This is a genomic window from Pseudomonas sp. EU05-FHT14B02 (assembly GCF_058791055.1).
In genome coordinates this window covers 1-55,402 of the sequence record NZ_JBYTDD010000004.1, presented here as the reverse complement: position 1 = coordinate 55,402, position 55,402 = coordinate 1, and the positions used below count along the sequence as shown (strand labels likewise).

Annotated in this window: 52 protein-coding genes and 3 tRNA genes (1 of these 55 cut by a window edge); 35 read left to right on the top strand and 20 right to left on the bottom strand. The window is 58.9% G+C overall.

Going from position 1 to position 55,402, the window contains the following annotated elements; all coding sequences use genetic code 11:
• On the top strand, window positions 1-1,027 hold the 3' portion of the coding sequence (radA, locus tag AC3WTM_RS05615; RefSeq protein ID WP_102672606.1) for a DNA repair protein RadA. It extends 341 nt beyond the left edge of the window; the window shows 1,027 of its 1,368 coding nt (coding positions 342-1,368); its start codon lies off the left edge, out of view; it ends in the stop codon at window positions 1,025-1,027.
• Between the two features lie 39 nt (window positions 1,028-1,066).
• Here radA and AC3WTM_RS05610 read toward each other — a convergent pair whose 3' ends face one another.
• Complete coding sequence (locus tag AC3WTM_RS05610; RefSeq protein WP_102672607.1) at window positions 1,067-1,435, bottom strand: PilZ domain-containing protein; 369 nt, start codon at window positions 1,433-1,435, stop codon at window positions 1,067-1,069.
• A 160-nt stretch (window positions 1,436-1,595) separates the two neighbouring features.
• On the opposite strand from AC3WTM_RS05610, the gene AC3WTM_RS05605 reads away from it, so the two are divergent.
• The 3 genes from AC3WTM_RS05605 (at window position 1,596) to yjiA (ending at window position 5,009) form a co-directional block, all read left to right on the top strand.
• Window positions 1,596-3,662 (top strand): carbon starvation CstA family protein, encoded by a 2,067-nt coding sequence (locus AC3WTM_RS05605; RefSeq protein ID WP_492574106.1) that lies wholly within the window; start codon window positions 1,596-1,598, stop codon window positions 3,660-3,662.
• A gap of 15 nt (window positions 3,663-3,677) precedes the next feature.
• Complete coding sequence (locus AC3WTM_RS05600; RefSeq protein ID WP_008371622.1) at window positions 3,678-3,875, top strand: YbdD/YjiX family protein; 198 nt, start codon at window positions 3,678-3,680, stop codon at window positions 3,873-3,875.
• Between the two features lie 162 nt (window positions 3,876-4,037).
• On the top strand, window positions 4,038-5,009 hold the full coding sequence (yjiA, locus tag AC3WTM_RS05595; protein WP_102672642.1) for a GTPase: 972 nt from the start codon (window positions 4,038-4,040) through the stop codon (window positions 5,007-5,009).
• Between the two features lie 122 nt (window positions 5,010-5,131).
• On the opposite strand, the gene AC3WTM_RS05590 is transcribed toward yjiA, so the two are convergent.
• The 6 genes from AC3WTM_RS05590 to AC3WTM_RS05565 all read right to left on the bottom strand — a co-directional run bounded on the left by AC3WTM_RS05590 (window position 5,132) and on the right by AC3WTM_RS05565 (window position 14,261).
• Window positions 5,132-5,812 (bottom strand): GntR family transcriptional regulator, encoded by a 681-nt coding sequence (locus AC3WTM_RS05590; protein ID WP_102672641.1) that lies wholly within the window; start codon window positions 5,810-5,812, stop codon window positions 5,132-5,134.
• A gap of 25 nt (window positions 5,813-5,837) precedes the next feature.
• Window positions 5,838-6,542 (bottom strand): FadR/GntR family transcriptional regulator, encoded by a 705-nt coding sequence (locus tag AC3WTM_RS05585; protein ID WP_102672640.1) that lies wholly within the window; start codon window positions 6,540-6,542, stop codon window positions 5,838-5,840.
• A gap of 57 nt (window positions 6,543-6,599) precedes the next feature.
• Complete coding sequence (locus AC3WTM_RS05580) at window positions 6,600-7,913, bottom strand: C4-dicarboxylate transporter DctA (protein WP_102672639.1); 1,314 nt, start codon at window positions 7,911-7,913, stop codon at window positions 6,600-6,602.
• Between the two features lie 289 nt (window positions 7,914-8,202).
• A complete protein-coding gene (locus AC3WTM_RS05575) occupies window positions 8,203-8,766 on the bottom strand; it encodes a hypothetical protein (protein ID WP_256586130.1) in 564 nt (187 codons plus the stop codon).
• A 246-nt stretch (window positions 8,767-9,012) separates the two neighbouring features.
• Entirely contained in the window at window positions 9,013-10,266 is a 1,254-nt protein-coding gene (glyA, locus tag AC3WTM_RS05570; RefSeq protein ID WP_057713225.1) for a serine hydroxymethyltransferase, read from the bottom strand.
• Window positions 10,267-10,412: 146 nt separating this feature from the next.
• Window positions 10,413-14,261: a bifunctional diguanylate cyclase/phosphodiesterase gene (locus AC3WTM_RS05565; RefSeq protein ID WP_102672637.1), complete on the bottom strand. Its 3,849-nt coding sequence runs from the start codon at window positions 14,259-14,261 to the stop codon at window positions 10,413-10,415.
• 289 nt (window positions 14,262-14,550) lie between these two features.
• On the opposite strand from AC3WTM_RS05565, the gene ettA reads away from it, so the two are divergent.
• Window positions 14,551-16,215, top strand: a complete 1,665-nt coding sequence (ettA, locus tag AC3WTM_RS05560) for an energy-dependent translational throttle protein EttA (RefSeq protein ID WP_090451500.1) — start codon at window positions 14,551-14,553, stop codon at window positions 16,213-16,215.
• A gap of 372 nt (window positions 16,216-16,587) precedes the next feature.
• Window positions 16,588-17,925: an NADP-specific glutamate dehydrogenase gene (gene gdhA / locus AC3WTM_RS05555; protein WP_102672636.1), complete on the top strand. Its 1,338-nt coding sequence runs from the start codon at window positions 16,588-16,590 to the stop codon at window positions 17,923-17,925.
• Here gdhA and AC3WTM_RS05550 read toward each other — a convergent pair.
• The 3 genes from AC3WTM_RS05550 to AC3WTM_RS05540 form a co-directional block, all read right to left on the bottom strand.
• A complete protein-coding gene (locus AC3WTM_RS05550; protein ID WP_057713229.1) occupies window positions 17,922-18,416 on the bottom strand; it encodes a GreA/GreB family elongation factor in 495 nt (164 codons plus the stop codon). The two genes, gdhA and AC3WTM_RS05550, sit on opposite strands and share 4 nt — an antisense overlap.
• Before the next feature lie 218 nt (window positions 18,417-18,634).
• The gene (locus AC3WTM_RS05545; RefSeq protein ID WP_102672635.1) at window positions 18,635-20,488 is read right to left on the bottom strand and encodes an Lnb N-terminal periplasmic domain-containing protein; all 1,854 of its coding nucleotides are present in this window, start codon (window positions 20,486-20,488) and stop codon (window positions 18,635-18,637) included.
• Between the two features lie 159 nt (window positions 20,489-20,647).
• Entirely contained in the window at window positions 20,648-21,136 is a 489-nt protein-coding gene (locus AC3WTM_RS05540) for a DUF3015 domain-containing protein (RefSeq protein ID WP_102672634.1), read from the bottom strand.
• Window positions 21,137-21,556: 420 nt separating this feature from the next.
• On the opposite strand from AC3WTM_RS05540, the gene AC3WTM_RS05535 reads away from it, so the two are divergent.
• Window positions 21,557-23,995 carry a Lon protease family protein gene (locus AC3WTM_RS05535; RefSeq protein WP_102672633.1) on the top strand — a complete coding sequence of 813 codons (2,439 nt, stop codon included), beginning with the start codon at window positions 21,557-21,559 and terminating at the stop codon, window positions 23,993-23,995.
• A 259-nt stretch (window positions 23,996-24,254) separates the two neighbouring features.
• Window positions 24,255-24,596, top strand: coding sequence for a PA4575 family protein (locus AC3WTM_RS05530; RefSeq protein ID WP_008052055.1), 342 nt, complete (start codon window positions 24,255-24,257; stop codon window positions 24,594-24,596).
• Between the two features lie 6 nt (window positions 24,597-24,602).
• Here AC3WTM_RS05530 and AC3WTM_RS05525 read toward each other — a convergent pair whose 3' ends face one another.
• The gene (locus tag AC3WTM_RS05525) at window positions 24,603-26,432 is read right to left on the bottom strand and encodes a hypothetical protein (RefSeq protein ID WP_102672632.1); all 1,830 of its coding nucleotides are present in this window, start codon (window positions 26,430-26,432) and stop codon (window positions 24,603-24,605) included.
• Between the two features lie 171 nt (window positions 26,433-26,603).
• Here AC3WTM_RS05525 and AC3WTM_RS05520 point away from each other — a divergent pair, with 171 nt between their 5' ends.
• From AC3WTM_RS05520 to bamJ, 3 genes are all read left to right on the top strand, one after another.
• A complete protein-coding gene (locus AC3WTM_RS05520; RefSeq protein WP_007970904.1) occupies window positions 26,604-27,092 on the top strand; it encodes a TIGR00645 family protein in 489 nt (162 codons plus the stop codon).
• Between the two features lie 135 nt (window positions 27,093-27,227).
• Window positions 27,228-27,518 carry a DUF6482 family protein gene (locus AC3WTM_RS05515; protein WP_102672631.1) on the top strand — a complete coding sequence of 97 codons (291 nt, stop codon included), beginning with the start codon at window positions 27,228-27,230 and terminating at the stop codon, window positions 27,516-27,518.
• Between the two features lie 121 nt (window positions 27,519-27,639).
• Window positions 27,640-28,257 (top strand): BamJ family beta-barrel-assembly machinery protein, encoded by a 618-nt coding sequence (bamJ, locus tag AC3WTM_RS05510; RefSeq protein WP_008022510.1) that lies wholly within the window; start codon window positions 27,640-27,642, stop codon window positions 28,255-28,257.
• 138 nt (window positions 28,258-28,395) lie between these two features.
• Here the strand turns inward: bamJ and AC3WTM_RS05505 are convergent, their stop codons facing one another.
• From AC3WTM_RS05505 to AC3WTM_RS05495, 3 genes are all read right to left on the bottom strand, one after another.
• Window positions 28,396-28,653, bottom strand: coding sequence for a PA4570 family protein (locus tag AC3WTM_RS05505; RefSeq protein ID WP_008052059.1), 258 nt, complete (start codon window positions 28,651-28,653; stop codon window positions 28,396-28,398).
• 203 nt (window positions 28,654-28,856) lie between these two features.
• Window positions 28,857-29,198, bottom strand: a complete 342-nt coding sequence (locus AC3WTM_RS05500; RefSeq protein ID WP_008154270.1) for a zinc ribbon domain-containing protein YjdM — start codon at window positions 29,196-29,198, stop codon at window positions 28,857-28,859.
• 203 nt (window positions 29,199-29,401) lie between these two features.
• A complete protein-coding gene (locus AC3WTM_RS05495; RefSeq protein ID WP_102672630.1) occupies window positions 29,402-30,370 on the bottom strand; it encodes a polyprenyl synthetase family protein in 969 nt (322 codons plus the stop codon).
• Window positions 30,371-30,609: 239 nt separating this feature from the next.
• On the opposite strand from AC3WTM_RS05495, the gene rplU reads away from it, so the two are divergent.
• The 5 genes from rplU to AC3WTM_RS05470 all read left to right on the top strand — a co-directional run bounded on the left by rplU (window position 30,610) and on the right by AC3WTM_RS05470 (window position 34,369).
• On the top strand, window positions 30,610-30,924 hold the full coding sequence (rplU, locus tag AC3WTM_RS05490; protein ID WP_003176051.1) for a 50S ribosomal protein L21: 315 nt from the start codon (window positions 30,610-30,612) through the stop codon (window positions 30,922-30,924).
• A 35-nt stretch (window positions 30,925-30,959) separates the two neighbouring features.
• Window positions 30,960-31,217 (top strand): 50S ribosomal protein L27, encoded by a 258-nt coding sequence (gene rpmA, locus AC3WTM_RS05485; protein ID WP_003281574.1) that lies wholly within the window; start codon window positions 30,960-30,962, stop codon window positions 31,215-31,217.
• Between the two features lie 195 nt (window positions 31,218-31,412).
• Window positions 31,413-32,636 carry an Obg family GTPase CgtA gene (gene cgtA / locus AC3WTM_RS05480; RefSeq protein ID WP_008052064.1) on the top strand — a complete coding sequence of 408 codons (1,224 nt, stop codon included), beginning with the start codon at window positions 31,413-31,415 and terminating at the stop codon, window positions 32,634-32,636.
• Window positions 32,637-32,773: 137 nt separating this feature from the next.
• On the top strand, window positions 32,774-33,892 hold the full coding sequence (proB, locus tag AC3WTM_RS05475; RefSeq protein WP_102672629.1) for a glutamate 5-kinase: 1,119 nt from the start codon (window positions 32,774-32,776) through the stop codon (window positions 33,890-33,892).
• A 12-nt stretch (window positions 33,893-33,904) separates the two neighbouring features.
• A complete protein-coding gene (locus AC3WTM_RS05470; RefSeq protein ID WP_085718443.1) occupies window positions 33,905-34,369 on the top strand; it encodes a CreA family protein in 465 nt (154 codons plus the stop codon).
• Window positions 34,370-34,550: 181 nt separating this feature from the next.
• Here AC3WTM_RS05470 and rpsT read toward each other — a convergent pair whose 3' ends face one another.
• Window positions 34,551-34,829, bottom strand: coding sequence for a 30S ribosomal protein S20 (gene rpsT, locus AC3WTM_RS05465; protein WP_007970922.1), 279 nt, complete (start codon window positions 34,827-34,829; stop codon window positions 34,551-34,553).
• 252 nt (window positions 34,830-35,081) lie between these two features.
• On the opposite strand from rpsT, the gene murJ reads away from it, so the two are divergent.
• The 6 genes from murJ to ispH all read left to right on the top strand — a co-directional run bounded on the left by murJ (window position 35,082) and on the right by ispH (window position 42,533).
• Window positions 35,082-36,620 (top strand): murein biosynthesis integral membrane protein MurJ, encoded by a 1,539-nt coding sequence (murJ, locus tag AC3WTM_RS05460; protein ID WP_102672628.1) that lies wholly within the window; start codon window positions 35,082-35,084, stop codon window positions 36,618-36,620.
• A 129-nt stretch (window positions 36,621-36,749) separates the two neighbouring features.
• Window positions 36,750-37,688 (top strand): bifunctional riboflavin kinase/FAD synthetase, encoded by a 939-nt coding sequence (gene ribF / locus AC3WTM_RS05455; RefSeq protein WP_173677972.1) that lies wholly within the window; start codon window positions 36,750-36,752, stop codon window positions 37,686-37,688.
• Between the two features lie 13 nt (window positions 37,689-37,701).
• Complete coding sequence (gene ileS, locus AC3WTM_RS05450) at window positions 37,702-40,533, top strand: isoleucine--tRNA ligase (RefSeq protein WP_102672626.1); 2,832 nt, start codon at window positions 37,702-37,704, stop codon at window positions 40,531-40,533.
• Complete coding sequence (lspA, locus tag AC3WTM_RS05445; RefSeq protein ID WP_102672625.1) at window positions 40,526-41,038, top strand: signal peptidase II; 513 nt, start codon at window positions 40,526-40,528, stop codon at window positions 41,036-41,038. Before ileS ends, lspA begins: the two co-directional genes overlap by 8 nt.
• Window positions 41,039-41,045: 7 nt before the next feature.
• Window positions 41,046-41,483, top strand: coding sequence for an FKBP-type peptidyl-prolyl cis-trans isomerase (gene fkpB, locus AC3WTM_RS05440; RefSeq protein ID WP_172435403.1), 438 nt, complete (start codon window positions 41,046-41,048; stop codon window positions 41,481-41,483).
• A 102-nt stretch (window positions 41,484-41,585) separates the two neighbouring features.
• Complete coding sequence (gene ispH / locus AC3WTM_RS05435) at window positions 41,586-42,533, top strand: 4-hydroxy-3-methylbut-2-enyl diphosphate reductase (RefSeq protein ID WP_102672624.1); 948 nt, start codon at window positions 41,586-41,588, stop codon at window positions 42,531-42,533.
• Here ispH and AC3WTM_RS05430 read toward each other — a convergent pair.
• Window positions 42,502-43,041 carry a GspH/FimT family pseudopilin gene (locus AC3WTM_RS05430; protein WP_102672623.1) on the bottom strand — a complete coding sequence of 180 codons (540 nt, stop codon included), beginning with the start codon at window positions 43,039-43,041 and terminating at the stop codon, window positions 42,502-42,504. The two genes, ispH and AC3WTM_RS05430, sit on opposite strands and share 32 nt — an antisense overlap.
• Window positions 43,042-43,171: 130 nt before the next feature.
• Between AC3WTM_RS05430 and AC3WTM_RS05425 the strand changes: the two genes are divergently transcribed.
• From AC3WTM_RS05425 to thiO, 7 genes are read left to right on the top strand one after another with little or no spacing between them, the layout of a single operon-like run.
• On the top strand, window positions 43,172-43,645 hold the full coding sequence (locus AC3WTM_RS05425) for a GspH/FimT family protein (RefSeq protein ID WP_102672622.1): 474 nt from the start codon (window positions 43,172-43,174) through the stop codon (window positions 43,643-43,645).
• Complete coding sequence (gene pilV, locus AC3WTM_RS05420; protein ID WP_102672621.1) at window positions 43,642-44,091, top strand: type IV pilus modification protein PilV; 450 nt, start codon at window positions 43,642-43,644, stop codon at window positions 44,089-44,091. The genes AC3WTM_RS05425 and pilV overlap by 4 nt, the downstream gene beginning before the upstream one ends.
• Window positions 44,088-44,795, top strand: a complete 708-nt coding sequence (locus AC3WTM_RS05415) for a PilW family protein (RefSeq protein WP_102672620.1) — start codon at window positions 44,088-44,090, stop codon at window positions 44,793-44,795. The genes pilV and AC3WTM_RS05415 overlap by 4 nt, the downstream gene beginning before the upstream one ends.
• A 10-nt stretch (window positions 44,796-44,805) precedes the next feature.
• Window positions 44,806-45,285: a pilus assembly PilX family protein gene (locus AC3WTM_RS05410; protein ID WP_102672619.1), complete on the top strand. Its 480-nt coding sequence runs from the start codon at window positions 44,806-44,808 to the stop codon at window positions 45,283-45,285.
• On the top strand, window positions 45,272-45,685 hold the full coding sequence (locus AC3WTM_RS05405) for a hypothetical protein (protein ID WP_102672618.1): 414 nt from the start codon (window positions 45,272-45,274) through the stop codon (window positions 45,683-45,685). Before AC3WTM_RS05410 ends, AC3WTM_RS05405 begins: the two co-directional genes overlap by 14 nt.
• A 14-nt stretch (window positions 45,686-45,699) precedes the next feature.
• A complete protein-coding gene (locus tag AC3WTM_RS05400; protein ID WP_102672617.1) occupies window positions 45,700-46,101 on the top strand; it encodes a type IV pilin protein in 402 nt (133 codons plus the stop codon).
• A gap of 56 nt (window positions 46,102-46,157) precedes the next feature.
• Window positions 46,158-47,258 carry a glycine oxidase ThiO gene (gene thiO / locus AC3WTM_RS05395; RefSeq protein WP_102672616.1) on the top strand — a complete coding sequence of 367 codons (1,101 nt, stop codon included), beginning with the start codon at window positions 46,158-46,160 and terminating at the stop codon, window positions 47,256-47,258.
• A 4-nt stretch (window positions 47,259-47,262) separates the two neighbouring features.
• On the opposite strand, the gene AC3WTM_RS05390 is transcribed toward thiO, so the two are convergent.
• The 4 genes from AC3WTM_RS05390 to AC3WTM_RS05375 form a co-directional block, all read right to left on the bottom strand.
• A complete protein-coding gene (locus AC3WTM_RS05390) occupies window positions 47,263-48,600 on the bottom strand; it encodes a sigma-54-dependent transcriptional regulator (RefSeq protein ID WP_102672615.1) in 1,338 nt (445 codons plus the stop codon).
• Window positions 48,597-48,911, bottom strand: coding sequence for a hypothetical protein (locus AC3WTM_RS05385; RefSeq protein WP_256586129.1), 315 nt, complete (start codon window positions 48,909-48,911; stop codon window positions 48,597-48,599). The genes AC3WTM_RS05390 and AC3WTM_RS05385 overlap by 4 nt, the downstream gene beginning before the upstream one ends.
• Before the next feature lie 34 nt (window positions 48,912-48,945).
• Window positions 48,946-49,179: a PP0621 family protein gene (locus AC3WTM_RS05380; RefSeq protein WP_102672613.1), complete on the bottom strand. Its 234-nt coding sequence runs from the start codon at window positions 49,177-49,179 to the stop codon at window positions 48,946-48,948.
• Window positions 49,180-49,304: 125 nt separating this feature from the next.
• Complete coding sequence (locus AC3WTM_RS05375; RefSeq protein WP_057713251.1) at window positions 49,305-50,327, bottom strand: outer membrane protein assembly factor BamD; 1,023 nt, start codon at window positions 50,325-50,327, stop codon at window positions 49,305-49,307.
• 151 nt (window positions 50,328-50,478) lie between these two features.
• On the opposite strand from AC3WTM_RS05375, the gene rluD reads away from it, so the two are divergent.
• From rluD to AC3WTM_RS05345, 6 genes are all read left to right on the top strand, one after another.
• Window positions 50,479-51,441, top strand: coding sequence for a 23S rRNA pseudouridine(1911/1915/1917) synthase RluD (gene rluD / locus AC3WTM_RS05370; RefSeq protein WP_008052092.1), 963 nt, complete (start codon window positions 50,479-50,481; stop codon window positions 51,439-51,441).
• A complete protein-coding gene (gene pgeF, locus AC3WTM_RS05365; protein WP_102672612.1) occupies window positions 51,438-52,163 on the top strand; it encodes a peptidoglycan editing factor PgeF in 726 nt (241 codons plus the stop codon). The genes rluD and pgeF overlap by 4 nt, the downstream gene beginning before the upstream one ends.
• A 130-nt stretch (window positions 52,164-52,293) precedes the next feature.
• Window positions 52,294-54,858 (top strand): ATP-dependent chaperone ClpB, encoded by a 2,565-nt coding sequence (clpB, locus tag AC3WTM_RS05360; protein WP_102672611.1) that lies wholly within the window; start codon window positions 52,294-52,296, stop codon window positions 54,856-54,858.
• Between the two features lie 300 nt (window positions 54,859-55,158).
• Window positions 55,159-55,234 (top strand) — tRNA-Asn (locus AC3WTM_RS05355).
• A gap of 9 nt (window positions 55,235-55,243) precedes the next feature.
• Window positions 55,244-55,320 (top strand) — tRNA-Pro (locus AC3WTM_RS05350).
• Between the two features lie 5 nt (window positions 55,321-55,325).
• Window positions 55,326-55,401 (top strand) — tRNA-Lys (locus tag AC3WTM_RS05345).
• Window position 55,402: the final 1 nt, after the last annotated feature.

Here is a 55,402-nt window from a genome sequence, read left to right as displayed (position 1 = left end):
CCTCGCCAAGAGCGTGCCGGCGCTGTACGTCACCGGTGAAGAATCCCAGCAGCAAGTGGCCATGCGTGCGCGGCGCCTGGGGTTGCCTCAGGATCAACTGCGGGTCATGACCGAAACCTGCATCGAAGCCATCATTGCCACGGCCCGTCAGGAAAAGCCCAAGGTGATGGTGATCGACTCGATCCAGACGATCTTTACCGAGCAACTGCAATCGGCACCGGGCGGTGTGTCCCAGGTGCGTGAGAGCGCAGCCTTGCTGGTGCGTTATGCCAAACAGAGTGGTACGGCGATTTTCCTGGTGGGCCACGTCACCAAGGAAGGCGCGCTGGCTGGCCCTCGGGTGCTGGAACACATGGTCGACACCGTGCTGTATTTCGAAGGCGAGTCCGACGGGCGCCTGCGTCTGCTGCGGGCGGTGAAGAACCGTTTCGGTGCAGTCAATGAGCTGGGTGTGTTCGGCATGACCGACAAGGGCCTGAAGGAAGTCTCCAACCCCTCGGCGATTTTTCTGACCCGCGCCCAGGAAGAAGTACCAGGCAGCGTGGTGATGGCAACGTGGGAAGGTACGCGTCCGATGCTGGTGGAGGTCCAGGCGCTGGTGGACGACAGTCACCTGGCCAACCCGCGTCGGGTCACGCTGGGGCTGGATCAGAACCGGCTGGCGATGTTGCTGGCGGTGCTGCACCGTCACGGTGGTATTCCGACCCACGATCAGGATGTGTTTCTCAACGTGGTCGGCGGGGTCAAGGTACTGGAAACGGCGTCCGACCTGGCGTTGATGGCGGCGGTGATGTCCAGTTTGCGAAACCGACCGTTGCCCCACGATCTGTTGGTGTTCGGTGAGGTCGGGCTTTCCGGTGAGGTGCGTCCGGTGCCGAGCGGTCAGGAGCGATTGAAGGAAGCTGCCAAACACGGTTTCAAGCGGGCTATTGTGCCCAAGGGCAATGCGCCGAAAGAGGCGCCGGCCGGGTTGCAGATCATTGCCGTCACGCGTTTGGAACAGGCGTTGGATGCGTTGTTCGAATAACTCCAGGTGAATACACAACCCTGTGGGAGCCGGTGGCGGTTAGATCTCGGTCAGCGCACCCAATTCGCGCTCCAGCTCCTGCGGATCAGCGAGGTTGAGCTCGATCAATCGCCGCAGGCACTCGATGGACTCCAGACTGATGTGCAGGCAGACAAAGCCGAGTTGGCCATGGTCGTCGTGGGTCAGTTGCACATCCATGGTGATGTCGGTCTCTTCGCTCAGATGAATGTTGACCAGAAAATCCTGCTGCGGATTGCCCTGCCAATGTTCGGGTCGTTCAATCAGCAAGCCCTTGAGCGACAGGTCAATCAACTTCACCGGCCAGGTGGACTCCCCCTGACTCAGCGCGGTTCGGGCATCGAACGCAATACGTTTGAAGCGGCGACGTTCGGCAGGGTGCTCGCTCATGGCGCGATCCTCGGAAATGTACGCTGACTATAGACCCGCATGATCAAAGGCTGCCAGCGCGTGCAGGTGTCCAGACCAATGTCGGGCTATGGTCATTGCCGTCAGGAGAGCTAAACTCGGGATTGCTGTCTTTCTTGTCCACTCTGGCTGGAATAATAAAATGAAAAATAATAATAGCCCGCTACGCCATTTGCCTTGGCTGGCGCTGGCAATCGTAGGTGCGTGTGCGCTGGGTGTCGTGGCATTACGCCGAGGTGAGGCAATCAACGCCTTGTGGATTGTGGTCGCTGCCGTGGCCATCTATCTGGTCGCCTACCGCTACTACAGTCTGTTCATCGCTAACAATGTCATGCAACTCGATGCGCGACGGGCTACTCCCGCTGTGCTCAACAATGACGGTCTGGACTACGTTCCGACCAACAAGCACATTCTTTTTGGTCACCACTTCGCGGCCATTGCCGGCGCGGGGCCTTTGGTCGGTCCGGTGTTGGCGGCGCAGATGGGCTACCTGCCCGGCACGCTGTGGCTGATCGCCGGCGTAGTGCTGGCCGGTGCCGTGCAGGACTTCATGGTCCTGTTCATGTCCACCCGCCGCAACGGTCGTTCCCTGGGCGACATGGTCCGTGAAGAAATGGGCCGTATCCCCGGCACCATCGCGCTGTTCGGCTGCTTCCTGATCATGATCATCATCCTCGCGGTGCTGGCGCTGATCGTGGTGAAGGCCCTGGCCGAAAGCCCTTGGGGCATTTTCACGGTGATGGCGACTATTCCGATCGCGATGTTCATGGGCATCTACATGCGCTACATCCGCCCGGGCCGCATTGGTGAAATCTCGGTGATCGGCGTGCTGTTGCTGCTGGGCTCGATCTGGCTCGGCGGGCAGATCGCCGCGGATCCGGTGTGGGCCAAGGCCTTCAGCTTTACCGGTATCCAGATCACCTGGATGCTGATCGGTTACGGTTTTGTCGCGGCGGTATTGCCGGTGTGGCTGATCCTGGCGCCCCGTGACTATCTGTCCACCTTCCTGAAAATCGGCACCATCGTTGCCCTGGCCATCGGCATCCTGGTGACCATGCCCGAGCTGAAAATGCCGGCCCTGACCCAGTTCGTTGATGGCACCGGCCCGGTATGGAAGGGTGGTCTGTTCCCGTTCCTGTTTATCACTATCGCCTGTGGCGCGGTGTCGGGTTTCCACGCGCTGATTTCCTCCGGCACCACGCCGAAGCTGCTGGATAACGAAACCAACGCTCGCTACATCGGTTACGGCGGCATGCTGATGGAATCGTTCGTAGCGATCATGGCCATGGTTGCCGCTTCCGTGATCGAGCCTGGCGTGTACTTCGCCATGAACAGCCCGGCGGCCGTAGTCGGCGGTGATGTGGTGGCCGTTGCGACAGCCGTCAGCAACTGGGGCTTCGCGATTACCCCGGAAGCCCTGCAAGCGGTGGCGCACGACATTGGTGAAACCACTATCCTGGCCCGTGCCGGTGGTGCGCCGACCCTGGCGGTGGGGATCGCGCAGATCCTGCACAGTGTTCTGCCGGGCGAGAACACCATGGCGTTCTGGTACCACTTCGCGATCCTGTTCGAAGCGCTGTTCATCCTCACCGCAGTCGACGCAGGCACCCGTGCCGGGCGCTTCATGCTCCAGGACTTGCTCGGCTCCTTCGTCCCTGCGCTCAAACGCACCGAATCCTGGACCGCCAACCTGATCGCCACTGCCGGCTGCGTGGCGATGTGGGGCTGGTTGCTGTACCAGGGGGTGATCGATCCGTTGGGTGGCATCAATACCCTGTGGCCACTGTTCGGTATCTCCAACCAGATGCTGGCCGGTATCGCGCTGATGCTCGGCACCGTGGTACTGATCAAAATGAAACGCCAGCGTTATGTCTGGGTCACCATGTTGCCAGCGGTATGGCTGTTGATCTGCACCACGACAGCGGGCTTCATCAAGCTGTTCGACGCTAACCCGGCGATCGGCTTCCTGGCCCTGGCCAAGAAATACAGCGATGCCTTGGCCAACGGCCAGATCCTCGCCCCGGCCAAGGACATCACCCAGATGCAGCACGTGATCTTCAACGCCTACACCAACGCAACGCTGACTGCGCTGTTCCTGTTCGTGGTATTCAGCATCCTGTTCTATGCACTCAAGGTCGGCATTGCCGCCTGGGGTAAAAAGGAACGTACGGACAAAGAATCGCCATTCCAGGCGCTGCCGGATGCGTAACCAGAGGATTGCAGTATGTTCAATGACCTGAGTCGCCTCGGTAAATACCTCGGTCAGGCCGCGCGCCTGATGGTCGGCATGCCCGACTACGACAACTACGTCGAACACATGCAGACCAAGCACCCGGACAAACCGGTGATGGACTACGAGGCGTTCTTCCGTGAGCGCCAGGAGGCCCGTTACGGTGGCAAGGGTGGGCCGAAATGCTGTTGATCCGGTTGTCGAATTAACAGCCATACCTGTGGGAGCGAGCTTGCTCGCGATGGCGGACTGTCAATCAACAGTGATGTTGAATGTTAAGCCTCTATCGCGAGTAAGCTCGCTCCCACATTTGTTTTGTGTTGTTTTTTCACTGTGTGAAAAAGGAGATCCAGTTTGTCCTCTCCCATCCCGGTCACGATCCTCAGCGGCTTCCTCGGCGCCGGCAAGACCACTTTGTTGCGTCACCTGCTCAAGGCCGAGCACGGCCTGAAAATCGCCGTGATCGAGAATGAATTCAGCGATGCCGGTATCGATACCCAGTTGTTGGGCGATGAGCCGGTACAAGTGATGACACTGTCCAACGGCTGCGTTTGCTGCACCATCCACACGGACCTGACCAAAGCGCTTTATCTGTTGCTCGAGCGTCTGGACCAGGGCGACATCGCCTTCGACCGCCTGGTGATCGAATGCACCGGCCTGGCCGACCCGGCGCCCGTGGCACAAACCTTTTTCATCGACGAAGAATTGCGCGAGCGTTACATCCTCGACGGCATCATCACCCTGGTCGACGCGGCACATGCCGACTTGCACCTGACCCAGACCATCGCCCAGGCGCAGATCGGTTTCGCCGACCGCTTGCTGGTGAGCAAGCGTGACCTGGTGGACGAAGCGACCTTCACCGCGTTGAGCGAGCGCCTGACCCGTATCAACCGACGCGCCCCGATTCGCGTGGTAGACCACGGAAAGATCGACCTGGCCGAATTGCTCGACGTGCGCGGCTTCAACCTCAACGCCGACCTCGGTGGCGGCGTGAGTTTGCGCCCGGTCAGCCAGGCCCCGTCCATCGACCGCATTTCCAGCCTGGTGCTGCGCACTGAAAAAGCGCTGGATATCGACAAGCTCAGCGAGTTCATGAACGAGTTGCTGGAGGAACATGGCAAGCAGTTGCTGCGCTACAAAGGCGTGTTGAACATCCTCGGCGAATCGCGTCGCATGGTGTTTCAGGGGGTGCTGAAACTTTATGGTTTCGACTGGGATACCGAGTGGGCTGAAGACGAAGTGCGCGAGAGCGTGATCGTATTCATTGCCGATGACTTGCCGGAGGAAAAGATTCGCGAGGGATTTGCGCGGGTGGCGGCGGTCTGAAGTTTTATGGCGTCTGTGAGGACGCCATCGCGGGCAAGCCCGGCTCCCACAGGTTTCTGGTTGAACACAAAGTCTGTGCTTGACTTCGAACACTGTGGGAGCGGGCTTGCCCGCGATGCGATCTAGCCGGCAACACAATGTTCACGGGGTGTGTTGAGCAGTGTCTGCTCCAGATGATCCAGATGCCGGTTTATCAGCATGGCCGCTGTCGCAGCATTTCCACGTTCAACAGCATCAACAATCGCCAAATGCTCCTGCCACGCGCAAAAACTGTGCGTCTGCTCCTCACACTGCGCAATCGCCAATGAAGTCAGTGGCACCAGACTGCCAAGAAAATGCGCCAGCGGTGCATTTCCAGCCATTTGTGCCAACTGCAAATGAAACTCTCCCGACAAACGAATCGCCTGGCCACGCTCGGCGCATTGACGCTCGTTATCGACTAGCGCCCGCAGTTGCTTCAGGTCTTGTGCGTCGGGTCGCTGACATGCCAGCCGCACCAGCATGATCTCGGCCAAACGCCGGGCATGCAGTGTCTGCCGGGTCTGCTCGAGATCAAGCTCGGCGACGCGGGGGCGGTGGTTGGCTCGAAGGATGATGATTTGCTGGTGGGACAGTCGCGTCAGCACATCACGCATGTCGCTGCGCCTTGCACCGAACATCTGCGCCAGGCTTTCTTCGGTAAAGCGACTGGCTGAATGGATGCGCTGCTCGAAAATGGCATCGAGGACCCGCGAATACAGATCATCCACCGAAGGGCGGACGGGCAGGGTAGCGAGCGTTTGTGACGAAGCGAAGCTGTTCATGGCCAATCTCCAGATCGAAGAGGTTTCAACTGCCGAGGTTGTCTTCCGGGATGTTCAGTTCGATGCCCATGCGCTGGCCTTCGCGCAATATGTGCCGACGCATCTCGGCGCTGGCCTGGGCGCTGTTCTTGCTGCGGATCGCCCGCACCACGGCTTCGTTTTCTTCAAGGCGTTCAGCCAGATGCTCCGGGGAGTTGCGCAACACTTCGGCGCTTTGCTTGAGGGCATTGCTGGTTTGCTGGACCACGCTCTGGAAGATCGGGTTTGATGTCAGCGTGAACAGTTCTTCGTGGAACGCGATGTAGGCGCTTACGCCGGCTTCACTGTCATTGGCTTCCAGGGCTTCACGCATGTCCATCAGGGTCAGGCGCAGTTGCCCGACTTCCTTGCTGCTGATCGACTGCGCCACGAGGCCGACGATGAATGGCTCCAGGGTGTAGCGCAGTTGCAGCACGTCCTCCAGGCTCGCGGCGGCCACCGCGCGGTCGTAGGGCTGGTCATCGCTGAGACTGGCCTCGAGTACGACGACGCCTTTGCCCGGCATCGAACGCACCAGACCAAGGGTTTCCAGGACGATGACCGCTTCACGCAGGCTTGGGCGGCTGATACCCAGTTGTTCGGCCAGTTCGCGTTGCCCCGGCAGCATTTCGCCGGAGCGCCACTGACCACGGGCCAGTGCGGCCCGAAGTTTTTCTACGACTGAATTGACGACCGTTGAGGTGGTAATCACTGTGTGCTCCATGGATAAAGGCAGGGGAGCCCGCCATCTGGAAGGCTCCCACGTGATTCAAAACTCCTGCTGATGCGCCGGCGCGACCGGTTTTTTCGGCTGGAAGGTATAACCCATCTGGCCGGAAAGCACCTTGTTCGCACGCTGGATATCGATGTCCTTCTCCCAGCGGGCGATGGCCACAGTGGCTACACAATTGCCGATCAGGTTGGTCAGCGCGCGGCCGATGCCCATGAACCAGTCCACAGCGAGCACCAACACCAGGCCAACCACCGGAATCGCCGGGATCGCCGTCAAGGTTGCCGCCAGAATCACCAGTGCCGAGCCGGGAATCCCGTGGGCACCTTTGGAGGTGATCAGCGACACCAGTAAAATGGTCAGCAGGTCAGTCATGGCCAACGGCGTGCCGGTGGCGTTGGCGATGAACACGATGGCCAGGGTCAGGTAGATCGAGAAACCGTCGAGGTTGAACGAGTAACCCGTTGGAATCACCAGCCCCACCGTCGAACTGCCGATGCCCAGATGTTCAAGCTTGCGCATGATTTGTGGCAGCACGGCGTCGGACGAAGCGGTGCCCATGACGATCAGCAACTCTTCGCGCAGGTACTTGAGCAATGGCCACATCTTCAAGCCGGAGAGGCGCATCACCATGCCGAGAATCAGGGCCACGAAGGCCACACAGGTCAGGTAGAAGAGGCCGACCAGGTTGCCCAGGTGTTGCAGCGAGTCCAGGCCATATTTACTGGTGGTGAAGGCGATCGCGCCGAATACACCGATCGGTGCCAGTCGCACGATCATGCCCATGATGCGGAAAATCACGTGGCTGAGTTCATTGATCAGCCGCGAAATACCCGATGCCGCCTCGCCCACCAGATTCAGTGCACTGCCGAACAGCACGGAGAACAGCAGGACCTGCAGGATGTTGTTATCGGCAAAGGCACCGATCACCGACGTCGGAATCAGGTCCATCAGGAACTGTGTGGTGGTGTGCATGTGCTGGCCGCGCTGGGCAATGTCGCCCATGTCGGCTGCGGAAAGCTGCTCCAGGTGAATGTTCGCACCGCTGCCGATGCCGGTGCTGAAGGCGAACACCAGACCGATCACCAGGGCGATGGTGGTCAGCACTTCAAAGTAGATCACCGATTTGAGGCCGATACGGCCGACCTTCTTCAGGTCGCCGGCACCGCTGATGCCGCTGACCACTACGCAAAACACAATCAAGCCAATGAGCATTTTGATCAGCTTGATAAAACCGTCACCGAGCGGTTTGAGCTGAGCGGAGTATTCGGGAAGGGTCAGCCCACAGACGATGCCGAGCACCAGTCCGAGAACCACTTGGAGGAAGATTGAACGCGAGCACCATCTGAGCATGGGAGGAATCCTGGTCGGCGTCCTGGCTGCCGTGTGCGGAGCACATCAGATTCAGGACTTAATTATTGTGGTCTTACCGGTATGTCCAGTGCAGGCTCAGTCTATGGTGTGTTTTTGGATATCCGCAAGCAAAAAATCGAAAATTGGCATGACCGGTCTGACCAGTTGTTCGCCGGGCCCCGATCTTGAGCGGTTGTGCGAACAAAAAAAATCGGCAATGGATGCCGATTTTTTTGTCCGGGGTGCTCCACCTGATGTCAGCCTCATGGGTTTACTTTCAAGGTGTTTTTCAGGACTTTGTATGAGGTACTTTTCTTTCAAGAATGCTCAAAATGAAAGTTATTTTTGAGCGTTCCTCCGTGCGGGCAAGGTAAACATAAGGCGAGCCTCTAAAAGTTTGACCACCCACATATTTATTATCTTCAGTTACAAGCGAAACAGGTATGTGAGTGGGAGTAATATTATCCAGGGTTATCGGTCTGTTTTTGTGGTCAATAAGGGTGAAGGTTGTCGGATCGTCATCGTCTGAATCTACCGCGCCCAAAACATTAAGCCAACTTTCGCTTATAAGCTTGTTGTAATACTCTCCCGAGTTTTTTATGGACAGTACATAGCCATTGGCCGTGTACCGAAAATGCAGCTTCAGTGGGTGGACCGAACCGCCTTGCTCGTTGGGGCGGATGCCGAGCAGGTGAGAGTGATCAAGGGTTTGCGGTTTGCCGGTAAAGAATCCTCCGCTGAACATATGTACAGTGGCTAGTGCCGGTTTTTCATAAAGAAGTTCAAGAAAGTTAAGTTTGTGATCGAACATTCTAAGCGTGGCGGTAAAGGACTTTTCAATAGAGTTGCTCATTATGAAGCCTGCTATTTGAGTGTGAAGGGTTGTGCTTTGATGCAGGGTTCAGATTAAGCATTTTTGATAGTGTTTTGGTGTTGTGTGTGTTGCAGGAAGTTGGAAGGGGAAGTGTCTGGTGATGAACTTTGATCGCTGGTAACAACGGTTGTCGATTTGTTGGTTCGCACTGTTTGTGAATGTCGCAAGCAAAAAAAACCGGCCATCTCTGGCCGGTTTCTTATGACTGCGGTTTAGCGGGGCTGATTAAGCACCGTATACCGGCAGCTTCTTGCAGATAGCCTTGACCTTCTCACGAACGGCATCGATCACCGCTTCGTTGTTCAGGTCAGCCAGGATGTCGCAGATCCAGCCGGCCAGTTCCTTGCACTCAGCTTCCTTGAAGCCACGAGTGGTCACAGCCGGGGTGCCGAAGCGCAGGCCGGAGGTGACGAACGGGGAGCGTGGGTCGTTTGGCACGGAGTTCTTGTTCACGGTGATGAACGCTTTGCCCAGAGCGGCATCGGCGTCTTTACCGGAGATTTCCTGCTTGATCAGCGACAGCAGGAACAGGTGGTTCTGAGTACCGCCCGACACTACGTCGAAGCCGCGCTCGATGAACACGCCGGCCATGGCCTGGGCGTTTTTCACCACTTGTTGCTGGTAAGCCTTGAACTCAGGCTGCAGTGCTTCCTTGAAGCAGATCGCCTTGGCCGCGATCACGTGCTCCAGTGGGCCGCCCTGGGCGCCCGGGAATACCGCGGAGTTCAGCTTCTTCTCGATGTCGGCGTTGGCGCGAGCCAGGATCAGGCCGCCACGTGGACCGCGCAGGGTCTTGTGGGTGGTGGTGGTCACCACGTCAGCGAATGGAACCGGGTTCGGGTAGACGCCAGCGGCAACCAGGCCGGCCACGTGGGCCATGTCGACGAACAGGTAGGCACCTACCTTGTCGGCGATTGCACGGAAGCGCGGGAAGTCGAGGATCTGCGAGTAGGCAGAGAAACCGGCCACGATCATTTTTGGCTTGTGCTCAACGGCCAGGCGTTCGACTTCGTCGTAGTCGATCAGACCGTTGGCGTCGATGCCGTACTGGATGGCGTTGTACAGCTTGCCGGAGGACGAAACGCTGGCACCGTGAGTCAGGTGACCACCGTGGGCCAGGCTCATGCCCAGGATGGTGTCGCCGGCCGACAGCAGGGCCAGGTAAACGGCGCTGTTGGCTTGCGAGCCTGCGTGCGGCTGAACGTTGGCGTAGTCGGCGCCGAACAGCTCTTTGGCGCGGTCGATAGCCAGCTGCTCGACGATGTCTACGTACTCGCAACCACCGTAGTAGCGCTTGCCCGGGTAACCTTCGGCGTACTTGTTGGTCAGTACCGAGCCTTGAGCTTCCATCACCGCAGGGCTGGTGTAGTTTTCCGAAGCGATCAGCTCAATGTGCTCTTCCTGGCGCTGAGCTTCTTGCTCCATGGCGGCAAAGAGATCGGCGTCGTACTTGGCAATAGTCAAATCACGGCTGAACATGGCGGTCCTCAAGGATCGGGGGCGGAAAAGGGGGGCATTCTAACCTAATGGGTTTTAGATGGCATATGAAACGGCATCATGTCGCAGACAAGCGGGCTTCATGACGGCGTCAGCGGTGATCGTGCCGGTCTCATCGCGCCGCAATCTCAATCGAACATGAACAGGGCATCATTGCTGAACTGCCCTTCGAACCGGCCCGCCGGCATCGGCCGACCGAACAGATAACCCTGTACCTCGTCGCAACCGTGCTCCCTCAGGAAATCCAGTTGCTCGTGGGTTTCCACACCTTCGGCGATCACCGCCAGGTTGAGGCTGTGGGCCATGGCAATGATTGCCCGGGCAATTTGTGCATCCTGCTCGCCGCTGGGCAGGCCATCGACAAAGGTGCGGTCGATCTTCAGAACGTCGATCGGGAACTGCTTGAGGTAGTTGAGCGATGAGTAACCGGTACCGAAATCGTCGACCGCAATGCTCAGGCCGAGGTTTTTCAGGCCGTCGAGGATCTGCATCGCCTCGCTGACTTCGCGCATCAGGATACTTTCGGTCAGTTCCAGTTCCAGGCACGCCGGCGGCAGGCCGGTTTCCCTGAGGATGGTGGCGATACGCGTACCGAGCTGGCCGTCGGAGAACTGTCGCGCCGAGATGTTCACCGACACCTTCGGCACCCGTAGCCTGGCCTGATGCCAGGCCTTGAGTTGACGGCAAGCTTCGCTGATCACCCAGTCGCCGACATCCACCACCAGCCCGAGCTCTTCGAGCACCGGAATGAAATCCCCTGGCGGTACCAGCCCGCGGCGTGGATGGCGCCAGCGCAACAGTGCCTCGGCACCGGTCAGGCGCTTGCCGTCACCGCTGAACTGCGGCTGGTAATACAGCACGAATTCGTTCTGTTCCAGGGCATGGCGCAAGTCGCTTTCCAGCTCCAGACGTTCCAGCGCACTGGCGTTCATGTCCGCCTGATAGAACTGGAAGTTGTTCTTGCCACGCTCCTTGGCGTGGTACATCGCAGTGTCGGCATTCTTCATCAACTGGCTGAGTTCGTTGCCGTCCTGCGGGCTCAGGGCGATGCCGATACTGGCCGTGACGAAGAACTCGCGGCCTTCGAGCACGAATGGTTTCACCAGGCTGGCGAGAATCTGTTCGGCCACATGGATGGCCCGGTTCAAGGCGATTTCACGGTTGGCTCGCGGTTGCAGGAGCAAGGTGAATTCGTCACCGCCCATGCGCGCCACGGTGTCGTCATCGGCGACGCAACCGAGCAGACGCGTGCCCATTTCCTTGAGCATGCGGTCGCCGGCGGCGTGGCCCAGGGAGTCGTTGATCGGTTTGAAACGGTCAAGGTCGAGGAACATCAGCACCACCCACGACTTCTGCCGTTCGGCCGATTGCAATGCCGTGTGCAGGCGATCCTGGAACAGTGAACGGTTGGGCAGGTGGGTCAGGGCGTCGTAGTAGGCGAGGCGGTGAATCCGTTGCTCGCTGGCCTTGCGCTCGCTGATGTCGCTGAAGAAACACACATAACTGGCCAGGTCGCCTTCGTCGTCGAGTACGGCGGTGATCCCGACCCAGGCCGGGTAGTGCTCGCCGTTGCGACGCTTGAGCCAGACCTCGCCTTCCCAGGTGCTGTGCTGGCCCAATTGCTTGAGCACGTAACGCAGATGGGCTTCTTGCTGGTCGTCGACGGTCAGCATGTTCGGCAGTTGGTCGAGGACCTGCTCCACGGCGTAACCGCTGACACGGCTGAAGGCTTCGTTGGCCTGGACGATGTAGCCGGCCGGGTCGGTGATCAGGATCGCCGAGGTCGAGTGTTCGAATACCGTGGCGGCCATGCGCAGGTCTTTTTCGGCCCGGCGTTGCTGGCTGATGTCGCGGCCGACGCCGAGTACACCTTCGAACGTACCGTGTTCGTCCCAGACCAATACCAGGCGCAGTTCGATCGGGATCTTGCGCCCGTCGGCCCGCAGGCAATCGAACAGGAACAGTTGGGTTTGCACCTGGCTGCGTAACAGCGCCAGTTGGTCCGGATGATCCAGCGCTTTGCTGACCCGGTCCATCAGGTGGTAGATGCCGGTCAGCTGTTGCGGGTTGGCGATGGTCGATTGCCAGCCGTTCTGGAAAATCCACTCGGCGTCGTAGCCCAGCACTGCTAGCACCGAAGGGCTGACGTAATTGAGGTTAAGGCGGCTGTCGGTGGAGAAGATCACGTCGCTGATGCTTTCGGCAAGCATGCGGTAGCGCTGCTCGCTGTCGCGCAGCGATTCGCTGGCTTCGATCTGGTCGGTGATGTCCTTGGCCACGCCGATGATCCGCGTGACCTGGTCGTCCATGTCCCGCGCCAGTGCCTGCTCGCGAATCTCGAAGCGTCGCCACTGGCTGTCCCGATGGCGGAAGCGCAACTGGCATTGCATCAACTGGCGATAACCGGCCTGGCGCTGGATCTGGCGAGAGCGGTGGTAATAGTCGGCGTCTTCGGGATGCAGGAGGATTTCCCAGAAGTATTCGCCCATCTGGTGCAGTTCAGTGCGGTTGTAACCCAGGGTCTGGCCTAGATGGTGGTTGCTGTAGATCATGCGCTGGCTGATCACATCCTGCACATACAGATGATCCGGCACGGTGCGCACCACGTCTGACCAGAATCCTTCGCGCTCCTGTAGCGACAGCTCGATGAGCTTGCGACTGGTGATGTCAGTGATACTCAGGATCACCGCATTGTAGTCTTCCGGGGTTTGCGGCAGGCACAGCACCAGCCACAGGTGCTGGACGCGACCGCTGGCGTCCTGCAGCTTGATTTCCAATTCAAGCTGTTGCTGCTGGTTGAGCATCGCGTCGAGCACCTGGTTGCCGATGGCGGTGCCGTCCTGCGGATTACCGTCGATCAGCAATTTCCAGGCTTTGTCGGCGCTATCGACATTAAGCAGTTGCAATGCTACCTGGTTGACCTCGGTGATCCGCAGTTCCTTGAGCAATGGCCGGCGTTGTTCCGGGATCGCCAGCCACGCTTGCAGTTGCTCGCTGTCCTGCAGTTGTGCTTTGTCGAAAAAGACCTTGAGTCCGGACATATCGAGGACACACAAGGCTACACCGGTGCCTTCGAAAATGTCCTGGTAACGCCGGCGGCCTTCATTCAACTGGCGCTGGCGCCGGCGCGTGTTCAGCAAGGCGAGGAACGGCAGCATGGAAAACGCCAGGCCCAGCAGACATTTGCCGATGAACGCCGGCAGCAGCTCTTCCAGCACGCGCTGACGGTCGAACAGGCCGCGCAATTGCCAATCGCTGCTGCTCAGCGGAACCGTCAGCACGCTGTTGGCGACATCGTCGTCGGTCAGCGTGCCCGGGTTGACCGAGGGCAGCGCTTCGTCGCGACTGATGATCTGATGATTGATGCGGTTCTCCACCAGCCACAACGGGCGGCCACCGGCCTCGCGTTGCTTGGTCAGGGACGAAAAGAAGGTGGGCGTCAGGCGCAGGACCCAATAGCCTCGGGAACTGCCGCTGGCCTGATGCAACAGTAAATGCACCACGGAACCGTCGGTGGCGTTGCTGAAGTAGTGCGCCTGGGCGTGGCTGCGGCGTACCAGTTCACCCAGGTAGTTGTTGTCATCGCTGTCGGGAGCGCTGTCACTGATGACTCTTCCCGAGGGGCTGAGCAACGCCAGGCTGCGCAGATCAGGCAGTGACTGTTGCAGCTTGCGCAACAGGGCCTGCAGTTCATCGGCGCCTTGAGGTTGCTCGACAATCGGCAACAGATTAAGGGCGATCTGCGCGTTGAGCGTCATGTTAAGGCTGACCTGCGCGGCCAGATCGGCGGCGTAGTCGATGGTGTACTGACGCTGATTCTTCTGGGTTTCGCGCAACTGGTCGAGCAATTGCCAGAACAGCAGGGCCAGCAGCAATAATACGAGTGTCGCCAAGGTGCCCTTCAAAGTTCCGCGCAGGGGGGAGCCGGGCGCTGTGGCCGGCGCGCTGGAAGTCAGAGGCGGAGGGACAATGGACAAGCTGTAATCCTGCGGTTTGGCTGGACTGGCGCGACGTGCACTATAAGCCGGACGCCCGAAGGGCGGCTAGCATGCCTTGAGTTGTGGCTAAGTGCCAGCCCCTGTCCGTCGGCTGGACTGCCACCGGTCATTAAGGTAGCTTTGCGGGTTACGCGGGAGCGTTCCAGCTCCTAGACTCAGACTTTTTTCAGCGCGCACGTCTTGATCTCCTCAAGCGGGCGACGCGCACAGTCTGGCCGGGCATTGCCTGCGCTCCAATCATTCATCAGTCACTGACCCTAGGTTCTCCATGGCTCAATACGTATTCACCATGCATCGGCTGGGCAAAGTTGTTCCGCCGAAGCGGGAAATCCTGAAAAACATTTCTCTGTCGTTCTTCCCCGGCGCCAAGATCGGCGTGCTCGGCCTCAACGGTTCGGGTAAATCCACGCTGCTGAAAATCATGGCTGGCGTCGACACCGAGTTCGAGGGCGAAGCCCGTCCGATGCCGGAGCTGAACATCGGCTACCTGCCCCAGGAACCACAACTGGATCCGACCAAGACCGTGCGTGAAGTGGTCGAGGAAGCGGTCAGCGTGATCAAGGACGCCCAGGCTCGCCTGGACGAGGTCTACGCCGCCTACGCCGATCCGGATGCCGACTTCGACAAGCTGGCTGCCGAACAGGCCAAGCTCGAAGCGATCCTGCAGGCCAGCGACGGCCATAACCTGGAGCGTCAGCTGGAAGTCGCCGCCGATGCGCTGCGTCTGCCGGCGTGGGATGCCAAGGTTGAAGTCCTCTCCGGTGGTGAAAAACGCCGTGTGGCCCTGTGCCGTCTGCTGCTGTCCGCACCGGACATGCTGCTGCTCGACGAACCGACCAACCACCTGGACGCCGATTCCGTTGCGTGGCTGGAGCACTTCCTGCACGACTTCCCGGGCACCGTGGTCGCGATCACGCACGACCGTTACTTCCTGGACAACGTTGCCGGCTGGATTCTGGAACTCGACCGCGGCGCGGGCATTCCGTACGAAGGCAACTATTCGGGTTGGCTGGAAGCCAAGTCCGATCGTCTGGCTGCCGAATCCAAGCAGCAGTCGGCCCACGAAAAAGCCATGAAGGAAGAACTGGAGTGGGTGCGCAAAGGCGCCAAGGCCCGCCAGTCGAAATCCAAGGCTCGTTTGCAACGCTTCGAAGAAATGCAGTCGCAGGAATTCCAGAAGCGCAGCGAAACCAACGAGATCTACATCCCGGCCGGTCCACGCCTGGGCGACAAGGTTATCGAGTTCAAGAACGTCACCAAGGGCTATGGCGACCGCGTGCTGATCGACAACCTGTCGTTCTCCATGCCTAAAGGTGCCATCGTCGGCGTTATCGGCGGTAACGGTGCCGGTAAGTCGACCCTGTTCCGCATGCTGATGGGCAAGGAAACGCCGGATTCGGGCAGCATCGAAGTCGGTGAAACCGTGCAGCTGGCTTGTGTGGATCAGAGCCGTGAGGACCTGGACGGCAGCAAGACCGTGTTCCAGCAGATCTCCGACGGTTCCGACCAGATCCGCATCGGCAACTACGAAATCCCGTCGCGTACTTATGTCGGTCGCTTCAACTTCAAGGGCGGCGATCAGCAGAAGTTCGTCAAGGACCTGTCCGGTGGTGAGCGCGGTCGCTTGCACCTGGCCCTGACCCTGAAAGAGGGCGGCAACGTCCTGCTGCTCGACGAACCGTCCAACGACCTCGACGTCGAAACCCTGCGTTCCCTGGAAGAAGCCTTGCTGGACTTCCCGGGCGCCGCCATTGTGATCTCCCACGACCGGTGGTTCCTTGACCGCGTCGCGACGCACATCCTGGCGTACGAAGACGACTCGCAAGCGGTGTTCTTCGAAGGTAACTACAGCGAATACGAAGCTGATCGCAAAAAGCGTCTTGGCGAAGCAGCTGCCCAGCCGCATCGTGTACGTCACAAAAAACTGGCCTGATTTCGGGTTGGTTGCATAAAGAGCGGAGCCTTCGGGCTCCGTTTTTTTTGCGCGTTTTTTCAGTGATACCGCGGCGCATTCATCGCGAGCAAGCTCGCTCCCACAGGGTTTTGTGAAGGGCCAAATCTCAATTCAGCAGAAGATCCCCTGTGGGAGCGGGCTTGCTCGCGAAGGCGGTGTTACTGATGGTGCATTGCTCGAATGGTGAATCCCTATTCAGGTGCAGAATGAGTCAAAAAATCGGACTTATTTATATCCTGTGCACCATTTAATTTCATGAATGCGACATTCTGCTCTGTTCCTGTGCGTGAATCGTTTGTTACAGTCCGGCTCAATCTCCTCCAACGACAATAAATTTGCCGAGACTTTTCCATGATCGAATCCGTCGAATCCTTCCTTGCGCGCCTGAAAAAACGCGACCCGGACCAACCCGAATTTCACCAGGCTGTCGAAGAAGTCCTGCGTACCCTATGGCCGTTTCTTGAAGCCAATCCGCATTACCTGACGTCCGGCATCCTGGAACGCATCTGCGAGCCGGAGCGGGCGGTGGTGTTTCGCGTGTCGTGGGTCGACGATCAGGGCAAGGTCCAGGTCAATCGTGGTTTCCGCATCCAGATGAACAGCGCGATCGGCCCGTACAAGGGTGGCCTGCGTTTCCACCCGTCGGTGAACATGGGCGTCCTGAAATTCCTTGCGTTCGAGCAAACCTTCAAAAACTCCCTGACCTCGCTGCCCATGGGCGGCGGCAAGGGCGGGTCGGACTTTGATCCGAAAGGTAAAAGTGATGCGGAAGTCATGCGCTTCTGCCAGGCCTTCATGAGCGAGCTGTACCGCCACATCGGCGCCGACGTTGACGTACCGGCCGGTGATATCGGTGTCGGCGCGCGGGAAATCGGTTTCCTGTTCGGCCAGTACAAGCGCCTGAGCAACCAGTTCACCAGCGTGCTGACCGGCAAAGGCCCAAGTTACGGCGGCAGCCTGATTCGCCCGGAAGCCACCGGTTTCGGTTGCGTGTACTTCGCCGAAGAAATGCTCAAGCGTCGCGGCCTGGCTGTGGAAGGTAAGCGCGTAGCGATCTCCGGCTCCGGCAACGTCGCGCAATACGCGGCGCGCAAGGTCATGGACCTGGGCGGCAAAGTGATTTCGCTGTCCGACTCCGAAGGCACGCTGTATTGCGAAAGCGGTTTGACCGAGGAGCAATGGCTGGCGGTGCTGGAACTGAAGAACGTACAGCGCGGGCGTATCCGTGAACTGGCCGGCCGTTTTGGTCTGGAGTTCCGCGCAGGTGAGCTTCCGTGGAGCCTGAGCTGCGACATCGCGCTGCCGTGCGCGACGCAAAACGAACTGGATGCCGAAGCCGCTCGCACCTTGCTGCGCAACGGCTGCATCTGCGTGGCCGAAGGCGCGAACATGCCGACCACCCTTGAGGCGGTGGACCTGTTCATCGAGGCGAACATTCTGTTTGCGCCGGGCAAGGCATCCAACGCCGGCGGCGTGGCGGTAAGCGGGCTGGAAATGTCACAGAACGCCATGCGCCTGGCGTGGACCGGTGGCGAGGTGGACAGCAAACTGCACGCGATCATGCAGTCGATTCACCACGCTTGCGTGCATTACGGCGAGGAGAATGGCCGGGTCAACTACGTCAAGGGCGCGAACATCGCCGGCTTCGTCAAAGTCGCCGATGCCATGCTGGCCCAAGGTGTTGTTTAAGTCGGTTCGATACGGATCACTTCTATCAGTTGATCCCCGGCGGGGCGCTGCCACAGCACTTCGTCGTTGAGTCGTGCGCCGAGCAGCGCCCGACCCAACGGTGAGCTCCAATTGATCAGGCCGTGGGCGGCATCGGCCTGATCTTCGCCCACCAGTTGTACCCGGCGTTCGGTGGCGTGTTCATCGGCGTAGGTCACCCAACTGCCGATCTGCACTTTCTCGGTCGAAGTCGCGGCGGGTACCACCTGAGCGCTGCCCAGGCGCTGCTTGAAGTAACGCAAATCACGTTCGAGATCCGCCAGGCGCTGCTTGTCGGCCTGTTCGCCTTTTGCCGATTGTTCGGCGTGCAGGGATTGCAGTTCGGCGACTTTTCCCTGCAACAGGTTCAGGCCTTGCGGCGTGACGTAATTGGTCTGCGCGCTGACCTGCCGTTCGACTGGCTGATCGGCTTGCGCGGCGGCGCTATCTTCATTGACGAAGGCACGGCTCATGGAATTCTCCCGGTATAGGATTTAGGGCATGATCGCAGGCATTTGGTTTCACTGGATGTCTGAAAGCGACTTACGGCGAGTGATAGTCTGTCTGCAACCGACGATTCTCAGTGGGAGCGAGCTTGCTCGCGATGAGGGACTGACATTCAACAAGTGTGCTGGCTGAAAGGCCGCCATCGCGAGCAAGCCCGCTCCCACAGGGTAAGTGGTGTGTCAGGTCAGTAGTGATACCACTTCAGCTCAAGCATCACTTCGTTCTCGGCGGTCGCCAAATGGCTGAACTCGCGCCGGGCACTCAAGCGCAGTCCGAGATTGCGGGATATTTCCCATTGCTGATTCAGGCTCAGGCTACGGCGCACCTCGCCATTGGTGAAGAAATCCCCCTTGGCTTCCAGGCTCAAATTGCCCAGCGGGTTTTTCCACAGCACACCACTGTTGAACCCGGCGGCCGGGGCAATGAAAGCGGCGAAATCGTTGTTGTGCTCGATGCGCACAGTGCCCAGGGCAAATCCGAGCAGGTCATCGCCCAGTTGCCAGGTGCCACCGCCACCGCCGTTGACGTGGCTGACCAGGGTTTGGTCATCGTGCTTGCCCGGCACTCGCTCAAGACCACCGGTGACTTGCCATGACAGCGGTTGCAGCAGCTCGTTACGCGGGGTCAGGGAGCGAATCGTTGCCAGGTCCAGTTGTTGCACTTGCCATTCATTGCTTTCGTACTGGCGCAGTTTCAATTGCAGGATTTCGATCTGCGCGCCAAGGGGAAAGCTTTCGTTGTTGTCGTTGAGGTCGTGATAAGCCATGCGCAAGCCGTACTCGCCAAAGGCTTTATCTCCACGGCTGCCGAGGCCGAGCTGCCAGGTGCGGGACTCGTGACCGTCTTCAGGCAGGCCCGGTTGCGGGATATCCAGCTCCGGCGCCGGGTTCTGGTTGATGGCCCGCAGCAGTTCGAAGCTGCGCTGAGCGCGTACCGGGTCGCGTTCCTGGCCATTGGCGCGGTAACGCTCCAGACGATAGGCCGCATCGATGATCAGCGCCTGACGGTCGCGGGCTTGCGCCTTGAACGCCGGGTCCTGCAATTGTTTCTGATCGGTGCTGACTTTCAGCACCCACTGTTGCTCTTCAGGGTTCAACGGCTCGGCGCGGCTGAGCAACTCGCGTTCCCGGGACGGACGATACAGGATCGATTCCACCAATCCGGCATTTTTCACGGCTTTGACGGTGTCGGTCGGGATGGCGGTGAGCGGGAATTGCTCGGTCAGCCGCAGGCTCGGTCGGGCCACTTGCAGCAGTTCCAGCAAGCGGTATGAGCAGTTTTCGTCGAAGAAAAAATAGTCGAACTTGATCTGCTTCAGCTCCCAGACGTGCTCGACCATGCGCGCGGTTTCCTGTTGCGTCAGGTTCAGGCGGTACTCCCACAGGTCGCGGTTTTCCAGGCTGCGGTATTCCGAGAGCTTTTCCTGATAGGGCACCATCGCGAACAGGCCGGGATAGCCGCCCATCAGGCCTTTCCAGGCATAGATGATGCTGTTGTCCGAGCCCTCGATGTAGGCGCCGAAGTTGATCGCGTAACTGAGCAGCGAAGTCTTGTCACTCTTCACCTCGGCCTGGTCGATGCGCAACAGGGTATGGCCGAACATCGAGGACGGGCTGTTCAGGTAAGCCGCCGGGAAGATCATCACCGCGCTGTCGGGCGAGACATCCTTGAACCATTGCTTGAACCCGGCGCAGTCCGGCGTCGGCAGTCCGGCCAGGCCGAGTTGCTCTTTCAGCCAGCGGGTGCGGGCCGGGTAGACGCATTGAGCGTGTGTTTCACCGGCACTGGCCGGGGCGTACAAGGCTTGTACAGTCGCCGCCAGTTCATGGTCCGGATGTTCATTGCCGTCAGCGGCGAGGAAGAACTTGCGGTCACTGACATAGCTGCGCCAGCCGCCAAGCTTGGCGGTTTCGTAATGGCCCAGGGAAATCCAGAAAGGGTCGTTGGCCAGTTGCTGCAAACGTTGTGGGTCGATGTGAGACGCGGCGGATAGCGGGGCGCAGACACACAGCGCCAGCCAGGCAAGGCGGTTGAGCATAGAAGGCAACTTAAACAGGAAAAAATAAAGACCCAACGAGGTGGATGTCGCTGCCTGTAGGAGCTGGCAAGTCAGCTCCTACAGGCAGCGACATTACCCAAAGAGGGGCAGGTCCAAAAAACAAAACCCGCTTCCCGAAAGAAGCGGGGCGGGTCGAGCTTAAGCCTGAGTCGCGTACTTGGCCAGACGAGGGTCGGCTTTGAGCACGGCCAGGGTATTGGTATGCACGTCTTCTGCGGTCACGTCAGCCTTGCTGAAGATCTGCTGGAAGTGCTCGTGAGTGACGGCGGCGAAGTGCGCACGGTCTTCCGGCGCCACGCCTAGTACCACGGCATAGGTGGTCAGCGCTTCGCCCTGACCCTTGGCCATGTCTTCGGACAGCTCGTTCATCATGCCATTCATGGCAAACCAGGATTTGCCGCCATAGGTCAGCGCCGCATTGGTTGCGCAACCGTTGGTGCCGGAGGTCATGCCGAAGGTTGCGTTGCCGGAGGTGCCGTTGGTGGTAGATGCCAGGAAGTGAGCTGGAGTACCACGCTGACCTTCGAACAGCATGTTGCCCCAACCGCAATCCGGACCGCCAGGCGCTTGCGCCATGGCATTGATGGATACAGCGGTGAAGAGAGTACCAAGAAGAATCCGTTTCATAGCTTTGTTCTCTTTGTGTGCGTACCAATAGACAAGGGAGTCTGGCCCCGGCTCTGCATGCAAACTGCCTGCGCGACGATCATGCTGCGTTGAAAGCAGGTTCGGAATGCTCATGTAGGCCCCTACACTCCGCTCCCTCGCCTGCCTTCGCCTTGCCTGATCGCCGCTCGGCGAGTATTCCTGCAGACCCTTCCGGTGCCAGTGGGCCGGTCATTAGTCCAGCCGCGCAGTTTGGAGTTTAGGCACGATCACAGGGTTGCGTGATTTTTTGCAAAACATTCATGGAAAACGGCGGCGCAAGCCCGGCCCGCCTGGGGTTGGCCGATTGACGGTGCTCAGGCCTGCGGCGCTCCTTGCCAGTCGGGTATGGGCGGCGCCAGAATGCTGTCATCTGCCCCGCCTGATTGTTAAGGAAGCCCGATGCCTGATCCTGTTGCTGCCAGCTTGCGTCTAGCGCCCGAAGCGCTGACCCGTCCGTTTTCCGCTGAACAGTTCAGCTTCTCTACCACCAATGATCTGGAGCCCTTTCGCGGTGTGCTTGGCCAGGAACGTGCGGTCGAAGCCTTGCAGTTCGGTGTGGCCATGCCACGCCCTGGTTACAACGTATTCGTCATGGGCGAGCCTGGTACTGGCCGGTTCTCGTTCGTCAAACGCTACCTCAAGGCCGAAGGCAAGCGCCTGCAGACCCCGGCGGACTGGGTCTACGTCAACAACTTCGATGAACCGCGCGAACCACGTGCCCTGGAGTTGCCGTCGGGCACTGCCGGTAACTTCATTGGTGATATCAATGGTTTGATCGACAACCTGCTGGCGACATTTCCGGCAGTATTCGAGCATCCGTCCTACCAGCAGAAGAAAAGCAGTATCGACCGCGCCTTCAACCAGCGCTACGACAAGGCCCTGGACGTCATCGAGCGTCTGGCGCTGGAAAAGGAAGTTGCGCTGTACCGCGACGCCAGCAACATCGCTTTCACCCCGATGAGCGACGGCAAGGCGTTGGACGAAGCTGAGTTCGCCCAGTTGCCGGAAGCCGAGCGCGAGCGCTTTCACGAGGATATTTCGGCACTGGAGGAGCGCCTGAACGAAGAGCTCGCCAGCCTGCCGCAGTGGAAGCGCGAGTCGAGCAACCAGTTGCGTCATCTGAACGAAGAAACCATCACCCTGGCTTTGCAGCCATTGTTGTCGCCATTGTCGGAGAAGTATGCCGAGAACGCGGCGGTATGTGGTTATCTTCAGGCGATGCAGGTTTACTTGCTCAAGTCCGTGGTCGAGCAGTTGGTAGACGATAGCAAGACCGACGCTGTCGCCCGCAAGTTGCTGGAAGAACAATACGCGCCGAGCCTGGTGGTTGGTCACTCGGCAAGCGGCGGTGCGCCGGTGGTGTTCGAGCCGCACCCGACCTACGAAAACCTTTTTGGCCGGATCGAATACAGCACCGATCAGGGTGCGCTTTACACCACCTACCGCCAACTGCGTCCGGGTGCCCTGCACCGGGCCAATGGCGGTTTCCTGATCCTTGAAGCGGACAAAATGCTCAGCGAGCCGTTTGTGTGGGATGCACTGAAACGCGCCCTGCAATCACGCAAACTGAAAATGGAATCACCGCTGGGTGAACTGGGCCGCCTGGCCACCGTGACCCTGACTCCGCAACACATTCCGTTGCAGGTCAAAGTCGTCATCATCGGTGCCCGTCAGCTGTATTACACGCTGCAAGACCTCGATCCGGACTTCCAGGAGATGTTCCGCGTCCTGGTGGATTTCGACGAAGACATCCCGATGGTCGACGAGAGCCTGGAGCAGTTCGCCCAGTTGCTCAAAACCCGTACTTCCGAAGAAGGCATGGCGCCGCTGACCGCCGATGCAGTGGCACGCCTGGCGACTTACAGCGCACGTCTGGCCGAGCACCAGGGGCGTTTGTCGGCGCGCATTGGCGATCTGTTCCAACTGGTCAGCGAGGCGGATTTCATTCGCCACCTGGCGTCCGACGAAATGACCGACTCCGGGCACATCGAACGCGCGCTCAAGGCCAAGGCTACCCGCACCGGTCGTGTGTCAGCGCGGATTCTTGATGACATGCTGGCCGGGATCATCCTGATCGACACCGCGGGCGCGGCGGTCGGCAAGTGCAATGGCTTGACGGTGCTGGAAGTCGGCGACTCGGCTTTTGGTATACCGGCGCGGATTTCCGCCACGGTGTACCCGGGCGGCAGCGGTATCGTCGATATCGAGCGCGAGGTGAATCTCGGTCAGCCAATCCACTCCAAAGGCGTGATGATCCTTACCGGTTATCTGGGCAGCCGTTACGCCCAGGAGTTCCCGCTGGCGATTTCCGCGAGCATCGCCCTGGAGCAATCCTACGGTTATGTCGATGGCGACAGCGCTTCTTTGGGCGAGGCTTGCACCCTGATCTCGGCCTTGTCGAAAACCCCGCTCAAGCAGTGCTTTGCCATCACTGGTTCGATCAACCAGTTCGGCGAGGTGCAGGCGGTCGGCGGAGTCAACGAGAAGATCGAGGGCTTCTTCCGTTTGTGCGAAGCCCGCGGGTTGACCGGCGAGCAGGGGGCAATCATTCCTCACGCCAACGTCGCCACCCTGATGCTCGATGAGAAGGTGCTGGCGGCGGTGCGTGCGGGTCAGTTCCATGTCTACGCGGTCCGTCAGGCCGACGAAGCCTTGAGTCTGCTGGTCGGCGAGCCGGCCGGCGAACCGGACGAGAATGGCGAGTTCCCTGAAGGCAGCGTGAACGCGCGGGTCGTGGAGCGCCTGCGGGTTATCGCGGAAATGATCAGCGAAGATGATCTCAAGGAAGCCGAGAAGGAGTTGGCGCAAGAGGCTTTGGCGGAAACCAAGCCGGCCTGATGCATCGTTGATTTGAAACTGTGCAATCCCCTGTGGGAGCGAGCAAGCCCGCTCCCACATTTGTTTGTGTAAACACTGGAAAAGCGTCGTCGAACTGACGTCAATATTCACACTATGACCATTCGGCGCCTTTCGGTCTTGCCTCGGCCTGCAAGCCAGACTTTTCTTCTATTCTCTGCTCAAGGATATCGACGTAATCACAGGATCGAGACAGCCTTCCCATGGGGGCTGAACACCGGATCTACCGAGGGTCGCCGCCATGTCGCGCAACCTCTGCCTCACCCGTCAATGCCTGGGCCTTGTGACCCGTATCGAATGTGCCATCCGCCCATTGGCGGGAGATACGGGCATGTGGACTCTGCTGTTCGCCGCCGGAATGGCCGGTGAACAACCTTCGGCCATCAAGGCCCAAGGCCCGTTCCACGGTCCGTTCGTCGCTGAATCAATCCTCGACACCATCGTTGAAAGCCTGACCCTGCACGGCTACGAGTTGGCCGACGATCCGCAAATCTGGTGCCTGCACCTGCAAGCCCAACTGCGGGAAATCAACGGTGGTCGCTGCCGAAATATGGGCGGCTTCGAGTTTCACCCCGAGCACTGAGTGGCACTATTGATCAAGGCGCGTCATGTCGGCCTTGTCGAGTTTGACTTCGAAACCATATTGCACGGTGGTGAGATCAGTGCGCTGATAGGTTTCCAGGCGCGTAGGCTGTCCGTAGAAGTAATGCACGGCAAACTGCGCCGGCCCCTGTGCGCTCGCGCCGTGACTGACCGATAGAGTCTCCTTCAAGTAACTACCGCTGTCGTCCTTGGCGAAAAAGCGCCAGTCCTGGGTCGGAAATACCTTAAGGTCCACCACCAGTGCATTGTCTTTGAACGCGAGGCCCTTGGGCAGTTGATGGGCTTCGACGGTTTGCTTGTCGACCGTGGCCAGGAACAACGGCATCGAGCCCACCGCATAGGCCGGGGTTTGTGGAAACAGATTCAGATCGTAAGTGATGGTGCCGCGCAGGGGATCGATCTGGTATGCCTCTGACGGCAGTTCGATCGGCTCGTCGCGATTGCCACGAGTGTCTTCGGTAAAGAAGCTCACCGGACTTTCACCGGGGTTGAACGATGTGCCGAGCAGTTCATCGTTGAAGGTACGCAGGTGAGTGAATTCGATTCGCGCAGCGCTGGGGTCGTCGACCGATTGACTGATGCTGACGTTCTTTTTCAGCTGATCCTCACTCAGCGTTGCCCCTTTCAGCCAGCCCGCCGCCTGGTCGTCATAGACCACAACGGACAGGTTCAAGGGCTGGATGGACTTGTCCGTGGTATAGGCATCGAAGCGCCGGATCGGCAGGTCGAGGTCCTTTCGGGTGACCGTGACGGTAGAAAAATCCAGCATGCTGACTTCGAGAGTTTCGATCGTCCCGTTGAAGTACACCTTCGAATAATGTCGAGCCTGCTGTTTCTCAAAGTTGCGTTGTTCTTCGTCGAGCTGCCTTTCCAGGGCTTCGCTCCAGCTCTTTTGCTGCTGCATCTTGGCCAGTTGCTGCTGATAGAAGGCAATTTGTACCGAGGTTTCGTTGATTGAACCAGCGCGCGCAATGAATTGCCCGGTGCTGTCCCGGGCCTGGACGATCAGCGGGTTTAGCGGTGTTTCACTGACTTCGGGGGCCAGCGGCGTGCTGTTGTTGTATTCGATTTCCGCGTAGTTGTTCGTCAATGTGAGGAGGGTGACGCTCAGGTTGTCATTGGTGCGGGTCTGACCTACGTCCTTTTTCGTCAGGTCGAAGCTGTAGAGGCGGCGTGGCGCGATGACTTCGACGTTGCCTTGCAGGCTCACCGGTTGCGGTTGCTGCTTTCTGTCAATGTCGAGGCCTTCGATGAAGGGGTAGGCCACGGTCAGGTCATCGGGGTTGGTCAGGTTGGAGCTCGATGGGCTGAGCTGAATGCCGGGGTCTGTTTCCGACCATTCCGGCTGGAATGGAATCACCCGTTTGTTGCTTAACGTGACCGACTGCCATTCCAGACCATGGGGAAACAAAAACGCGGCAGGAACGCTGAACGTGAAGGGGAACACTGGCTGCAGATCGATCAGATAGTCGGAACTGGAGTCCTTTTGCAGCACGAACAACCCGTTGATGTAGGTGTCGACCAGGGCCTGCGGGCTCGGGTAGTGCTTGAGCATGGCGAGGGCGTCTTCGCTGTATTCGGTTTCCACCGGCTTGCTGTCGAGCTTGAGTTGCGCGCGTTCGAGCAACAGCAGTGAGCCACCCAGCTCCGACACGGCATCCTTGAGCTTCGGATCCTGAATGGCGTCCAACGACTTTTCGAACTGCGCGGTTTTTTCTTCGAGGCTGACCTGGCGTTTTTCTTCGCTGGGTGAGCAGCCGCTCAGCAGCAGCGCCAGGCAAATTCCGGCACTCGTCAAAGGCAATTGCACATCCATTTCCAGTCTTCCTGTCCGACATCACTGAGCAGTCAATGATTTGGACACTAGCAGAAAAACTTTGATACACAGGCGCAGGTGACGGATTTTCCGACGGTTTCTGGCTGCTTCTGGGTATGGATGGGTGGCTGGTATACTCGCCGCCATTTCCAGTCCAACGTGTGAGATTCAATGGAACGCTTTATCGAAAATGCAATGTACGCCTCGCGCTGGCTGCTGGCACCGATCTATTTCGGCCTGTCCCTCGGGCTGCTGGCGCTGGCACTGAAATTCTTCCAGGAAGTCTTCCACGTCATCCCGAACGTGTTTTCGATGGCCGAATCGGACTTGATCCTGGTGCTGCTGTCGCTGATCGACATGGCCCTGGTGGGCGGCTTGCTGGTGATGGTGATGATTTCCGGCTACGAGAACTTCGTCTCGCAACTGGACATCGATGACTCCAAGGAAAAGCTCAACTGGCTGGGCACCATGGACTCTTCGTCGCTGAAGATGAAGGTCGCCGCATCGATCGTGGCGATCTCGTCCATTCACCTGCTGCGCATCTTCATGGACGCCAAGAACGTTGATCCCGAGCATTTGCAGTGGTACGTGATCATCCACATGACCTTCGTGGTCTCGGCCTTCGCCATGGGTTACCTGGATAAAGTCACCAAGCACTGATCCATTGCCGGCCTCATGAAACACGCCGCCCGTCTGTTGCAAAACAGACGGGCGGCGTCGTTTGTGGCTTGTGCTTTGATGCACCGAGGCATATCCCTGTAAGGGTATTGGCACGCCACTGCATGAGGTGCGTTCATGAACCTGCAAGAGTTGAATGCGTATGCCGTCGCCGGGAAGGTCGATGAGTTGAACCTGATCTCCATGGAGGGAGGCATTTACCTGCTTGAAGCGCGTATGCACGGAGCGGCGTATCCCTTGAACGATACGCCAGGTCACACGATGCAGTTGCGCTCGGTGGAGCATGCCCGTGATGTGCTGCGCTCCTTTCCGAAGTTGCACTTCAACCTTGTGCACACGGTCGTGCATGACGAAATGTGCGGGCTGGCTGCCGATGTTGAGGAAAACCTGAAGGTGCCGATCGCCTGAGGTCCCTCATCAATGACATGACATCTGTGCTAGTCTGCTGGCCCTTTTGGTTCCGGGCGCTCCGGGACGCGCTGTGCACGCATGGCAAGTTCCCGAGCCGTCCGCACAGCGGAGCAGTGTCATGTCCGAAGTAAATCTGTCCACCGACGAAACCCGCGTCAGCTACGGTATTGGCCGTCAGCTGGGCGACCAACTGCGCGACAACCCGCCACCGGGCGTAAGCCTGGACGCGATCCTGGCAGGTCTGACCGACGCATTCGCCGGCAAACCAAGCCGTGTGGGTCAGGAAGAAATGTCCGCCAGCTTCAAGGTCATTCGCGAAATCATGCAGGCCGAAGCTGCAGCCAAGGCTGAAGCGGCTGCTGGTGAAGGCCTGGCCTTCCTGGCTGAAAACGCCAAGCGTGAAGGTATCACCACCCTGGCTTCCGGTCTGCAGTTCGAAGTCCTGACCGCTGGCGAAGGCGCCAAGCCATCCCGTGAAGACTCCGTGCGTACTCATTACCACGGCACCCTGATCGACGGCACAGTGTTCGACAGCTCCTACGAGCGCGGCCAGCCTGCGGAATTCCCGGTTGGTGGCGTGATCGCCGGCTGGACCGAAGCCCTGCAACTGATGAACGCCGGCAGCAAATGGCGCCTGTACGTGCCGAGCGAACTGGCTTACGGCGCTCAAGGCGTTGGCAGCATTCCGCCGCACAGCGTACTGGTGTTCGACGTCGAACTGCTCGACGTTCTGTAAGACCCGCTGATTACCTGTACCTGTAGGAGCGAGCTTGCTCGCGATGGGCGTTAACGATAACGCGGCCATCCTGAATGAACGCGGTGTGTTTGAGTTCTTCGCGAGCAAGCTCGCTCCTACAAAATTTTGCAGCTTTTTTCATATTTCGATCTTGTGGTGCAGTTCACTGTGCGGGCGCAACGCCCGGGCATAGCAGAACAGAAACAGATTACGCACCAGTTCCTTGAGCACCACCGGCTCGCTGGAGCTCAGGCCATTGAGGTCAAGATCACCTTGGTCCTGCAGTTCGCTCAAGGCTTCTTCTTCAAGCACTGCGCAGACTTCCCCGGTTTCCCGATGCAGGATCCTGAGGTAAGGGTGTGGGCGGTCCAGCCAGGCATCGATCAGATAAGTCATGGTTCTCATCTCCATTGAAGGCTTTATGAGAATAATTCTTATTCATCAAATAGCAAGGGCCTATTGGCGGTTTACGCTTTTTTCCGGGTAAAGATTGCGTCAGGTCAAAAGGACTGGCGTTTGGCTATTGCGAGGAATTACTGGGCGAAGCAGGGGAGGGGGGGCGCCATCCCGCGCCAGGCGCGGGATGGATAACAGCAGGCTCAGACTTTTCTGACGAACTCGGACTTGAGTTTCATCGGGCCGATGCCGTCGATCTTGCAGTCGATGTCGTGATCGCCATCGCACAGGCGGATGTTCTTGACCTTGGTGCCGACCTTGACCACCAAAGACGTACCCTTGACCTTGAGGTCCTTGATCACGGTGATGGTGTCGCCGTCTTGCAGGACGTTGCCGACCGAATCCTTTTTCACTGTGTCATCGGACACCGCTTCGGCTTCACCGCTGGCGGACCACTCGTGGGCGCACTCGGGACAGATCAGCTGGGCGCCGTCTTCATAGGTGTATTCGGAATTGCATTTTGGGCAGGGTGGCAACGTGCTCACTAAGGCTCCTTGGATTCAGGATCGCGAAAAAGCGCACATTATATAGGGTTTTAGCAGGGAGGGGGGCAGCGCAGGAAAACCTGTGGGGAACAAACCTGTGGGAGCGAGCTTGCTCGCGATGGCGTCCTTTCAGTCAACAACAATGTTGAATGTAAGTGCCTAATCGCGAGCAAGCTCGCTCCCACAGGGGGCTTGCAGCGTTGTCAGTGCGTACGCGCGACCGCGAACTCGCTCAGTTCAACCAGTGCGTCGCGGTATTCGCTGGCAGGCAACGCTTCGAGACACTGGATTGCGCGTGCCACATAATCGCGTGCCAGTTGCGCGGTGTACTCCAGCGAGCCCGAGGCTTCCACGGCTTCGCGGATGCTTTCCAGGTCTTCGATTCCGCCTTTCTGGATCGCCTTGCGCACCAGGGCTGCCTGTTCCGGCGTACCTTCGCGCATGGTGTAGATCAGTGGCAGGGTCGGCTTGCCTTCGGCCAGATCGTCACCGACGTTCTTGCCCAGGGTTTCGGCGTCGCCTTTGTAGTCGAGCAGGTCGTCGACCAGTTGGAAGGCCACGCCCAAGTGATCACCGAATGTACGCAGGGCTTCGGCCTGTTCTGGCGTGGCCTGGCACAGGGCGGCGGCGCTGTGGGTCGAGGCTTCGAAGAGCATCGCGGTCTTGCCGCGGATGACTTCCATGTAGGTTTCTTCGGTGGTGCTGGCGTCCCGCACCTTCGACAGCTGCAATACTTCGCCTTCGGCGATGATGCGCGTGGCTTGCGAAAGGATCTTCATCACTGGCATGGAGCCCAGCTCGACCATCATTTCGAAGGAGCGCGAATACAGGAAGTCACCGACCAGTACGCTTGGCGCGTTGCCCCACATGGCGTTGGCGGTCGAGCGGCCACGGCGCATGCCGGACATGTCGACCACATCGTCATGCAGCAGGGTGGCGGTGTGCAGGAACTCGATGGTCGCGGCCAGCAGACGCAGTTCGTCGCCCTCACGGCCAAGAGCCTTGCCACACAGCAACACCAATAAAGGGCGCAGGCGTTTGCCGCCGGCCGAGGTAATGTAATCGCCGATTTTCGATACCAGCGGCACTCGGGAAGTCAGCTGCTTCTTGATGATGCCGTCGACGGCGCTAAAATCGTCCGCCACCGCGCGGTAGAAAGCTTGGGGTTGCATCAGCGACAGTCGCTCCAGAAGGGTTGCGCGGCATGCTAGGACCCACGCTTGCAGGTGTCAAGGCGCGATGGACGGCCTCTTGCAAGGCTAGCGTGGCTTGCGTACAATCGCGCACCCTGAACTTCCTGGGCAGCACCTGCCTTACGCAATTGCAAACGGGCCTCCAGCCCCATGCAGCCATGCCAGCCAATACCTCTTCTTATAAAGAGCTGGGTGAGCAGGATTATCGGAGAAATACCATGTCTTATGCAGTAATCGTTACTGGCGGCAAGCAGTACAAAGTCGCCCCAGGTGAATACCTGAAGATCGAAAAACTGGAAATCGCTACCGGCGAATCCGTTACCTTTGATCGCGTTCTGTTGGTTGCCAACGGTGACGACGTGAATATCGGCGCTCCAGTTGTTGCTGGCGCTACCGTTGTGGCTGAAGTGATCTCCCAAGGTCGTCACGATAAAGTCCGCATCATCAAGTTCCGTCGCCGTAAGCATCACATGAAGCGTATGGGCCACCGCCAGTGGTACACCGAGATCAAAATCACCGGTATTCAGGCTTAATTACAGCCTAATTCCTCACTAGGAGAATTGAACTCATGGCACACAAAAAAGCTGGTGGTAGTACCCGTAACGGTCGCGACTCAGAAGCCAAACGCCTTGGCGTGAAGATGTATGGCGGCCAGGCTATCAAAGCAGGCAACATCATCGTGCGTCAGCGCGGCACCCAATTCCACGCTGGCTACGGCGTTGGCATGGGTAAAGATCACACCCTCTTCGCTAAAGTCGAAGGCGTGATCAAGTTCGAAGTAAAGGGCGCCTTCGGTCGTCGTTACGTGAGCGTAGTCGCAGCTTAATTGCGTGATCGCTGGAAAAGCCCTGTCTCGCGACGGGGCTTTTTCGTTTGTGGGGTGAGTCTCTTGCAAAGCTGTTTGTATGGGCTGTCGGCGTACGATGTAGGTATCGTGGTTAAGGGTCGCTGCGCTCATTTTTGCAAGAGTCTTATGTCTTGATTGTTTTTCGGCTCGTCCGTATGGCGAGAGGCGTTTGTTATGAAGTTTGTTGATGAAGTATCGATTCGCGTAAAGGCTGGTGATGGCGGTAATGGCGCCATGAGTTTCCGTCGGGAAAAATTTATCGAGAACGGTGGTCCGAACGGTGGTGATGGCGGTGACGGCGGTTCCATCTACATGATGGCCGACGAAAACCTCAACACCCTGGTGGACTACCGTTACACCCGGCACTTCGATGCCGAGCGTGGCTCCAACGGCGGCAGCACTGACTGCACCGGCAAGAAGGGTGAAGACCTGATCCTGCGCGTTCCGGTCGGCACCACGGTGATCGACTCCGCGACTCAGGAAGTCATCGGCGACCTGACCAAGGCTGGTCAGAAGTTGATGGTGGTGCAGGGCGGCTGGCACGGTCTGGGCAACACCCGTTTCAAATCCAGTACCAACCGTGCGCCGCGCCAGACCACTCCGGGCAAACCGGGCGAGCAGCGTGACCTGAAGCTGGAAATGAAAGTACTGGCTGACGTGGGTCTGCTGGGTTTGCCGAACGCCGGTAAAAGTACCTTTATCCGTTCGGTTTCGGCTGCCAAGCCGAAAGTTGCCGACTACCCGTTCACCACGCTGGTGCCGAACCTGGGTGTGGTCAGCGTCGATCGCTGGAAGAGCTTCGTCATTGCCGATATTCCGGGTTTGATCGAAGGCGCTTCCGAAGGTGCTGGTCTGGGCATTCGATTCCTCAAGCACTTGGCGCGTACGCGTCTGCTGCTGCACCTCGTGGACATGGCGCCGCTGGATGATGCCAGTGCACCGGATGCCGCTGAAGTGATCGTCAACGAGTTGATCAAGTTCAGCCCGTCCCTGGCGGAGCGTGATCGCTGGCTGGTCCTGAACAAGTGTGACCAGATCCTTGATGAAGAGCATGATGCTCGCGTCAAGGAAATCGTTGATCGCCTGGAATGGACTGGTCCGGTCTATGTGATCTCGGCCATCTCCAAGCTCGGTACCGAGCGTCTGTGCCACGACATCATGCGTTACATGGAAGATCGTGCCGATCGCCTGGCCAATGACCCGGCCTACAAGGAAGAGTTGGCTGATCTCGATCAGCGCATCGAAGACGAAGCTCGCGCGCAACTGCAGGCGCTGGATGACAAGCGTGCCCTGCGTCGCAGCGGCGTGAAGTCGGTCCACGACATCGGCGACGATGATTGGGACGAAGAAGATGTGGATGACGAAGACGGTCCGGAAATCATTTACGTGCGTGACTGATTCGTTGCGATAAACTTAAGCGCCGCTCAATCGAGCGGCGTTTTGGTATCTGGAAATCGATCGTTGGTCACGAATAACCACGAATAATGTCACGGGCGGTGCTAGGTCGTGCAGCCCTCAAGCTAAGGTTGAAGATGATGCGGAGCAAGGTGACAGGTGCGCAGCGTTGGGTCGTGAAGATCGGCAGCGCTTTGCTGACGGCGGACGGCAAGGGCCTGGATCGCGCGGCAATGGGTGTCTGGGTTGAGCAGATGGTGGCCTTGCATGAGGCGGGTGTCGAGCTGGTGCTGGTGTCCTCCGGGGCGGTGGCGGCCGGTATGAGCCGTTTGGGCTGGACCTCGCGACCCAGTGCGATGCACGAACTTCAGGCTGCCGCCGCAATCGGCCAGATGGGGTTGGTGCAGGCCTGGGAGTCGAGCTTCGCCAAGCATGGTCGGCATACCGCGCAGATTCTCCTGACTCACGACGACTTGTCCGATCGCAAGCGCTACCTGAATGCCCGCAGCACCTTGCGTGCGCTGGTCGAGCTGAAGGTTATCCCGGTGATCAACGAGAATGACACCGTGGTCACCGACGAAATCCGTTTTGGCGACAACGACACCCTGGCGGCGCTGGTGGCGAACCTGGTCGAGGCGGACTTGCTGGTGATCCTGACGGATCGCGACGGAATGTTCGATGCTGATCCGCGCAACAATCCGGATGCCCAGCTGATTTACGAGGCGCGCGCCGATGATCCGGCGCTCGACGCGGTGGCGGGTGGCACCGGTGGTGCGCTGGGGCGTGGTGGTATGCAGACCAAATTGCGTGCTGCGCGTCTGGCGGCCCGTTCCGGTGCTCACACCATTATCGTTGGTGGGCGGCTTGAGCGTGTGTTGGATCGCCTCAAGGCGGGCGAGCGCATCGGCACCCTGCTGTCGCCGGAGCGCGGCATGTTGGCGGCGCGCAAGCAGTGGCTGGCCGGTCATCTGCAAACCCGTGGCACCCTGGTGCTGGATGCGGGTGCGGTGGCTGCGTTGTCTCAGGGCAACAAGAGCTTGCTGCCGGTTGGGGTCAAATTGGTGCAGGGCAGCTTCCGTCGTGGCGAGATGGTGGTTTGCGTGGCGCCGGACGGTCGCGAGATTGCCCGTGGCCTGGCCAACTATAGTGCGCTAGAGGCGCAAAAAATCATCGGTCAGTCGTCTGAGGCGATTGTCGGTCTGTTGGGTTACATGGCGGAACCGGAGCTGGTTCACCGCGATAACCTGATCCTGGTCTGAAGGAATACCTGAATGCGCGTGGCAAAAGGATTGTTGGGATTGCTGTTGGCGATGCCGCTGCTGGCGTCGGCCGAAGAGATCGGTCAGGTGTCGACGGTGTTCAAGTTCGTCGGGCCGAATGACCGGATTGTGGTCGAGGCCTTTGATGATCCCAAGGTCGACGGCGTGACCTGCTATCTGTCGCGCGCCAAGACCGGTGGGGTGAAGGGTGGTCTTGGTTTGGCCGAAGATCGTGCCGAAGCGTCTATCGCTTGCCGGCAGGTCGGACCGATCAGTTTCAAGGGTGAGCTCAAGGATGGTGATGAGGTGTTCAAGGAGCGCACGTCCCTGGTGTTCAAGACCATGCAGGTGGTGCGCTTCCTCGACAAAAAGCGCAATACGCTGGTGTATCTGGTGTACAGCGATCGCCTGATCGAGGGCAGTCCGCAGAATGCGGTGACGGCGATTCCGATTTTGCCGTGGGCGAGCGCCCAATAATCTGACGCAATTCAAACTGTGGGAGTGAGCTTGCTCGCGAAGACGGATTAACATTCAGCATCTGCAATGGCTGGATATCCGCTATCGCGAGCAAGCTCGCTCCCACAGTTTTTTATGTGTCCATCAAATCGCAGGCAATAAAAAACCGACCCTGAGGTCGGTTTTTTAATGAACGAGTCGCTTAGGCAGCAGCGGCAACGTTCAGGGCCTTCACGTGGCCATTCAGGCGGCTCTTATGACGAGCGGCCTTGTTCTTGTGGATGATGCCTTTATCGGCCATACGGTCGATAACTGGCACAGCCAGAACGTAAGCAGCTTGAGCTTTGGCAGCGTCTTTTGCGTCGATGGCCTTAACTACATTCTTGATGTAGGTACGAACCATGGAACGCAGGCTGGCGTTGTGGCTGCGACGCTTCTCAGCCTGTTTTGCACGTTTTTTGGCGGAAGGTGAGTTGGCCACCGTCGAGCTCCTCGAAAGACTTTTTAGGAAATAGCAAACAAAATAGGCCGCGAATCATGCCGATGAGTTGAGGTCTTGTCAAGGGCGGTTGAGACGTTCCGCTAAGTGGTAGGTGCTACACCTCTGGATATTTCTTTCCAGCGTGCGACCTGTAAACTCGCGAGCTTTGGCTCTGTGCTGTTGCGGCGCGGAGTATCGCATAAGTGGGCGCGTAGTTCGCCTGCTGTTTATCGACAGGCACAAACTCTTTCAATGAATCTGCTCAAATCGTTGGCCGCCGTCAGCTCTATCACGATGCTTTCCCGGGTTTTGGGATTTGTTCGTGACACCCTTATTGCGCGTGCATTCGGCGCGGGAATGGCGACAGACGCCTTCTTCATCGCCTTCAAACTGCCCAATCTGTTGCGGCGGATTTTTGCCGAAGGGGCGTTTTCCCAGGCATTCGTACCGATTCTTGCCGAATATAAAAGCCAGAAAGGGGATGAGGCGACGCGAACCTTCATTGCCTATGTTTCCGGCCTGCTGACGCTGGTGCTGGCACTCGTCACGGCGTTGGGCATGATTGCCGCCCCGTGGGTCATCTGGGTGACCGCGCCGGGTTTCATCGATACTCCCGAGAAGTTCGAGCTGACCACTAGCCTGTTGCGGGTGACCTTTCCTTACATATTGCTGATTTCCCTGTCGTCGCTGGCGGGTGCGATCCTCAACACCTGGAACCGTTTTTCGGTCCCGGCATTCGTGCCGACGCTGCTCAACGTCAGCATGATTATTTTTGCGTTGTTCCTGACACCGTACTTCGATCCGCCCGTAATGGCGCTCGGTTGGGCGGTGCTGGTGGGTGGACTGGCACAGTTGCTCTATCAACTGCCGCACCTGAAAAAGATCGGCATGCTGGTGTTGCCGCGTCTGAACCTGCGCGACAGCGGCGTCTGGCGGGTGATGAAACAGATGTTGCCGGCGATTCTCGGGGTGTCGGTGAGCCAGATCTCGCTGATCATCAATACGATTTTCGCTTCGTTCCTGGTCGCAGGTTCCGTGTCCTGGATGTACTACGCCGACCGTTTGATGGAGTTGCCATCCGGCGTGTTGGGTGTGGCGCTGGGGACGATTCTGCTACCGACTCTGGCCAAGACTTACGCCAGCAAGGATCGCCACGAATACTCACGCATCCTCGATTGGGGCCTGCGTCTTTGCTTCGTGCTGGTATTGCCTTGCGCCTTCGCGCTGGGGATTCTGGCCGAGCCGTTGACGGTTTCACTGTTCCAGTACGGTCAGTTTGATGCCCATGATGCGGCCATGACTCAGCGCGCGTTGGTCGCCTATTCCGTTGGTTTGCTCGGGATTATCGTGATCAAAGTGCTCGCGCCGGGCTTTTATGCGCAACAAAACATCCGCACACCGGTAAAAATCGCAATTTTCACGTTGGTCGTCACTCAGTTGTTCAACCTGTTGCTGATCGGTCCGCTGGCTCACGCGGGCCTGGCGCTCGCCATCAGCGCCGGTGCCTGCCTCAATGCAGGGCTGCTCTTCTATCAGCTGCGTAAACAGCAGATGTACCAGCCGCAACCGGGCTGGGCAAAGTTCGGCTTCAAGTTGGTGGTTGCGGTAGCGGTGATGTCTGGCGTGTTGCTGGCAGGGATGCATTTCATGCCGGCCTGGGGCGAGGGGCAGATGCTTGAGCGTTTCCTGCGTCTGGGGGCCTTGGTAGTTGCCGGTGTGGTGGCTTATTTCGGCATGTTAATGTTGATGGGCTTCCGTTTGCGCGACTTCAATCGCAAGGCGCTGGGCTGAGGTTCTGGCCTTGATAAACACGGGCGAGCCGGCGGTTTTGTCGGCTCGATCACTTTGGGTTACGGTGTTGCCTGTCGTCGGCCGCCGGGTGTGGTTATAATCGACCACTTTATGAGCAAGAAGCGCGTTATGCAGCTGGTTCGAGGCCTCCACAATCTGCGCCCCCGGCATCGGGGCTGTGTCGCCACTATTGGCAACTTTGACGGTGTACACCGCGGCCACCAGGCTATCCTGGCGCGCCTGCGTGAGCGTGCGCTCGAGTTGGGCGTGCCCAGCTGCGTGGTGATTTTCGAGCCGCAACCGCGAGAGTTTTTCGCTCCGGACACCGCGCCGGCCCGTCTGGCCCGCCTGAGGGACAAGCTGCAATTGCTGGCTGCCGAAGGCGTCGACCGTGTTCTGTGCCTGGCTTTCAACCAGCGCCTGAGCAAGCTCAGTGCCAGTGAGTTCGTCGATACCATTCTGGTCGATGGTCTTGGCGTCCAGCACCTGGAGGTCGGGGATGACTTCCGTTTCGGCTGTGACCGCGCGGGAGATTTCGATTTCCTGCAACAGGCCGGTATCGTTCAGGGTTTTACCGTCGAGGCGGCGCAAACCGTTGAGCTGGATGGTATTCGCGTCAGCAGCACTCAGGTCCGCAATGCCCTGGCCGCAGCTGATTTTGCCTTGGCCGAGCGGCTGCTGGGTCGGCCGTTCCAGATTACCGGGCGGGTACTCCACGGCCAGAAGCTGGCTCGCCAGTTGGGTACGCCCACGGCCAACATACAACTCAAGCGCCGTCGCGTTCCGCTTTCCGGGGTTTACCTGGTCAACGTCGACATCGACGGCAAGACCTGGCCAGGCGTCGCCAATATCGGCGTGCGGCCAACGGTACAAGGTGATGGCAAGGCCCACCTCGAAATACATCTTTTAGATTTTGCCGGCGATCTGTATGACCGGCGTTTAACGGTGGTTTTCCACCACAAGCTGCGTGAAGAGCAGCGTTTCGCCTCTCTGGAGGCGTTGAAAACGGCGATCAACGCGGATGTCGCCGCCGCCCGTGCACTAGCCGCACCTAGCGCCCATCGCTAATGAAGAGCCTTAAATGACCGACTATAAAGCCACGCTAAACCTTCCGGACACCGCCTTCCCAATGAAGGCCGGCCTGCCACAGCGCGAACCGCAGATCCTGCAGCGCTGGGACAGTATTGGCCTGTACGGAAAGTTGCGCGAGATTGGCAAGGATCGTCCGAAGTTCGTATTGCACGACGGCCCTCCGTACGCCAACGGCTCGATTCACATCGGTCATGCGCTGAACAAGATTCTCAAGGACATGATCATCCGCTCGAAGACCCTGTCGGGCTTCGACGCACCTTATGTTCCGGGCTGGGACTGCCACGGCCTGCCGATCGAGCACAAGGTCGAAGTGACCCACGGCAAGAACCTGGGCGCCGACAAGACCCGCGAACTGTGCCGCGCCTACGCTACCGAGCAGATCGAAGGGCAGAAGTCCGAATTCATCCGTCTGGGCGTGTTGGGCGACTTCGCCAACCCGTACAAGACCATGGACTTCAAGAACGAAGCTGGTGAAATCCGTGCCTTGGCCGAAATCGTCAAAGGCGGTTTCGTGTTCAAGGGCTTGAAGCCTGTGAACTGGTGCTTCGACTGTGGTTCGGCCCTGGCCGAAGCGGAAGTCGAGTACGAAAACAAGAAGTCCTCAACCATCGACGTGGCCTTCCCGATTGCCGATGAAGCCAAGCTGGCTGCCGCTTTCGGTCTGCCGTCGCTGGCCAAGCCTGCCTCGATCGTGATCTGGACCACCACCCCGTGGACCATCCCGGCCAACCAGGCGCTGAACGTTCACCCGGAATTCAACTACGCCCTGGTCGACGTCGGCGACAAACTGCTGGTGCTGGCTGAAGAACTGGTCGAGTCGTGCCTGGCGCGCTACTCGCTGGAAGGCTCGGTCGTTGCGACCACCACCGGTAAAGCGCTGGAACTGATCAACTTCCGTCACCCGTTCTACGACCGTCTGTCGCCGGTTTACCTGGCCGACTACGTTGAACTGGGCGCCGGCACCGGTGTGGTTCACTCATCTCCGGCCTACGGCGTGGACGACTTCGTGACCTGCAAGAAGTACGGCATGGTCAACGATGACATCCTCAATCCGGTCCAAAGCAACGGCGTTTACGTTCCGTCGCTGGAATTCTTCGGCGGCCAGTTCATCTGGAAGGCCAATCCGGCCATCGTCGACAAACTGACCGAAGTCGGTGCGTTGCTGCACACCACCGTCATCGAACACAGCTACATGCACTGCTGGCGCCACAAGACCCCGCTGATCTACCGCGCCACCGCGCAGTGGTTCATCGGCATGGACAAGCAGCCGACCACCGGCGACACCCTGCGCCAGCGTTCGCTCAAGGCCATCGAAGACACCAAGTTCGTCCCGGCCTGGGGCCAGGCGCGTCTGCACTCGATGATCGCCAACCGTCCGGACTGGTGCATTTCCCGTCAGCGCAACTGGGGCGTGCCGATCCCGTTCTTCCTGAACAAGGAAAGCGGCGAACTGCACCCACGAACCGTCGAGCTGATGGAAGAAGTTGCCAAGCGTGTTGAAGTCGAAGGCATCGAGGCCTGGTTCAAGCTGGACGCCGCCGAACTGCTGGGCGATGAAGCGCCGCAGTACGACAAGATCAGCGACACCCTCGACGTCTGGTTCGACTCGGGTACTACGCACTGGCACGTTCTGCGCGGTTCGCACCCGATGGGTCACGAAACCGGCCCGCGCGCCGACCTGTACCTGGAAGGTTCGGACCAACACCGTGGCTGGTTCCACTCGTCGCTGCTGACCGGTTGCGCCATCGACAACCACGCACCGTATCGCGAACTGCTGACTCACGGCTTCACGGTCGACGAGTCCGGCCGCAAGATGTCCAAGTCCCTGGGCAACGTGATCGCGCCACAGAAAGTCAACGACACCCTGGGTGCCGACATCATGCGTCTGTGGGTAGCCTCGACCGACTATTCGGGTGAAATGGCGGTTTCCGAGCAGATCCTGCAACGCAGTGCGGACGCCTACCGGCGTATCCGTAACACCGCGCGTTTCCTGCTTTCGAACCTGACCGGCTTCAACCCGGCCACCGACCTGCTGCCGGCCGAAGAAATGCTGGCGCTGGACCGTTGGGCCGTGGACCGTACCCTGCTGTTGCAACGCGAACTGCAAGAGCACTACGGCGAATACCGCTTCTGGAACGTGTACTCGAAGATCCACAACTTCTGCGTGCAGGAACTGGGCGGCTTCTACCTCGATATCATCAAGGATCGTCAGTACACCACTGGCGCCGACAGCAAGGCCCGTCGTTCGTGCCAGACTGCGCTATTCCACATCTCCGAGGCGCTGGTGCGCTGGATTGCGCCGATCCTGGCGTTCACCGCCGACGAACTGTGGCAGTACCTGCCGGGCGAGCGTAACGAGTCTGTCATGCTCAACACCTGGTACGAAGGCCTGAGCGAACTGCCGGAAGGCATTGAGCTGGATCGCGCTTACTGGGACCGGATCATGGCGGTCAAGGTCGCGGTCAACAAGGAAATGGAAATCCAGCGTGCAGCCAAGGCTGTCGGTGGCAACCTGCAGGCCGAAGTGACACTGTTCGCCGAAGACGAGCTCACCGCCGACCTGGCCAAGTTGAGCAACGAACTGCGCTTTGTACTGATCACTTCGACCGCCAGTGTTGCGCCATTGGTGCAAGCACCGGCCGATGCCGTGGTCACTGAAGTCAGCGGCCTGAAGCTGAAAATCGTCAAGTCGGGCCACGCCAAGTGCGCTCGTTGCTGGCACTGCCGTGAAGACGTCGGTGTGAACCCGGAGCATCCGGAAATCTGCGGCCGTTGCGTCGACAACATCAGCGGCGCTGGCGAGGTCCGTCACTATGCCTAATGCCGTTGGCCGTTTCGGACGGCTGAGCTGGCTCTGGTTGAGTTTGCTGGTCCTGGTCATCGACCAGGCCAGCAAGTTCTACTTCGAAGGCAAGCTCCAGATGTACCAGCAGATCGTAATCATCCCCGATTACTTCAGCTGGACCCTGGCCTACAACACTGGTGCGGCGTTCAGCTTCCTGGCTGACAGTTCCGGCTGGCAGCGCTGGTTGTTCGCGTTAATCGCAGTCGTGGTCAGTGTGGTGCTGGTGGTGTGGCTCAAGCGTCTGGGGCGCCACGAGACCTGGCTGGCGGTTGCGCTGGCACTGGTGCTCGGCGGCGCGCTGGGCAATCTGTATGACCGCATTGCCCTGGGCCATGTGATCGATTTCATTCTGGTGCATTGGCAGAATCGCTGGTATTTCCCTGCGTTCAACTTTGCCGACAGCGCAATCACGGTTGGTGCTGTCATGTTGGCACTGGATATGTTCAAAAGTAAAAAGACCGGAGAAACCGTTCATGACTGAACAGGTATTGGCTGAGCAACGCATCGGCCAGAACACGGAAGTCACCTTGCATTTCGCATTGCGCCTGGAGAACGGCGACACGGTGGACAGCACCTTCGATAAAGCCCCGGCGACCTTCAAGGTCGGTGACGGCAACCTGTTGCCAGGTTTCGAAGCGGCGCTGTTCGGTTTCAAGGCCGGTGACAAGCGCACGCTGAGCATCGAACCGGAAAACGCTTTCGGCCAGCCCAACCCGCAAAACGTGCAGATCATCCCGCGTTCACAGTTCCAGGACATGGAGCTGTCGCCAGGTTTGCTGGTGATCTTCAACGATGCGGCCAATACTGAATTGCCGGGCGTGGTCAAAGAGTTCGATGACGCGCAAGTGACCATCGACTTCAACCATCCGCTGGCGGGCAAGACGTTGACCTTTGACGTAGAGATCATCTCCGTCAAAGCGCTGTAAGGCATTACGGGGCAGCTTCTGGTGCCACCGGACCCTGTGGGAGCGAGCTCGCTCCCACAGTTTGTTTTTCATTGTTTTCGCGCGCAAGACACGAGGCACAGCATGCAAATCAAACTCGCCAACCCCCGTGGCTTCTGCGCTGGTGTGGACCGGGCGATCGAAATCGTCAACCGCGCCCTGGAAGTCTTCGGGCCGCCGATCTATGTGCGCCACGAAGTGGTCCACAACAAATTTGTCGTCGAAGACCTGCGCTCCCGTGGTGCGATCTTCGTCGAAGAGCTGGACCAGGTGCCGGACGACGTCATCGTGATCTTCAGTGCCCACGGTGTTTCCCAGGCCGTGCGCAGCGAAGCGGCTGGCCGTGGGCTGAAAGTGTTCGATGCCACGTGCCCGCTGGTGACCAAAGTCCACATCGAAGTGGCGCGCTACAGTCGTGACGGCCGAGAGTGCATTCTCATCGGTCACGCTGGTCACCCGGAAGTCGAAGGCACCATGGGCCAGTATGATGCTGGCAATGGTGGCGCGATCTACCTGGTCGAAGACGAGAAGGATGTCGCGGCGTTGCAGGTGAACAACCCTGAAAAGCTCGCCTTCGTGACCCAGACTACATTGTCGATGGACGATACCAGTCGCGTTATCGACGCTCTGCGTGCACGCTTCCCGGCCATCGGTGGACCGCGCAAGGACGACATTTGCTACGCCACGCAAAACCGTCAGGACGCGGTCAAGCAACTGGCCGACGAGTGTGATGTGGTGCTGGTGGTCGGCAGTCCGAACAGCTCGAACTCCAATCGCTTGCGCGAATTGGCAGAGCGCATGTCCACTCCGGCCTACCTGATCGATGGTGCCGAAGACCTGAAAAAGAGCTGGTTCGACGGCGTCGAGCGTATCGGCATCACCGCTGGCGCATCCGCCCCGGAAGTCCTGGTGCGCGGCGTGATCCAGCAGTTGCAGGCCTGGGGAGCCACCGGTGCTGATGAACTGGCAGGTCGCGAGGAGAACATCACGTTCTCTATGCCTAAAGAACTGCGCGTTCGTTCGTTGCTCTGAACTTGTTTCTTTTTTCGCATAGCGGCTGCTCAACCTTGTCGTTGCGCAAGCTGACGCGACCGGTACGTGCCAACACCACTTGATGTTGGCTTACCGGTTCGCGAAGGGTGCAAATGTATAACGTCCCTCCAAACAGTGACTCGCCCTGACCTCTGAATCGTATGGAGCTTTCGACCCGACTGTTCCCCACAATCGACACGCGTGCGCCGTTCTTGCGTTCGGCCAGCAGTGGATTGTCGCTGTCCATCTCCCCCTTGCCGCTGATATCCAGAATCATCCGCCAGCCTTGGCTCCAGTCGCCATTGATACCGTGAATCACCACGGCCTGGTTGCGGACGATGGCTTCGCTCCGGGCGGCGCGAATACCACTGAAAAGGGCCTGCGCCGCTTGCTGTCTTTGGTTCGACTCGATCAGCGTTGCGAACGTCGGGCTGACCAAATGCAGAACAATTCCTGTAATTGCCAGTCCCATGAGCAGTTCGATCAGGCTGAAGCCTTGTTGCCGCATGACATCTCCCTCCGTGGCGTGCTGTGGCCCGCGCAATCCCTGCACGAGAAATGGCAACGCAAATGCACCGCATCGTTCGAATGTTGTGCTGCGCAAGAGCAGGTATAGCCGAAGGAAGCAGAAGCCCCCTATGGATCATCCTACAAAAGGTTTCACGCTGATCGAGTTGCTGATCGCGATCGCGATCCTTCTGATTCTGCTGACTCTGGCTGTCCCGGCGTTTACCCGCTCGATGCAAACAACGAGGGCGGATACTGAAATCGCTGACCTGCGACGAGCCCTGAATTTTGCCCGGCTTGAAGCCATCGAGCGGGGCAATGCCACACGGGTGCGACCGACGGCCGGTGGGGATGTCTGGAGTGGGGGACTGACGGTTTACGACGGTACTGGCGCTTTGGCCAATGTATTGCGGGTTGTTCCGGCGATGAGCGGCGGTGCAACACTGGCGCTAACCTCTGACGTCACTGCCATCGATTTCAACAGTATGGGCGGATTGTCATCACCGTCCTCAGAGGTGGTGATCAGCTATAGGCGGGGCGCACAAAGCAGGACGCTGACTGTGTGTTTGAACGGACGAATTCTATTGGGTGGAAATTGCGGATGAGGGCAGGGAGGCAAGGCGCGCAGGAGGGCATGACGTTGGTCGAAGTCCTGGTGGCGTTAGTCATTCTGGGAGTGGGCCTGCTGGGGGCGGCGGCGTTTCAGCTCAATGCGCTGAAGTACACGGACAGTGCGCGCATGACCAGTCAGGCCAGTTTTATCGCCTACGACCTGATGGACCGCATTCGCGCCAACGCCGCAGCGGATTACACCATTGCGCCGCCAGCCTCGGGCAATCCGGACGTTACCCGGGATCAGGATCTGTTTGATTTCAACGCCAACATCGTCAGTTCACTCGGAGCCTCCGCGACGGGCAGTGTTACCGTCAACCAGCAGGTGTACACCATCACTATTACCTGGGACGACTCACGGGCCGCGAATACTGCCGATTCGCGACGCAGCTTCATCCTGAGCAGCCGCGCGGCCATTGATCCGATGGTGATCCCGTGAGGCGCCGCAGCAGGGGTTTTGGCCTGGTCGAGTTGCTGATCGCCCTGGCATTGAGCCTGATCGTGGTACTGGGCGTGGTGCAGGTTTTCATCGCGGCCAAGAACACTTATCTCAGCCAGAATGCGGCCGCGAACATGCAGGAGGACGCACGTTTCGTGTTGAGCAAAATGCTTCAGGAAATCCGCATGGTCGGGATGTTCGGTTGCCTGGAAACGATCACTGATTCCAGTAAGAAAGGTGATTTTCATGCCAATCGTGTAACGCCGATCCGTTGGGACAATGGCAGTCGCAGTTTGACGCTGGTAACGGCGGATGTCGGCGGCAATGGCGACAAGCCGGACTGGACCGTGCTTTCCGATTGTAGAACCAATTCGACGGCCTACAGTGAAGGTCGGACGCCAGTGGCAGGGCAACTGGCATTTCCGGTCCGGCGGCTGATTTACAGGTTCAACAACAACCAACTGTTGATGAACGGCGGGACCGCAGCGCCCCAGGTATTGGTGGACAACGTCAGCGCTTTCGACGTGAGCTTCGGCCTGGCCAGCACAGCCACTGATCTGGCTGCTTCGCGCTACAGCAGCAACCCGCCGGACCCCGCGCTGATTCGCAGCGTTCGCCTGAGCCTGACCCTCTTCGATCCGAATCACCGGGTGAGCGATCAAACCTTCAACATGGTTGCCGCTCTGCGCAACCGCTTGCCGTGAGAGGGTGCCAATGAATCGGTCTCCCATGACGTGTTACACCCAGCGCGGCATGGCCCTATTGGTCAGCCTGGTGTTCTTGCTCTTGCTGACGTTGATTGGCCTTTCATCGATGCAGAGCGCCACCCTGCAGGAAAAAATGGCCGGTGGTGTCGCCTTGCGCAACCAGTCGTTCCAGAGTGCCGAAGCCGCATTGCGGGTGGGCGAGAGTACAGTGCAACGGGACAGCTATGCGCTACCTGTTTGTAGTGGCATCGTTCAATGTGCACCGCCGTCCGAATCCTCGACAATTACCGCTGCCGGTTTCAACGCTTCCTCCGGAGTGACCTGGATTGCATCGGGCAACGGCTTTTATGGTGTGCAAAATATTGGTGACAGCGAAGATGCGGTGAATGTGCCAATCAATACCTCGGCGACCTTGTATCGGGTAACGGCAGTCGGCATCGCGGGGCATTCGCGTAGTGTGGTGGAGAGCATCTATGCGAAGTACTGAGCGAGCTGTCAGGTTATGGCCACAACTGTTTGGTGCCATCGTCGCGCTTAACCTGTCGGTGTCGGCGCACGCTGCAATATCAGCGGATTTGCCAGCGCTGAACCGGCCTACCTGTCTGGCCAATGGCAATTGGTATGGTTTTTACCATGGCAATCAGGGGTTGAAGGCCGTCTGCCTGAAGCTGCCCGAAGCGATCAGCGTTAAGATGCTCGACAGCAACGCCGATGGAGTGGTCGACAACAGCGACACGCTATCCGATGGCGTGATCTTTATCGGGGAGCATTCGACCCAGGACGCCAGCAACAATGGCGGGGGCGTGAACGATTCCACTGGCGACGGTACTGCGGGGATGGAAAAATCCGGCGGCAGCCGTCGCATCATGTGGCGACAAATACAGTGAGTGAGAATTGAGGCATGCGTAGTTCCAACCGCGGTTTTACCCTGATCGAAATCATGATCGTGATTGCGATCATCGGTATTGTCATGACCATTGCTGCCCCGAGTTTCACCGAATACCTGAACAAGGGCCGTCGCGCAGAAGTAGCCGGTCTGCTCTCGGAACAGGCGCAGTTCCTGGAGCGTTTCTACTCGCAGAAAAATGCCTACACCGATGCGACGGGCCTCAGTGCCGGCAATGATTACTACAGCATCACACCGACCCTGACCGACCAGACTTTTCTGTTGACGGCGGTGCGCAAGGCTGACTCGAGCATGGCCACTGACAAGTGCGGTGATCTGACCATCACCAACACCGGTGTGCTCGGTATGGTCAACGCGAATTCCGGCCTGACCAGCAAAGACTGCTGGGGGCGCTGAATTTCTATTTCGGGTGCCTTTTGTACCCTCTGTCTATTTAACGATTGGATCAGAACATGACCAGGCAACAGCAAGTGGTGATTGTCGGCGGTGGGGTGATTGGGTTGCTGACGGCCTTCAATCTCGCCTCCGAAGTGCAAAGCGTTGTGCTGCTGGATCGCTCGAGTGTCGGTCAGGAGTCGTCCTGGGCCGGCGGCGGCATCGTGTCGCCGCTTTACCCGTGGCGCTACAGCCCGGCGGTCACCGCGTTGGCTCACTGGTCCCAGGACTTTTATCCACAGCTGGGCGAGCGCTTGTTTGCCGCCACTGGTGTTGATCCTGAAGTGCACACCACCGGTCTGTACTGGCTGGATCTGGATGACGAGGCTGAAGCGCTTGCTTGGGCTGCCCGGGAAAATCGCCCGCTTAGCGCGGTGGATATTTCGGCAGCACACGACGCCGTGCCGGTGCTGGGCAGCGGTTTTTCCCGGGCGATCTACATGGCCGACGTCGCCAATGTGCGTAATCCGCGTCTGGTGAAGTCACTCAAGGCTGCGTTGCTGGCGCTGCCGAACGTGACGATCCATGAGCAGTGCGAAGTCAGCGGGTTTGTTCGTGAGGGCAACAAAGTGGTCGGCGTGCAGACCTCCACAGGTACTGTCCCGGGCGATCAAGTCGTTCTGACGGCGGGGGCCTGGAGCGGTGATTTGCTCAAGCTTCTTGATCTGACACTGCCTGTCGAACCGGTGAAAGGGCAGATGATTCTCTACAAGTGTGCGGCGGACTTCCTGCCGAGCATGGTCCTGGCCAGGGGCCGTTATGCGATTCCCCGGCGAGACGGGCACATACTGATCGGCAGTACGCTGGAGCATGAAGGCTTTGACAAGACGCCGACCGGGTCGGCACTGGAAAGCCTGAAGGTGTCCGCGGTGGAATTGATCCCGGCGCTGGCCGATGCCGAAGTGGTGGGGCATTGGGCCGGATTGCGCCCGGGATCACCCGAAGGCATTCCTTACATCGGCCCGGTGCCAGGGTTTGACGGGCTCTGGCTCAACTGCGGGCATTACCGTAACGGGCTGGTGCTGGCGCCGGCGTCATGCCAGCTGTTTGCCGATGTGATGCTGGGCCGTGCGCCGATTATCGATCCGGCGCCTTATGCGCCTGCCGGAAGACTTTAAAGCCTCAATCCAATCCCAGCTTCTTGAGCCGGTAACGCATCGACCTGAATGACAGGTTCAATCGCTGAGCCGCCGCCGTACGGTTCCAGCGGGTTTCCTCCAGGGCCTGGAGCAGTAGTTGGCGTTCGATGTTTTCCAGGTAGGCTTCCAGATTGTCGATCCGGGTCAGGTCCGGCACGCCACCCTCAGCCCCACAGTTGCCTTCAGCCAGGCGCAGGTCGCCGGCTTCGATCTGTTTGTTCTCACATAAGGTGTGCGCCCGTTCGAGCATGTTTTCCAGTTCCCGCACATTGCCCGGGAAGCGATAGCTCTTCAGCGCATCGAGGGCTTGGGGGTGGAGTCTCGCCGCAGGTTGACCGGTATCGGCGGCCAGACGCTTGAGAATGTGGCTGGCTAACATTTCGATGTCATCACGGCGCTCGCGCAAGGGCGGCACTCGGAGTTCGATCACGTTCAAACGGTAGTAAAGATCATGACGAAATCGTCCGGCGACGACTTCGGTACCAAGGTCCTTATGCGTGGCGCAGAGAATGCGCACATCCACAGCCACTTCCTGCTGCCCGCCAACGCAGCGTACGGATTTCTCCTGAATCGCGCGCAGCAATTTGACTTGCATGGACAGCGGCAGGTCGGCGACTTCGTCGAGTAGCAGGGTGCCGCCGTGAGCTGTCTGGAACAGGCCGGGCTTGTCTTCGATGGCGCCGCTGAAACTGCCTTTGCGATGGCCGAAAAACTCGCTCTCCAACAGTTCCGAGGGAATCGCCGCGCAGTTGATCGCAATGAACGGCTGATTGGCGCGAGGGCTTTGATCGTGGATCAGGCGTGCGACCAACTCCTTGCCGCTACCGGATTCGCCGCTGATGTATACCGTCGCATGGCTGCTGGCCAGTTTGGTGATGTGTTTGCGCAGGTTGCGCATGGGCAATGAGTCGCCCAGCAAGCGACGATCGATGCCGACCCCGTGGGCAGGAACCAGCAGGGCGCTGGTGACCAGCTCACGCAGGCGCGTAAGGTCTACCGGTTTGGTCAGGAAGTCGAATGCCCCGGCCTTGAGCGCATTGATCGCGTTTTCGAGACTGTCATAGGCGGTGATCATTGCCACCTGAACCCGGGGGTGGCGTTGCTGGATGTGCTGCACCAGCTCCAGGCCGGTACCGTCCGGCAACTGCATGTCGGTCAGGCATAGATCGAAGGTTTCGCGTTTCAGCAGGGATTGCGCTTCGCCGACGTTGCGGGCGTTGAACGTCTCCAGCTTCATCCTTCCCAGAGTGATTTCCAGGAGTTCGCGAATGTCCGGTTCGTCATCGACAATCAAGACTTTTTGTCGTGGTCTGGTGTTCAACGTGGGTTCCGTCCGAGAGCAAAGGTCATGCAAAAGCAGCCGCTTTCCTGGCGTGCCTTGAAGTCTAGGCGGGACAGAATGCTTTCGCCCGGCTGGCCGGACAGATAAAGCCCCAGGCCCTTGATATGGCGGACCAGGGCTTCATTTTCGAGTATTTCCAGTGATTTCAGCTCGAGCCGCAGCGACGACATTCGCTCGCGGCGCTGCAAGTGCAGGACGTTTTCGATTATCCGGTTCATTCGCAGAGAGAGGTCTTGAATAATCTGCGTCAGACGTCGATCGACACCTTTCAGTTCCTTGGGTACGCGCAATAGTCCTTAATCGGCCGCTATTTCCGGTGGCGTGTCAGCGGTCGCTGGAACCCTTGTCTTGCTCGAGGTGAGCCTGGCTGCAATACCATCGTTGGTCGAGGCTCAGCGCGCGGTCGCGGGGCAGGTGGACGCCACAATGGGCGCAACGGACCATGGGCGCCGCGTCCCGCTCGGCAGGGGGCCTGGGGGGGGAAGCCTGACCCTTGAACTTGCGCCAGAACCACACTGCAGCGGCAATCAGGGCAATCCAGAACAATAAACGAAGCATGGTGAGCAGCTTTTTGATTGATGAAGCGGCAGTTTAGCCAAGGACCTGACAGGCGCACAGTGTAATAAAGCGCCGAAATAAAAAAGGGAGACTCGAAAGTCTCCCTTTTTGCACAACCCGGGGTGTCAGTCGAACACGCCGAAGGTCATGTAGCTGAACCACGAGCGGTCACTGTTGTTGCCTTCCGCTTCGTGATTTTCTTCTTCGATCGCGTCGCCATTGTCGTCTTTAGGCTTGAGCTCGCTCGGGATGGCGTCCTTGGCGTCCTGGAACTGCCTCTGTACGTCCTGGTTGGCGCGGGTTTCGCCCGGTGGCAGCGGCGGACGGGACTCGATCAGGCCCAGGGTCGCCTTGCTCAGCCACGAACGGTTGTCCGCTTCGGCGACGGTCGGTACGAACTGGCCGTCCACCAGCGTCGGGTGGTTTGGGTAGTTGAGCTTCAAGGTTTCCAGGCTGGTGGCAGCCAGTTCGTCCAGGTGCAGGCGCTGATAAGCCTCGGTCATCACCGCCAGGCCGTCGCCGACCGAAGGGGTTTCCTGGAAGTTTTCCACCACGTAACGACCGCGGTTCGCGGCGGCGACATAGGCCTGACGGGTCAGGTAGTAGTCGGCCACGTGAATTTCGTATGCCGCCAGCAAGTTGCGCAGATAGATCATGCGCTGCTTGGCATCCGGTGCGTAACGGCTGTTCGGGAAGCGGCTGGTCAGCTGGGCGAACTCGTTATAGGAGTCGCGGGCGGCGCCTGGGTCACGCTTGGTCATGTCCAGCGGCAGGAAACGCGCCAGCAGGCCGACGTCCTGGTCGAAAGAAGTCAGGCCTTTGAGGTAGTAGGCATAATCGACGTTCGGATGCTGTGGGTGCAGGCGAATGAAACGTTCAGCAGCGGACTTGGCCGCTTCTGGCTCGGTGTTCTTGTAGTTGGCGTAGATGAGTTCGAGTTGCGCCTGATCGGCATAGCGACCGAACGGATAACGCGATTCCAGAGCCTTCAGCTTGGCGATGGCACTGGTGTAGCTACTGTTGTCCAGGTCATTTTGAGCCTGTTGGTACAGCTCGACTTCACTAAGGTTTTCGTCTACGACTTCCTTCGATGAGCAAGCAGCGGTCAATGCGAGGATGGCGATCAGCAGCAGGTGTTTCACTTGCATGGCGGCTTGCGTCCCTATGACGGCCGCTGTCTTGGGCGTGGCCGTCCTGTTATGATGAGTGCCCCGTTGAATAGCCTCGGGGCAAAAGACGCCGTATTTAACCACAAGCGCGCAGCCGAAACCAAAGGCTGTGCCGACGCCTAGTCTGAGCATGTCCGATAAAATTGAACTTCGCGCAGAGGTGCCGTCCGAATTGGGCGGCCAACGCCTCGATCAAGTCGCCGCACAATTATTCGCTGAGCACTCGCGCTCGCGCCTTTCCGCCTGGATCAAAGACGGCCGCCTGACTGTGGATGGGGCGGTTATCCGCCCGCGAGACATCGTCCACGGTGGCGCCATCCTTGAGCTGACTGCCGAGCAGGAAGCTCAGGGCGAATGGGTCGCTCAAGACATAGCCCTGGATATCGTCTATGAAGACGACGATATCCTGGTGATCAACAAGCCTGCGGGCCTGGTGGTGCATCCGGCTGCCGGTCATGCCGACGGCACCTTGCTCAACGCCTTGCTGCACCACGTGCCGGACATCATCAATGTGCCCCGCGCCGGTATCGTGCATCGCCTGGACAAGGACACCACCGGTCTGATGGTGGTGGCCAAGACCATTCAAGCGCAGACGCAGCTGGTTACACAGTTGCAGAGTCGCAGCGTCAGCCGGATCTACGAGTGCATCGTGATCGGTGTGGTGACCGCCGGTGGCAAGATCAACGCGCCGATCGGTCGTCACGGCCAGCAACGCCAGCGCATGGCCGTGATGGAGGGTGGCAAGCAAGCCGTCAGCCATTACCGAGTGCTCGAACGCTTCCGCTCCCACACCCACGTGCGGGTGAAGCTGGAAACCGGTCGTACGCACCAGATTCGCGTGCACATGGCGCACATCAACTATCCGTTGGTCGGAGATCCTGCCTACGGCGGTCGTTTCCGTATTCCGCCGGCCGCCAACCCAACGATGGTCGAGTCGCTGAAAAACTTCCCGCGTCAGGCGCTGCATGCGCGTTTCCTGGAACTGGATCATCCGACCACCGGTCAGCGCATGAGCTGGGAATCGCCATTGCCGGAAGATTTCGTCTGGTTGCTGACCCTGCTCAAGCAAGACCGTGAGGCATTCATCGGATGAGTGACTGGCTGATTCCTGACTGGCCCGCGCCGGCCGGGGTCAAAGCCTGTGTGACCACCCGAGCGGGCGGCGTCAGTCTGGCGCCGTTCGACAGCCTCAATCTCGGCGATCACGTCGACGACAGCCCTGAAGCTGTTGCCGAGAATCGCCGTCGTCTGACCGATCATTTCTCCATTCAACCGGCCTGGCTGCAGCAGGTCCACGGCATTGTCGTGGCCCATGCCGATCCAGGCCAAGTGGTCACCGCAGATGCCAGTTGGACGTCGACGCCCGGTATCGCCTGTGCAGCGATGACTGCTGACTGCCTGCCAGCGCTGTTTTGTGACCGTGCCGGCACTCGCGTTGCGGCAGCCCATGCCGGCTGGCGCGGGTTGGCGTCGGGTGTGCTGGAAGCGACCCTCGATAATCTGGCCGTACCACCTGCCGAGGTGCTGGTATGGCTCGGTCCGGCCATTGGTCCACAAGCGTTTGAAGTTGGCTCCGAAGTGCGCGAAACCTTCGTGCAGCAACTGCCTCAAGCAGCAGAAGCCTTCGTGCCAAGTCAAAACCCCGGCAAGTTCATGGCTGACATCTATATGCTGGCGCGTTTGCGTCTGGCGGCTCGCGGTGTAACGGCTGTCTATGGTGGCGGTTTCTGCACCGTGACCGATCCTCGCTTCTTTTCTTACCGCCGTGCGCCCCGCACTGGCCGATTCGCCTCACTTATCTGGCTCGAACGCTAGACTTTCCTGACCTGCATCAACCTCAGGACGCTTGAAACTCCCAGAATCGACCACATCTATTGTGCTATCTGGCAGGTTTCTTCATTCAGGATGTTTTATAGGTCCGGCCTGCTCAAAAGGAAGGTGACCCATGCGTATAGACCGTTTAACCAGCAAATTGCAGTTAGCGTTGTCCGATGCCCAATCCCTGGCTGTCGGCCACGATCATCCGGCCATTGAACCGGCGCACCTGATGCAAGCCTTGCTCGAACAGCAGGGCGGCTCGATCAAGCCCCTGCTGATGCAGGTGGGCTTCGACGTCAACAGCCTGCGTAAAGAGCTGACCAAAGAGCTCGACCAGCTACCGAAAATCCAGAACCCGACCGGTGACGTGAATATGTCGCAGGATCTGGCGCGTCTGCTCAACCAGGCCGATCGTCTGGCTCAGCAGAAGGGCGACCAATTCATCTCCAGCGAGCTGGTGCTGCTCGCCGCCATGGACGAGAACAGCAAGCTCGGCAAGCTGTTGCTCGGTCAGGGCGTGAGCAAGAAAGCCCTGGAAAATGCGATCAACAACCTGCGCGGTGGCGAAGCCGTCAACGACCCGAACCACGAAGAGTCCCGTCAGGCCCTGGATAAATACACCGTCGACCTGACCAAACGCGCCGAAGACGGCAAGCTCGACCCGGTGATCGGCCGTGACGATGAGATTCGCCGGACCATCCAGGTGCTGCAACGTCGTACCAAGAACAACCCGGTGCTGATCGGTGAGCCTGGCGTGGGTAAAACCGCCATCGCCGAAGGCCTGGCCCAGCGCATCATCAATGGCGAAGTGCCGGATGGCCTCAAGGGCAAGCGCTTGTTGTCCCTGGACATGGGGGCGCTGATTGCCGGTGCCAAGTATCGCGGTGAGTTTGAAGAGCGGCTCAAGGCGTTGCTCAATGAACTGTCAAAGCAGGAAGGGCAGATCATTCTGTTCATCGACGAACTGCACACCATGGTCGGCGCCGGCAAGGGCGAAGGCTCGATGGATGCGGGCAATATGCTCAAGCCGGCCCTGGCCCGCGGTGAGCTGCACTGTGTGGGCGCCACCACGCTCAACGAGTACCGCCAATACATTGAGAAGGACGCCGCTCTCGAGCGACGTTTCCAGAAAGTGCTGGTGGATGAGCCGAGCGAAGAAGACACCATCGCCATCCTGCGTGGCCTCAAGGAGCGTTATGAGGTTCACCACAAGGTGGCGATTACCGACGGCGCGATCATTGCCGCGGCCAAACTCAGCCATCGCTACATCACTGACCGCCAGTTGCCGGACAAGGCCATCGACCTGATCGATGAAGCTGCCAGCCGCATCCGCATGGAGATCGACTCCAAGCCGGAAGTACTGGACCGTCTCGAGCGTCGCCTGATTCAGTTGAAGGTGGAATCCCAGGCACTGAAGAAAGAAAGCGACGACGCGGCGAAGAAACGTCTGGAAAAATTGCAGGAAGAAATCGCACGTCTAGAGCGTGAGTACTCGGATCTCGAAGAAATCTGGAACTCGGAAAAAGCTGAGGTCCAGGGTTCTGCGCAGATCCAGCAGAAAATCGAGCAGTCCCGTCAGGAGCTGGAGACGGCCCGCCGCAAAGGCGATCTGAACCGCATGGCGGAGTTGCAGTACGGCGTGATCCCGGACCTGGAACGCAGTCTGCAAATGGTCGACCAGCATGGCAAACCCGAAAACCAGCTGCTGCGCAGCAAGGTGACTGAGGAAGAGATCGCCGAAGTCGTTTCGAAGTGGACCGGTATTCCAGTGTCGAAAATGCTCGAAGGCGAGCGCGAAAAACTGATGAAGATGGAAAGCCTGTTGCACCAGCGTGTGATTGGCCAGGAAGAAGCGGTCGTGGCGGTCTCCAACGCGGTGCGGCGTTCCCGCGCCGGCTTGTCCGACCCGAATCGCCCGAGCGGCTCGTTCATGTTCCTCGGCCCGACCGGTGTCGGTAAAACCGAGCTGTGTAAGGCGCTGGCCGAATTCCTCTTTGATACCGAAGAGGCGATGGTGCGGATCGACATGTCCGAGTTCATGGAGAAACATTCCGTGGCTCGCTTGATCGGTGCGCCACCAGGCTATGTGGGGTATGAAGAGGGCGGTTACCTGACCGAGGCCGTGCGTCGCAAGCCGTACTCGGTGATCCTCATGGACGAAGTCGAGAAGGCGCACCCGGATGTGTTCAACATCTTGCTGCAAGTGCTCGAAGACGGTCGTCTGACCGACAGCCATGGCCGCACGGTGGATTTCAAGAACACCGTGATAGTCATGACTTCCAACCTGGGGTCGGTGCAGATCCAGGAACTGGTCGGTGATCGTGAGGCGCAGCGTGCAGCGGTGATGGATGCGATTTCCAGCCACTTCCGGCCGGAGTTCATCAACCGGGTCGACGAAGTGGTGATCTTCGAGCCGTTGGCGCGGGATCAGATCGCCGGCATTACCGAGATCCAGTTGGGCCGCCTGCGCAGTCGCCTGACCGAACGGGAGCTGAAGCTTGAGCTCAGCCCTGAAGCCATGGACAAGCTGATCGCGGTCGGTTACGACCCGGTGTACGGCGCACGGCCGCTCAAGCGCGCTATCCAGCGCTGGATCGAGAACCCGCTGGCGCAGTTGATACTGTCCGGTCGATTCATGCCGGGCGACACGGCTCATGGTGTGGTGGAAAACGACGAAATCGTCTTCGTCTGATCCAGATCGGCAACAAAATTGAAAAGGCCTCGCATTGTGAGGCCTTTTTTTCGTTAGGCTGTTGAACTCAAAGGAAAAGGCTTGTAAAGTGCGCCCCGCAGTAAGTCACCCGCCAGGGTTTCGGCTCACAAGGCAGGAATCCAAAATAAGTTGCAAATCATTAACTTGAAAGCAATTTAGGGGGTTGACAGAGGTGCTGAAGATTGTAGAATAGCGCGCCTCAGACACACGAACGCAGCGATGCGAACGGGTTGAAGAGAACGCAGTAAAGCTTCAAAGTTGTAAATTGAAATGTGTAGTTCCGTGATAGCTCAGTCGGTAGAGCAAATGACTGTTAATCATTGGGTCCCAGGTTCGAGTCCTGGTCACGGAGCCAATTTCAAACCGGGGTATAGCGCAGTCCGGTAGCGCGCCTGCTTTGGGAGCAGGATGTCAGGAGTTCGAATCCCCTTACCCCGACCATTTTTGGGTCGTTAGCTCAGTTGGTAGAGCAGTTGGCTTTTAACCAATTGGTCGTAGGTTCGAATCCCACACGACCCACCAT

What these genes read in the sequence shown, in the direction of transcription:
- AC3WTM_RS05610 (WP_102672607.1), bottom strand. Translation starts at nt 1,435, where the DNA reads ATGAGCGAGCACCCTGCCGAACGTCGCCGCTTCAAACGTATTGCGTTC.
- AC3WTM_RS05605 (WP_492574106.1), top strand. Translation starts at nt 1,596, where the DNA reads ATGAAAAATAATAATAGCCCGCTACGCCATTTGCCTTGGCTGGCGCTG.
- AC3WTM_RS05600 (WP_008371622.1), top strand. Translation starts at nt 3,678, where the DNA reads ATGTTCAATGACCTGAGTCGCCTCGGTAAATACCTCGGTCAGGCCGCG.
- AC3WTM_RS05590 (WP_102672641.1), bottom strand. Translation starts at nt 5,812, where the DNA reads ATGAACAGCTTCGCTTCGTCACAAACGCTCGCTACCCTGCCCGTCCGC.
- AC3WTM_RS05580 (WP_102672639.1), bottom strand. Translation starts at nt 7,913, where the DNA reads ATGCTCAGATGGTGCTCGCGTTCAATCTTCCTCCAAGTGGTTCTCGGA.
- AC3WTM_RS05575 (WP_256586130.1), bottom strand. Translation starts at nt 8,766, where the DNA reads ATGAGCAACTCTATTGAAAAGTCCTTTACCGCCACGCTTAGAATGTTC.
- glyA (WP_057713225.1), bottom strand. Translation starts at nt 10,266, where the DNA reads ATGTTCAGCCGTGATTTGACTATTGCCAAGTACGACGCCGATCTCTTT.
- ettA (WP_090451500.1), top strand. Translation starts at nt 14,551, where the DNA reads ATGGCTCAATACGTATTCACCATGCATCGGCTGGGCAAAGTTGTTCCG.
- gdhA (WP_102672636.1), top strand. Translation starts at nt 16,588, where the DNA reads ATGATCGAATCCGTCGAATCCTTCCTTGCGCGCCTGAAAAAACGCGAC.
- AC3WTM_RS05550 (WP_057713229.1), bottom strand. Translation starts at nt 18,416, where the DNA reads ATGAGCCGTGCCTTCGTCAATGAAGATAGCGCCGCCGCGCAAGCCGAT.
- AC3WTM_RS05545 (WP_102672635.1), bottom strand. Translation starts at nt 20,488, where the DNA reads ATGCTCAACCGCCTTGCCTGGCTGGCGCTGTGTGTCTGCGCCCCGCTA.
- AC3WTM_RS05540 (WP_102672634.1), bottom strand. Translation starts at nt 21,136, where the DNA reads ATGAAACGGATTCTTCTTGGTACTCTCTTCACCGCTGTATCCATCAAT.
- AC3WTM_RS05535 (WP_102672633.1), top strand. Translation starts at nt 21,557, where the DNA reads ATGCCTGATCCTGTTGCTGCCAGCTTGCGTCTAGCGCCCGAAGCGCTG.
- AC3WTM_RS05530 (WP_008052055.1), top strand. Translation starts at nt 24,255, where the DNA reads ATGTCGCGCAACCTCTGCCTCACCCGTCAATGCCTGGGCCTTGTGACC.
- AC3WTM_RS05525 (WP_102672632.1), bottom strand. Translation starts at nt 26,432, where the DNA reads ATGGATGTGCAATTGCCTTTGACGAGTGCCGGAATTTGCCTGGCGCTG.
- AC3WTM_RS05520 (WP_007970904.1), top strand. Translation starts at nt 26,604, where the DNA reads ATGGAACGCTTTATCGAAAATGCAATGTACGCCTCGCGCTGGCTGCTG.
- AC3WTM_RS05515 (WP_102672631.1), top strand. Translation starts at nt 27,228, where the DNA reads ATGAACCTGCAAGAGTTGAATGCGTATGCCGTCGCCGGGAAGGTCGAT.
- bamJ (WP_008022510.1), top strand. Translation starts at nt 27,640, where the DNA reads ATGTCCGAAGTAAATCTGTCCACCGACGAAACCCGCGTCAGCTACGGT.
- AC3WTM_RS05505 (WP_008052059.1), bottom strand. Translation starts at nt 28,653, where the DNA reads ATGACTTATCTGATCGATGCCTGGCTGGACCGCCCACACCCTTACCTC.
- AC3WTM_RS05495 (WP_102672630.1), bottom strand. Translation starts at nt 30,370, where the DNA reads ATGCAACCCCAAGCTTTCTACCGCGCGGTGGCGGACGATTTTAGCGCC.
- rplU (WP_003176051.1), top strand. Translation starts at nt 30,610, where the DNA reads ATGTCTTATGCAGTAATCGTTACTGGCGGCAAGCAGTACAAAGTCGCC.
- rpmA (WP_003281574.1), top strand. Translation starts at nt 30,960, where the DNA reads ATGGCACACAAAAAAGCTGGTGGTAGTACCCGTAACGGTCGCGACTCA.
- cgtA (WP_008052064.1), top strand. Translation starts at nt 31,413, where the DNA reads ATGAAGTTTGTTGATGAAGTATCGATTCGCGTAAAGGCTGGTGATGGC.
- proB (WP_102672629.1), top strand. Translation starts at nt 32,774, where the DNA reads ATGCGGAGCAAGGTGACAGGTGCGCAGCGTTGGGTCGTGAAGATCGGC.
- AC3WTM_RS05470 (WP_085718443.1), top strand. Translation starts at nt 33,905, where the DNA reads ATGCGCGTGGCAAAAGGATTGTTGGGATTGCTGTTGGCGATGCCGCTG.
- murJ (WP_102672628.1), top strand. Translation starts at nt 35,082, where the DNA reads ATGAATCTGCTCAAATCGTTGGCCGCCGTCAGCTCTATCACGATGCTT.
- ribF (WP_173677972.1), top strand. Translation starts at nt 36,750, where the DNA reads ATGCAGCTGGTTCGAGGCCTCCACAATCTGCGCCCCCGGCATCGGGGC.
- ileS (WP_102672626.1), top strand. Translation starts at nt 37,702, where the DNA reads ATGACCGACTATAAAGCCACGCTAAACCTTCCGGACACCGCCTTCCCA.
- lspA (WP_102672625.1), top strand. Translation starts at nt 40,526, where the DNA reads ATGCCTAATGCCGTTGGCCGTTTCGGACGGCTGAGCTGGCTCTGGTTG.
- ispH (WP_102672624.1), top strand. Translation starts at nt 41,586, where the DNA reads ATGCAAATCAAACTCGCCAACCCCCGTGGCTTCTGCGCTGGTGTGGAC.
- AC3WTM_RS05430 (WP_102672623.1), bottom strand. Translation starts at nt 43,041, where the DNA reads ATGCGGCAACAAGGCTTCAGCCTGATCGAACTGCTCATGGGACTGGCA.
- AC3WTM_RS05425 (WP_102672622.1), top strand. Translation starts at nt 43,172, where the DNA reads ATGGATCATCCTACAAAAGGTTTCACGCTGATCGAGTTGCTGATCGCG.
- pilV (WP_102672621.1), top strand. Translation starts at nt 43,642, where the DNA reads ATGAGGGCAGGGAGGCAAGGCGCGCAGGAGGGCATGACGTTGGTCGAA.
- AC3WTM_RS05410 (WP_102672619.1), top strand. Translation starts at nt 44,806, where the DNA reads ATGAATCGGTCTCCCATGACGTGTTACACCCAGCGCGGCATGGCCCTA.
- AC3WTM_RS05405 (WP_102672618.1), top strand. Translation starts at nt 45,272, where the DNA reads ATGCGAAGTACTGAGCGAGCTGTCAGGTTATGGCCACAACTGTTTGGT.
- AC3WTM_RS05400 (WP_102672617.1), top strand. Translation starts at nt 45,700, where the DNA reads ATGCGTAGTTCCAACCGCGGTTTTACCCTGATCGAAATCATGATCGTG.
- thiO (WP_102672616.1), top strand. Translation starts at nt 46,158, where the DNA reads ATGACCAGGCAACAGCAAGTGGTGATTGTCGGCGGTGGGGTGATTGGG.
- AC3WTM_RS05380 (WP_102672613.1), bottom strand. Translation starts at nt 49,179, where the DNA reads ATGCTTCGTTTATTGTTCTGGATTGCCCTGATTGCCGCTGCAGTGTGG.
- AC3WTM_RS05375 (WP_057713251.1), bottom strand. Translation starts at nt 50,327, where the DNA reads ATGCAAGTGAAACACCTGCTGCTGATCGCCATCCTCGCATTGACCGCT.
- rluD (WP_008052092.1), top strand. Translation starts at nt 50,479, where the DNA reads ATGTCCGATAAAATTGAACTTCGCGCAGAGGTGCCGTCCGAATTGGGC.
- pgeF (WP_102672612.1), top strand. Translation starts at nt 51,438, where the DNA reads ATGAGTGACTGGCTGATTCCTGACTGGCCCGCGCCGGCCGGGGTCAAA.
- clpB (WP_102672611.1), top strand. Translation starts at nt 52,294, where the DNA reads ATGCGTATAGACCGTTTAACCAGCAAATTGCAGTTAGCGTTGTCCGAT.